The following is a 57,671-nucleotide window of genomic DNA, read 5'->3' as shown; positions in this document are numbered from 1 at the left end:
ATTCAAATTGTTGTGGATGGTGAATGACACATTCAAATTTTTGTTTAATCGCAATTGGCATTTCATCTTCAGAAAATACCCCTTCAATTAAAGTAACAGGTTGTTGAAATCCGAGTTCACGGATTTCCAGACCTTCTTGTAGGCAGGCGACACCAAAGGCATCTGATGCATTTAAGGCTGCTAAACAGTCTTTGATTCCATGTCCATAAGCATTGGCTTTTACCATACTTACAATTTTTGAATTTGTTGCGAGTTGTTTGACACGGTTTAAGTTATATTGAAGTGCATTGCGGTCAATATAAACTGTTGCTTGGCGCACCCTCATTTACTCCTTTGGGCTAGAGATAGAGCTTATTCTTCATCATCATATTGGCTGTAATACTCAGGAGAAAGATTACTAAATCGAGTATATTGACCTTCAAAAGCAAGACGAACTGAACCAATTGGACCGTTACGCTGCTTACCAATAATAATTTCTGCAGTGCCGGCTTCTTTTGACTCTTTGTTATAAACCTCATCACGGTAAATAAACATAATTAAGTCGGCATCCTGCTCGATCGCTCCAGATTCACGTAAGTCGGACATTACAGGGCGTTTATTTGGACGGTTTTCCAGACTTCGGTTAAGCTGGGAAAGTGCGATAACAGGACATTGCATTTCTTTCGCTAACGCTTTTAAGCTACGTGAAATTTCCGAGATCTCGCCTACACGGTTATCACCCATGCCTGGGACTTTCATGAGCTGCAAGTAATCGACCATGATACAACCGATTTTACCATCATGCATTTTGGCAACACGACGAGCACGGGCACGGAGTTCAGTTGGAGGTAGGGCAGATGAGTCATCAATATACAGATGCATTTGCTGAAGCTGCAAAATTGTACCAGTCACTTTGGTCCATTCATCTGCATCGAGGTTACCAGAGCGTAAATGTCCTTGATGGACTTTACCCATTGCGGAAATAAGACGCATCGCAATCGAGTCTGCTGGCATCTCCATTGAAAAGACCAGAGCAGGTAACTTGTTATATTGCAAAACACTCTCAACCAGATTCATGGCAAAAGTAGTTTTACCCATCGATGGACGTGCAGCAACAATAATTAAGTCACCAGGTTGCATACCAGATGTTTTATTATCAAGTTCTAAGAAGCCAGTCGTTAAACCTGTAATATTGCCATCTAATTTTGAAAGCTCATCAAGCTTACTAATTACGTCTGCGGTAACAGAACTAATAGATTTTGGACCAGCATCTTTTTTATTGTTATTGTGCTGTTCTGCTAATGAGAAAATACTTGTTTCAGCTAAGTCTAAAATTTCACTAACACCGCGGCCTTTGGTGTCATAAGCATTTTGTAAAATTTCAGTACTAACTTTAATCATGCTACGAAGCGTAGAAAATTCTTTAATTTTAGTAGCATAAGTTTCTAAGTTATAGAAACTTGAAGGTGAGTCAGCCATGAGCTGCATTAAATATTCTTCGCCACCGATAGCATCAAGTAAATTTTGTTTTAAGAGCCAGTCACTTACTAAGACAGCATCATAGGGTGAGTTTTCTTGTGCTAATTTCTCGATTGCACGAAAAATATATTTATGGCGAGTCGCGTAAAAATCATTTTCTTTGAGTACATCGTTAACTTGTTCGAAAGATTCGGCAACTGTCATCAGGGCAGCTAGAACAGCCTGTTCAATAGCTAAATTGTGTGGGGGAGTGCGAAACTCTTTAAGTTGGCCTGATTCACTCGTTTTATTTTCTGTTGGAGATGAAAGCGCTAAAGAAGTGGCATTCGCCTGAGACATAATTAGACCTGATGATAAAGAAAGGTGTACACAAAGAGGCTATAAAGCCGAGAACTATCTTAAAACAAAATTAAATAAACTACCTAATTAAAAAACCAATTAAACTGAAGAACTGATCAGGAATTAATATATCTTATTTTAAAATTTGAAACATAAAAAAAGAGCATGCAAAAGCATGCTCTTTTTTTGATGAGAAATTACTCAGATACGATAGTAACGAGAACTTCTGCAACAACATCATGGTGCAATTGGATTGCGATGTTGAATTCACCAGTGTGACGAAGCGCACCATTTGGTAAACGAACTTCTGCACGGTCAACTGTAAGACCAGCATTCGTTAATGCGTCAGCGATGTCACGAGTACCGATAGAACCGAAGAGTTTACCTTCGTCACCAGCTTTAGCAGTGATAACGATGTTAACTTCATTCAATTGTTCAGCACGTGCTTGAGCAGCAGCTAAAACTTCAGCTTCTTGCTTCTCAAGTTCAGCACGACGAGCTTCAAAAGCAGCAGTGTTAGCTTCAGTAGCTGCAACTGCTTTACCTTGAGGGATAAGGAAGTTACGGCCGTAACCAGCTTTAACTGATACTTTATCGCCTAATTTACCAAGGTTCTTAATGCGTTGTAATAAGATAACGTCCACAGATCACCTCACTTATGGTTGTCAGTGTACGGAATCAAAGACAAATAGCGAGCTTGTTTGATAGCAAGTGCTAATTGACGTTGATAACGAGCTTTAGTACCAGTGATACGGCTAGGAACAATCTTGCCGTTTTCAGTGATGTACTGTTTTAAAGTGTCGATATCTTTGTAGTCGATGTACGCAACATTCTCAGCTGTAAAGCGGCAGAACTTGCGACGACGGTAAAAACGTGCCATTGATGTTCTCCTTATTCAGCTTCTTGAGCAACTTGCTGTGCTTCTTCGCGTTGAGCTTTACGCGCACGCTTTTCTTCAGCACTCTTAGCAAGCAATGACTCTTCAGTGATTGCGTGTTCACGACGGATGATAAGGTTACGAATGATCGCGTCGTTATAACGGAATAATTCTTCTAACTCATCAAGCGTAGTTTGACCACATTCAACATTCATAAGAATGTAGTGCGCTTTGTGAATTTTGTTAATTGGGTAAGCCAATTGACGACGGCCCCAATCTTCTAAACGGTGAATTTGACCTTCAGCTTCTTTGATCTGAGAGATATAGCGTTCAACCATACCTACAACTTGATCGCTTTGGTCTGGGTGTACCAAAAGTACGATTTCGTAATGACGCATTGTCAGCTCCTTACGGTTTAAACAGCCCCTAATAAAAAAAATTAGAAGCAAGGAGTCATAACTTAATAAGTTATGTCGCAAAAATTGCGAAGGCTGAATTATAGGTAAAAGTTCGACTAAAAACAAATCTTTTGATCAGAAAAGTAAAACTTCTTTACTATAAAGAGGAAATCCTCTCTTGTTTAAAAGAGAGGAAGATTTGGAGCAGGGGATTGATAGGTAAAGCTAAAGCTCAAACTTAACAGGGTAATTAATATGACCGAGTACAGGAAAAAACGTTTAGCCCACAATTGATCATTTACGGCTTTAAATCCAATAACTGATAAATATAACCAATATGCAGTCAAAGCATTAAAGGTAATTAAAAAGAATACATTGGTATAGCCAAAACAATATAACCCATTTAAAACAGCTGCAAATAATAGGATATAGATTACACATTCAATTTTCGTACGATAAATAGAACGTGCTACAGGCAAAATTGGAATTCCCGCATTTTTGTAATCATCAAAACGATAAATTGCAATTGCCCAAGAGTGAGGCATTTGCCATAAAGCGTATGCTAAAAACAAAAGCAAGGCTGCCACATCAAATTGATGAGTTACTGCTGTATAACCAATAACAGGAGGGCTCGCTCCGGAGATACTACCAATGACGGTTTGATGGATTGAAGTACGTTTGGTCCACAAGCTATAAAAACCGACATAGACAATAAAACCAATCATTGCAAACAAAAATGCATAACCATTTACACCGAACCACAAAATGCTAAAACCAATTACTCCAAGCACTAATGCATATATCAGCGCAACAGTAGGAGAGATTGTTTTTTTAACAAGTGCACGGTTTTGAGTGCGCTGCATCTTTGTATCAATATCTTGATCTATAACATTATTAACCACACAACCAGAAGCCACAACTAAAGTTGTTCCAAGTAGGGTGAGAAGTAATAATAAGATGTCTATAGAGCCTTGGGCGGCTAAGAAAAAGCCGCCCAAGGTGGTAATGAAATTACCGAAGAGAATTCCTGGTTTAGTCAGGAATAGATATTTTCTCAACATGACAATCAGTTTAGATCATCATATTGTAGTGAAGGTAATTCATAATCCACACAGAACCGATTAAAAGTACGGCGATACATAGGATTGTGTAGATGAATGCAATCATATTCCAACGTTGTTCAGATGATGTATTCATGTGTAGGAAGTACACAAGTTGTACAAGAACCTGAGCAACCGCAGTGATTGCAATCACTGTAACTAAAAGACCACGACTGAAACCACCCGCCATCACCATCCCGAAAGGGATGATGGTGAGGATAACAGAAAGGATAAATCCAACAGTGTATTGCTTAAAGTTACCGTGTGACGCACCAGCAGCATTATGCTCATGACTACTCATTAGAGAACTCCCAGTAAGTAAACGACGCTGAATACACAGATCCAAACGATGTCAAGGAAGTGCCAGAACAAGCTTAAGCAAGCAAGACGACGTGTATTCGGTAAAGTCAAACCTTTAGTTTTAATTTGATACATTAATACAAGCATCCACACTAAACCAGAAGTTACGTGGATACCGTGTGTACCAACCAAAGTAAAGAACGATGATAAGAATGCACTGTGAGTTGGACCGTGGCCTTCATGTACAAGGTGATGGAATTCATAGACTTCCATTCCAATGAACGATGCACCAAAAAGGAATGTAATAAATAACCAAGTGATAACTTGATTTACATTCTTTTTATAAGATGCAAGTACAGCAAAACCAAAGGTTACCGATGAAATCAATAAGGCAAATGTTTCAGTTAACACGAAGCCTAATGAGTCATGGAATAGGTCATATGCGCTTGGAGTGCCTGCTGGAACATGACTGCTTAATACAGCGAACGCAATGAAGAGTGATCCGAAAAGAATCAAGTCACTCATCAAGTATGTCCAGAAACCAAAAACCGTTAAGTCGGTATCATCATGTTCATGATGACCGTCATGGCCGTGGTTGTCGTGATGAAGTACTTCAGCCATTTCCTTAGTCCTTCTTCAAGTGTTTTTCAAGTAAAGCATAGCGTTCGTTTTCAATACGCTCAACTTCAGCAGCAGGAACGTAGTAGTCAACATTCTTAGTGAATGAGCTTACGATCAAGCTAACAACAGCTGCAACGAATGAAACAACAACGAGCCACCAAATATGCCAGATGAGTGCAAAGCCAAGAAGAGTAATGAACATTGCAATGACAAAACCAGCAGCACGATCAGTCGGCATGTGGATGTCTTCATATTTAGTGTTACGTGCGTATGCTACACCATTTTCTTTGTCAGTCCAGAAACGGTCGATACCGCTTGCATCTGGTTCATGCGCAAAGTTATAGAACGGAGCAGGGGAAGAGGTCGCCCATTCAAGCGTACGAGCATCCCATGGATCGCCAGTAAGGTCCATGTTGTCTTTACGTTGTAAGAAACCAACGATGATTTGCATTAAGAAACATGCAATACCAATCGCAACAAGAACAGCACCAAATAATGCAATCGCAAGGTACGGATCCCATTCAGGGTTGTCATATGTATTCAAACGACGAGTCATACCCATGAAACCAAGGATATAAAGTGGCATGAATGCAAAATAGAAACCGAAGAACCAGAACCAGAACGCAGCTTTACCCCATGCTTCGTTGAGCTTCCAACCAAACATTTTTGGCCAGTAGTAAATGATGCCGGCAAACATACCAAACACCACACCACCAATAATTACGTTATGGAAGTGAGCGATCAAGAATAATGAGTTGTGTACCAAGAAGTCCGCAGGTGGAACAGCCATAAGTACACCAGTTAAACCACCGATACCGAATGTTACAAGGAAGCCAAGCGTCCATAACATTGGAGTAGTAAAGGTGATGCGACCTTTATACATAGTGAATAACCAAGAGAAGATTTTCACACCAGTAGGAATCGCAATAACCATGGTCATGATACCGAAGAACGCGTTAACGTTCGCACCAGCACCCATGGTGAAGAAGTGGTGAAGCCATACAACGAACGCAAGAACAGTAATCGCGATAGTTGCATACACCATTGACTTGTAACCGAACAACGCTTTACGAGAGAAGGTTGCAACGATTTCTGAGTATAGACCAAATGCTGGTAATACCAAGATATATACTTCAGGGTGACCCCATGTCCAGATCAAGTTCACATAAAGCATTGGGCTACCGCCAAGCTCATTTGTGAAGAAATGGAAGCCGAAGTAACGGTCAAGAGTAAGCATTGCAAGAGTACCTGTTAATACAGGAAATGATGCAATGATTAATACAGCCGTACAAAGTGAAGTCCATGTGAAAATAGGCATGTCCATTAATTTCATGCCAGGCGCACGCATTTTGATGATGGTAACGAAGAAGTTAACACCAGATAAAAGCGTACCTAGACCAGAAACCTGAAGTGCCCAGATATAGTAATCGACACCTACACCAGGAGAATATTGAATGCCAGATAGAGGAGGGTAAGCCATCCAACCAGTCGCAGCAAATTCACCTAATACAAGTGAAAGCATCATTAAACCAGCAGCACCAGCGAATAACCAGAAGCTTAAAGAGTTCAATAATGGGAAAGCAACGTCGCGAGCACCAATCTGTAAAGGTACAGAGATGTTCATCATACCTACAACGAGACCCATTGCTACGAAGAAGATCATGATTACACCGTGTGCGGTGAAGATCTGGTCATAGTGGTCAGGATGTAGATAACCTTCGCCGCCGCCTTTAGCGAGGAAAAGTTGTAAACGCATCATGATCGCATCGGCGAAACCACGCAGAAGCATGACAACAGATACGATGATATACATGATACCAATCTTTTTATGGTCTACCGTAATAAACCACTCATTCCACAAATATCCCCATTTTTTGAAATAGGTGATACCGCCAAGCACTGCAATTGCACCAATTGCCATAAGGACCATGGTGACAAGTACGATTGGCTCTGTCGGGATAGAGTCCCAACCCAGTTTACCAAAAATCATATCCATGTCTTATTCCCCTTGAGCAGCGTGTTCAGCTGCAGCATGAGTGTCAGCTGTTGCGTGTTCAGCAGAGTGGTCAACACCATGATAGTTACTCATATAGTGGTTGATAATTGTTTCAAACAATTTAGGCTCAACAGTAGAGTAATAAGTCACAGGGTGTGGCTTAGTCGGGAACGGTTTCATAGCTTCAGCTTCAGCAACTGCTTTTTCATCACCAGCAGCTTTAGCACGATTTACTAAATGCTCGATCTGATGCTTAGAACGGTTACCATCACGTAAGGTTGCCAATTCAGCTTGGTCAAGCGTAGTTTTTTGAACTGCTTCTGGGTTAATGGTTGAACCATTACCTGCTTTAACCGCTGCTACCCATTCGTTGAATTGTTGCTCTGTAACACTATGCGCCTTGAAACGCATTTGAGAGAAACCGTAACCTGAGTAGTTAGAAGAGAAACCACGATATACACCAGTTTCATTTGCTAACAAATGAAGGTGAGTTTGCATACCTGCCATTGCATAAATCTGGCCGCCTAACTGCGGAATGAAGAATGAGTTCATTGTAAAGTTAGAAGTGATTTTAAAGCTTAACGGAGTTTTTTCAGGGAAACGTACTTCGTTAACTGTTGCAATGTTTTGTTCAGGATAAATAAAGATCCACTTAAACTGTTCAGCAATAACTTGAATAGTTAAAGGTGCTTTATCTGATTCTAAAGGACGGTATGGGTCATACTTGTGGGAACCCCACCAAGTTAACCAAGCTAAAATACCAATAATAATGACAGGGATACCCCATACTACAACTTCAATTGCAGTTGAGTGTGCCCATGTAGGTTTATAGTCTGCATCTTTATTTGACGCGCGATATTTCCAACCAAACCATAATGCCATGATGATTGAAGGAATCACCACAAGTAACATTAAATAGATCGCAGTCATCATAAGGTCACTTTGACCTTGACCAACTGGACCTTTAGAGTTTAGAAGTACCATATCACCACCACACCCAGTCAAAAGTGCGGCAAGCGTTGATAAAGACAATACAGCTAAAATCGTTTGTCTCATTTTACAACCTCGGTGAAGAGTCCCATTCCCTAATTAAATATGGGATAGCGATTAAAGTGTCGCATGATTGAGAACGCTAATCCTTAAATTTAGACTTCTCAATTATATGACACCGCTACGTTGTAGGGCATTATGCCTCATATCGACAAACTAAGCTATACATAAAGTAGGCTGAAATAATTGTTTTAAAACCCGATTTTTTTTGTAGGGTATCTAATTTCAATAGAGCTTTTATTTAAATATCAACTCACTATAGAAAAAAGGAGGCAGGGTGCCTCCTCTTTTTTTAGACATTAAATGAATGAGTCATTTACTATCATTTGATCACTTTTGTTCTTGCAATTTTGTCATGTAAAGCTTGTCGCTTTTGTCCTAATGCAAAAGCATAGTCAATAATTGTACTGATCGGCATAAAGAGTAAGTTTAATATGATAAAAACAATACTTCTTAATAAGAAGATGCGAGTTAAATTAACCTTGCTATTGTCCTCAGCATCTACAATTTTAATTCCAACGATTTTCTTACCTATACTCTGACCAAACTTTGTTAAAAGAACGGCTTGAATTGCAAGCATAATTACGACGTAAAGAAGCATTGAATGCCAAGCTTCTATTGGAATTAAAGTAAAAAGTTGCTGTTGCAATTCTGCAGCTTTAGTCGATGCGACTTCGGCAGATTGCATCTGTTTTTGTAACTCGAATAATTGCTTATATTGAGCTTCATTAAAGAAAAAAGAAGGAATTGCAGCGATCGGTAACCAAAGCAATAAATCAATAATTTTTGCTAAAGCCCGAGCCGGAATAGACGCAAGTTCATGAACTTTAGGTTCTACACGAATTTGACGAATAGTTTCATTAGTTGATGTATTCGTATTTATTGTAGGTACAGAATAACCGATAGGTTGATATACAAGTTTACCTTGGGTTAATTCTCCTAAAGCTTTCCATTCTGTCATGCCTTCATGCCAAGCTAAATCAGTTAACAAAATTTGTTGACTAGCCAACATTTGATTTACTTGTTCTAAAGTATAAGGCCCAGCTTGTTGATTATTACGTGCCAAGTAAATTTGCATAAATAAAAATTCTCTATTCTAAAGATGAAAAAAGACCCACGGATGGGCCTTTTTTTATAACATATTAGATTTGCTTGATTTTTTCTTCAGCAAGGAAGAACCATGTATCTAAAACTGAGTCTGGGTTAAGAGAGACAGATTCGATACCTTGTTCCATTAACCATTTTGCAAGATCTGGATGATCTGAAGGACCCTGACCACAGATACCTACATATTTACCTGCTTTACGGCAGGCATGGATTGCCATTGAAAGAAGTGCTTTAACAGCTGCATCACGTTCATCAAATAAGTGTGAAACAATACCTGAGTCACGGTCAAGGCCTAACGTTAACTGAGTTAAGTCATTAGAACCAATAGAGAAACCATCGAAGTGCTCTAAGAATTGCTCAGCCAACAGGGCGTTAGTTGGTAATTCACACATCATGATTACTTTTAAGCCGTTCTCACCACGTTTCAAGCCATTTTGTGCAAGTAATTCAATAACACGTTTCGCTTCAGATACTGTACGTACAAAAGGAATCATGATTTGAATATTGGTGAGACCCATTTCGTCACGAACTTTCTTAAGTGCGCGGCATTCTAATTCAAAACAATCACGGAAGTTATCAGATACATAACGGCTTGCACCACGGAAACCCAGCATCGGGGTTTCTTCTTCAGGCTCGTATAACTTACCACCAATTAAGTTTGCGTATTCGTTTGACTTGAAGTCAGACATACGAACGATAACTGGCTTGTCACCAAATGCAGCAGCAAGAGTTGCAATACCTTCAACCAATTTTTCAACATAGAAATCTACAGGTGAAGCATAACCCGCTGTACGAGTTAAAACCGCAGCACGAGTTTCACGAGGTAGGCTGTCAATGTTGAGTAGGGCTTTTGGATGCACACCGATCATACGGTTAATGATGAACTCAAGACGAGCAAGGCCAATACCTTCGTTTGGAATTTGAGCAAAGTCAAATGCACGGTCAGGGTTACCTACGTTCATCATAATTTTGAACGAAAGCTTAGGCATAGATTCGATTGAGTTGCGTTGAACTTCAAAATCTAAAGCACCTTCGTAAATGAAACCTGTATCACCTTCAGCACAAGAAACAGTTACTTCTTGACCGTCAGTTAATACTTCTGTTGCGTTACCACAACCTACAATCGCTGGTACACCAAGTTCACGTGCAATAATTGCTGCGTGACATGTACGACCACCACGGTTAGTGATAATTGCAGCAGCACGTTTCATTACCGGTTCCCAGTCAGGATCGGTCATATCAGATACAAGAACGTCGCCTTCTTGAACTTTGTCCATTTCTTTAATTGAGTTAACAATACGGACTTTACCAGAACCAATACGTTGACCAATTGAACGACCTTCACAAAGAACAGTACCTCTTTGTTTGAGAAGGTAGCGTTCCATAGTGCCTACATTTTGGCGGCTTTTTACAGTTTCAGGGCGAGCTTGAACAATATAAATTTGACCGTCATCACCGTCTTTTGCCCATTCGATGTCCATTGGCGCACCGTAATGCTGCTCAATGATAAGCGCTTGTTTAGCTAACTCTTGTAACTCATGGTCATTTAAAGCGAATTGTTGGCGATCTTGTTTTTCAACATCAACAACAACAACAGATTTACCCGCGGAACCTTCTTCACCATAAATCATTTTTTGGTGTTTAGAGCCAAGGTTACGACGTAAAACAGAATGTCTTCCTGCATTTAATAATGGTTTAGATAAGTAAAACTCATCTGGGTTAACGGCACCTTGTACAACCATTTCACCTAAACCGTAAGATGCAGTGATAAATACCACATCACGGAAACCAGATTCTGTATCAAGTGTAAACATTACACCCGCAGCGCCAGTTTCAGAACGAACCATACGCTGAACACCCGCTGAAAGTGCAACGATGTCATGATCAAAACCTTGATGCACACGATAAGAAATTGCACGGTCATTATATAAAGAAGCAAATACTTCTTTAATCGCAATAAGTACGTTATCAATACCGCGAATATTCAAGAAAGTTTCTTGTTGACCCGCGAAAGAAGCATCTGGTAAATCTTCAGCAGTTGCAGATGAACGAACGGCAACCGCGATGTCAGGGTTGCCGTTAGAAAGTGCTGTAAAAGCGGCGCGAATTTCTTGTTCTAAGGTTGCAGTGAGTGGAGTCTCTACAATCCATTGACGAATTTTAGCGCCTGTTTCTGCAAGAGCATTTACGTCATCGACGTTGAGTTGAGCAAGTTCTGCTTGAATTCGAGCGTTAAGACCACTTTGGTCTAAGAACTCACGATAGGCAGCAGCAGTAGTTGCAAAGCCACCAGGTACCGATACACCAGCATTTGATAAATGGCTGATCATTTCACCCAAAGATGAGTTTTTCCCACCTACGAGTTCGACATCGTGTTTCCCTAATTTTTCTAGACCGATTACGCGCGCTTCCAAAGTTTTCACTCCACTTTTGCAGTATTAATGTCTATCTTGGCATGAAATTATAAAAATAAAGTGCTTAGTTGAGAATTATACTAAGCGACAGTCATGTAAGATCAGTTTACTATAAAGATTATATAGCACTAAGACAAATGTTTAAGGAGAATTTTAATGTCAGAAAGTAAACAATTTAAGCGGAGTGTTTTTTTTATTTCTGATGGAACTGCAATTACTGCCGAGACTCTTGGACATTCGTTATTAGCACAATTTCCCAATGTAGATTTTGATATTCACATCATGCCGTATATTACAACTGAAGAGGCGGCAATGGATGTGGTGGTTGAGATTAATCGATGCCAAACCAAAGATGGTTGCCTACCTTTAGTATTCGATACTTTAGTCGATCCGCATGTGCGAGAGATTATTAATACGGCTAAAGCGGTTAATCTGGATGTGTTTGAAGGTTTAATTAGTAAACTTGAACAAGAGCTTGGAACACCACCAACAACATTGGTTGGGCAGACTCATGCGGTAACCGATTCTGAATATTATAAAGCCCGTATCGATGCTGTTCATTTTGCGCTTGATAATGATGATGGGGCACGTACTCGTCATTACGATAAAGCGGATTTAATCTTAATTGGAGTTTCCCGTTCGGGTAAAACACCGACTTCTATTTACTTATCTCTTCAATTCGGTATTCGCGTTGCAAACTATCCATTAACTGAAGAAGATTTAGATGATAACCGTTTACCAGCAGTATTAAGAGCTCATCGTAGCAAGTTATTTGGTTTGATGATTGATGCTGAGCGTTTGGTCGCAATTCGTAGTGAACGTAAAGCGAATAGCCGTTATGCAAGTTTTAGCCAATGCCAAATGGAGCTAAGAGCAATTGAAGGGATTTATATTTCAGAAGGCATTAAATATTTAAACGTGACCGAAATGTCGATTGAAGAGATTTCAACTCGTATTTTACAAATGACAGGATTAAAACGTCGTATTGGTTAATTTAATCAATTGTTTATTTTAACCATTCAATTTTTGTATATTAATTTATAGATAAGTTGAATGGTTTTTTTATATATATCACAGAGAAAAATTAAAGTTTTATATATAAAACTAAATATTATTAAATAGTTCTTATTGGTTATAAGCCCGTAGTTATTTTGAAACTCGTTTGTAAATTTAAATAACACTATTGAAAAGAAGTGTATGTTTTTTATTGCACATAAAAATAGTAATTCTTTATTTTTTATAAATATTTTAGAAAATCATTCATGAAAAATCCATAATTTATAAAATGTTAAATAGATCACACTTTTTTAATGTTGTGTGATTGGTTTTTGATTTTAATTATAATTTCCCACCTCGATATGGGACTATCCGATTATCAAAATGCTAAAAAAATGTGTTTTTTCATTGGTATATATCTTGCCTCTTAATTTATATGCTGCTCAAGTAGATGAATTGCGAGAGCAAGCTATTCACACTTACAAAACTGGGCAAACTCAACAAGCAATATTGCAATTAGAACAATTGCTAAATAAGTACCCGCATGACCAAAAATTATTAGCTGATTATTTAGTTGTCATGTCAAGTGAAAAAAGAGATTTATTAACCTTCTCTCAGCATTTAACAAATGTTAATTATGTGAATTTTCCAGAATATGGGCAACTACCATTAATACGTAATTTTCGTGATTTTAAACACTTTAAAGATGCAATTGAGTGGTCGAATAAATTTAATATTCAAAAGACATCTGATGGGCAGATTTTATTAGCGGTTCTATATGCTGAGGCTAAAGACCCTGTAAATGCTAAGGTGCATTTATCAGGTATTAAGAGTAAAAATCTTACAGCTGATCAATTTGTTCAAATTGCTTATGCATATCGACTTATTAATTCCCCTGTAGATGCTTTATCTGCAATCGAGCAAGCTTATCAACAACAACCAAAATCTTTTACGGTTTTGCAAGAATATATTTACGACTTGGCGGCTGTAGGCGCTTATAAAAAAGCTCAGCAGTTGCTGCTTGCCAGCGATAAAAATGTGCAAACAGAATCGTTACAACACTGGTTAAAAGTCAGCGAGTTTTCTCAACGTGTAAATAACGCAATTACTCGCTATAAATATTTGAATCGGGAAGGCATGTCGGATAGTGAAGGCTTTGCTGAGCTTGATGCTGTGTTGAAACAAGGTGAGCAAATACAGCCTTTGATTCAACCGTCAGACCCTAATTATTTAAGATTTCATTATGACTATTTGTATGCTTTGGACTTTCGTGGGCGCAGCCGTACGGTATTAGATGAATTTACTAAATTAAATGTACCGTTAGAAAAGTTACCGGCTTATGTTCGTCATGCGATTGCTGATAGTTATTTAGCTGAAAGACAACCTAAGCAGGCTGAACTCGCGTTTAAAACCTTACTTACCGAAAAAAACTACTCAGATATGACGGTATATACGGGGCTTTATTATTCTTATATTGAACAAGAAAAATATAAGCAAGCTGAACAACTTTTAAGTGAGGTTGATCGTTTAATCCCTACGTATAAATATAGCCAAGCCAAGGGAGTAGATAAATCAAGCCATCCTGATCGTGATGATTATATTGCTTTACAAGGCATGCATTTAGCTTATGCAAATCATTTGGATAAATCAGAAAAGCATTTTCAAAAACAAGTAGATCTTGCACCTGCTAATGAAGGTTTAATTAACAACCTTGCTCGTGTTGAGCGCTGGAGAGATAAACCGTTACAGGCAAAGCAAACAATTGCTCGTTTAAATGGTTTAACACCCGTTGCTAAAGATACGCGTATTAACCAAATGCAAAATGCTCAGGCTTTAGGAGATATTCCTGAGTGGCGCAAAAGTACAGAAAATCTTTTGCAATATTATCCTGAAGATAGTGGTGTAATTAAAAGTCGAAAAGAGTTGGATGATCGTGATAGAGCAACCATCTCGCACTCTACAACTTGGGGCCATAGTAAAGCAGAAAATAGCGATTCTGTGAGTGGGCAAAATGGCTTAAAAGATCGAGAAATGGAAACTCGTGTTAATAGCCCTTGGATTAAAGATAATTATCGTCTATTTGCTTGGCATCAAGATCGTTACGGTGAATACCGTTTTGGTGATGTGCATGACCAACGTTACGGTGTTGGTGCTGAGTGGCAAGCAAACCGTAAGGCATTGTCGGCAATTTTGTCGCAAAGTACAGATGGTGGCCAAGCAGGTGTTCGTCTTGATTGGTCGCAATGGTTAAACGACCACTGGCAATATCAATTGCAATATGACAGTCAGGCTAATATTCCATTACAAGCAATTGATGCTGGTGAGGATGGACAAGCTTACCGTGCTGCTTTGACATGGCAAAAAGATGAGTCACGCCAAATTGGAGCGAGCTATGGCTTAACCGATATAAGTGACGGTAATAAACAACAAGAATTTTCTACTTTTTGGCGTGAGCGATTATTTGATGCGCCTCACCATATTACTTACGGAACCGTTCGTGGATTTTATGGCAGCAATAGCCAAGATCAGACTGCTTACTTTAGCCCAAGCAATCATTACAGTGCCGAGTTGAATTTAAGCCATGACTGGGTCACTTGGCGAGAGTACGAACGCTCATTTAAACAACATTTTGAAGCTGGAGTAGGGCTATATAAACAAGCAGATTACTCCGCTCGACCAACATATTCTTTGCAATATCAACATCAATGGCAGCTCTCGCGGACTTGGCAACTTAATTATGGAATTGGTTGGCAATACCATCCATATGATGGTCATGATGAACAACATACCTACGGTATTTTCGGATTTGAAGGGCGTTTTTAATGAATAATATGATGTCAAAAATGTTGAGCTGTGTGTTTGCCTCAACATTATTACCCGTACAATTTGCCTATGCCCGCATTGAGACTGAACTACCAAAAAATCATACGGTTTCGTTAACTTTTCATGATGTGCGAGATGACGTGCTTAAGGAAGGGGACCATGATGTTTATGCGATTCAGACCAATAATCTGGCACAGTTTCTCGATTGGCTTAGCCAGTCGGACTGGAAACCGATTCGTCTAAAAGACATTGAAGAGGCGCGTAAGCAAGGTAAAGAATTACCTCATAACTCTATTTTACTGACCTTTGATGATGGTGCTTTAAGTAGTTATAGCCGAGTATTTCCTTTGCTGAAGCAATATCAGATTCCAGCAGTTTTTGCTCTTCCAACAAGTTGGTTAAATGGTAATACAAAAGCGGGTTATGAAGCCTATGGCCAAGGTAACTTAGTGAACTGGGCTCAAGTTCGTGAAATGCAAGCATCTGGGTTAGCCGAGTTTGAAAGCCATAGCGATGATTTACATCATGGGGTACTAGCCAATCCTCAAGGCAATGAGCAACCGGCTGCGACTTCTTATGCATATTTAAAATCGCAATCACGTTATGAAACCGATGCGGAATATCAACAGCGCATTTTGCAGGATTTAAAAAAATCTTATGCAGTTTTAAAAAAAGAAGTAGGGGTTAATCCTAAAGCAATTATTTGGCCTTATGGTGCCGTGAATGAACAGTTAGAAAAGCTAGCACAACAGGCGGGTTTCCAGTTTTCATTCAGTTTGGGACGTGATGGTATGAATCGCGTGAGTGACTCAACTTTTAAGCGTAGCTTAGTCATTGATAACCCTACAGCCGAACAACTGACAGAAGGCATGTTAAATATTCTGAATTTCGAAGAGTCAGATTTATTTAAGCAATCGCGTCATTTTGTGAGTATGGATTTAAAGCACTTAGCAGCGCAACAAAACTCTCAGACTGATGAAAAATTAGGGCAGTTGTTATCAAAACTGTATAGCTTAAAAAACAATGCTTTAATCTTAAAGCCTTTAGAAGACAAAGATGGAGATGGGCAATATGATGTTGCCTATTTCCCTACAGATAAAATGTCTGTTCAACAAAATATTTTAAACCGTAGTTTATGGCAGGCTCAAACTCGCGCAGGTCAATCTGTAATATTAGAATTACCTGCTTATCCGCGAAAAGATAGACCATTTTTAACTATAGATTTGGCTAAAGATATTGCGCGTTTTAACAGTAATTTAAGTGGTGTTCAGCTTAATGCAGGATCATCTTTAAATTGCGCAATGCAAAAAATAACCGTGCAAGAAAGCAGTTGCATTGAACAATCAAAACAGCTGGAACAACTGAGTGAACTGACTAAAGAAGCGGTCAAACCTTATTTAAATATGAGTAATCAGGCACAGTTTAGTTTATTGCTTACACCTGATTTAGATCATGTGGAAAATCTACCTGAGCTTATCAAAACGCTTTTAATGCAACATGACTTAGTCAATTTGAAGTTTGATGTGATTGGTAAGAAAAAACAATTTAATCAGTTGTTAACGCTCTTAAATACACTTGATCAAAATGATAAGCAAAGAATAATGCTGACTTTAGTATTACCAGAAAATTCGCAAAAAAATGCTTGGGAAGATGTTCAGCAAGGACTCTTTTCTATTCAGCGAGTAGGAATCCAGAAATTCGGTATTGATGGCTATGACTTTGAAAAATCAAAAGATGTTCATCAATATTTATATAATCCGCTTAGTCTGAATGCTAGCCCTGTGATGTATCAGCCTTTTGCTGGATTGGTAGAGGGGAAAAAGTAATGAGGGTATTACTCGATATTCTGTTTGCTTTTGCCTTTTTATATCCCTTACTGATGGCTTGGACATGGATGGTAGGGGGACTTTGGTTTTTCTTTAAAAGAGAATACCGCGAACAAGCGCTTCCTGAACCGACAGGTGAAGGATGCAGTATCATCATTCCGTGTTTTAACGAAGAAGCGCAAGTACGCCAAACAATTCGTTATGCGTTACAAACCAAATATCCGAATTTTGAAGTCATTGCTGTTAATGATGGAAGTAGTGATAGGACCGCCGAAATTCTAGATGAATTGTCAGCGCAAGATTCACGACTTCGGGTTGTACACTTAGCAGAAAATCAGGGTAAGGCCGTAGCTTTAAGATCGGGAGTACTGGTTAGTAAATACGAATATCTTGTTTGTATTGATGGCGATGCGTTGTTGCATCCGCATGCGGTACTTTGGTTAATGCAACCTTTTATTAACTTCCCGCGAATTGGTGCTGTAACTGGTAATCCTCGAATTTTAAACCGATCTAGTATTTTAGGAAAATTACAAGTTGGTGAGTTTTCTTCGATTATTGGTTTGATTAAACGTGCACAACGTACATATGGTCGTATTTTTACCGTATCTGGTGTGATTGCAGCATTTCGTAAAACTGCACTCGCTCGAGTCGGGTTTTGGTCAGACGATAAAATTACCGAAGATATTGATATTTCATGGAAGTTACAGCTAGACCATTGGGATATTCAGTATATTCCACAAGCGCTTTGTTACATCTATATGCCTGAGACATTTAAAGGTCTATGGAAACAGCGTCTTCGCTGGGCGCAAGGTGGGGTAGAGGTTCTTATAGAATATATTCCACAAATGTTCAAACTGCGTGTTCGAAGAATGTGGCCGGTCATGATTGAGGCGCTAGTCAGTATTATCTGGTCTTATGTGATGATCATGATCTTCACGCTATTTTTTGTTGGATTATTTGTTGAACTGCCTCAGCAATGGCAGATCAAAACGCTTATGCCGCAGTGGTACGGTGTAATACTAGGCGGAACATGTTTGATCCAGTTTTTAGTGAGTTTGTGGATTGATCATCGTTATGACCGAGGGCGTTTTTTTAGAAATTACTTTTGGGTGATTTGGTACCCGTTATTTTTCTGGCTACTGACTTTGTTCACGAGTGTCGTTGCGGTACCAAAAACTTTATTTAACACAAAAAAACGTGCCCGTTGGGTAAGTCCAGATCGAGGCTTCCGTGGAGATAACCCATGAAACTTGAGGAAAATAAGGATATAGAGACTTTAGATATCCCTGAATATATTGATCAGCCAGAATATGTCAAAAATAAAACAGCAAACTATACATTACAAACCATTGGCTGGATTTGTTTAATGTGGTTGCTTTTCCCGTTGGTTTCACTGTTTTTATGGGTTTTTGAAGGTCACTTAATTTATGATTACGTCTGGATAGACCACTTATCAGAAGTTAAGACCTTATTACATTTAGCATTAATGATCGGAATTAGCGCGCTTATTTTAATTTTATGGGCAAGTTATAACTGGATTAGGTTTAGTGGTGAGGACCGACGTGCTAAGGCACCTAATAGTTCTGTAGAATTATTAGCGGCCCAATTTTCAGTTACTTCCGACATGCTAAATGATTTGCAAGAAAAACAGCGCATCATTTTGCATTACGATGATCATGGTAATTTGCAAAAATATGAGTAAATAAAAAAGCATGGCCTAAAACCATGCTTTTTTTTACTTTTATGGTATTGCTCTGATAATAATATCAACGGGTTGTTCTATACCATCCATGCTGTGAATAGATCTATTGGTAATTTTAACAATTGGCCATGTTTGCAATTTACAGTTGGGTTTCTGAAGTGCTGCATAATAACTGTCGGATTTAAAAAATACTTTTTTGGTGGTTGCAGTATTGGGAGTCAAAAGACGCTTAAGCCATGGTTCGTTTACTTGGGTTTCTAGAAAACGTAATGCCAGAATGCTTTTAACACGATTGTTAAATAACCTGCGGTTTTTGATAATAAGTGGGTGAGTAATTAACTTATGTGTACCCATCTGACTATGGGGCAAAATAAAATGAGGGGTGATTTGGAAGACAGTCACAAATTTTGCTTGCTGGCAGATTTTTTCAAGATGAGTCACGCTATCTTGATTTGTACCAATAATCGCGACAGATGAATGTGAAAAGTCAAACTCTTTAATTGATGTTGAGGAAATCACTTGACCAGTAAAATCTTCGAAATCTTGAGAGATATTCTGAAAAATTACTGATTTTGAAGTGTTATTTTTAATATTAATACTCATTTTCCAAAAGTCCTTTTGGTTTTTTAAATCATGATGTTTTTATCGTTTTAATATAAATAACCAAGCAGGAAGTTGGGGTAAAGTCTTTTCAGATAGATGGTCATCCCATACTCAAAATCAATTCAAGTATGGGAGCTTAAAGTAGAGTTTAATGTTCTGTTTTTACATTCATGAGTTGTGTAAAGCTTTCTAAACGTTTAGCTGTATCGTATACATCGCATGTAAAAATAAATTCATCAACATCATACGTCGCTAATAACTTTTGTAAGCCAGAGCGAACAGTTTCTACAGAACCAATTTGCGCCATTGCATAGAAGTTTTCGACAGAAAGTTGTTCTGCTGTATTCCATAATCCCTGCATTGATTCAACTGGTGGTTTCAGCTTCAAGCTTTCACCACGGATTAAACCTAATACGCGTTGGTAGGCACTTGTTGCTAGAAACTGTGCTTCTTCATCTGTATCGGCTACAACAACAGGTACACCCATTGAAACATATGGCTTATCTAGATACTCAGAAGGTTCAAAGTTCTCTCGATAGAGTTGAATTGCTTGACCTAACATACGTGGTGCAAAATGTGATGCAAATGAGTAGGGAAGTCCAAGTTTTGCCGCGAGTTGTGCACTAAATAGGCTAGATCCAAGTAACCAAACAGGAACATGGGTGCTTTGCCCTGGTGTTGCAATAATTTTTTGTCCTGCTTGAGGTACATCGAAATATTTTAAGATTTCGACAACATCTCGAGGAAACTGATCTTCTGTTTCTTGATGACCACGGCGTAAAGCTCGCATGGTGAGTTGATCTGTACCGGGAGCACGGCCTAAACCAAGTTCAATACGATTTGGATATAAAGTAGCAAGCGTCCCGAATTGTTCTGCGACAACTAAAGGGGCATGGTTAGGAAGCATAATTCCGCCTGAACCTAAGCGAATATGCTCTGTATGTGCTGCAATAAAACCGAGTAAGACAGCGGTAGCTGAACTTGCGATACCATCCATGTTGTGATGTTCAGCAAGCCAGAAACGTTCATAACCTAGTTTTTCTGCATGTTGTGCCAATTCTAATGCGTGACGTAATGAGAATTCGATGGTTTTATCATTACGAATAGGAGCAAGTTCCAAAATAGAGAACTTGGTATCTTGAAGTGATCGCATGCGATATTCTCGAATAAGGGTATATCGAAATAATACGATATATAGGGTGCGATGTATATCGTTTTTTTTCGATATTAAATTTTATCTATCAATAAAAAAGCACCCGAAGGTGCTCTTTTGATTTATCTGTGAATTAGCGGTTTTTGTACCAACCACGGTGTAAGCCATTGTCATGGCGACGGCTACCGCCTTTATAATAACGACGGTCACCATCGTAATATCTACGGTCATCACGATCGTAACGTCCGCGGTCATAACGGTCATCGTAGTTACGATCTTCAGCAACTTTACGACCTAATGCAGAACCACCAGCGGCACCTACTGCTGCACCGATGTATCCACCGTTGGTACCGCCCATATTTTTGCCGACTGTATAACCAGCACCACCACCTAAAGCACCACCAATTGCAGCTTCTGTACGATTACGACGATCACTTGCTGCTGCTGCGCCACCAGCACCACCTAAAGCAGCACCGATTGTTGCGCCTGAGGTACCACCAATACTTTTACCGATTGCAGTACCCACTACACTACCTAAAGCAGAGGTTGCAGCAACACGTGTGCCATTGTCCGCATGTGCAACTGTTACCATAGAAGATGTTGCAATTAATGCACTAGCCAACCAAATATTCATTTTCATCGTAGAACTCCATGTCCTTTTTTACTGGAAGGACAGTTATCTTTATCTTGGGGTAAATGTAATAAAAAATTTCGTGATAATTATGGAGATGCCAAACGGAGATACGAGTGTTTTGTGTCGGTTTGTAGTGTTTGTATTAATTTGTGGATAAACCATGAGCATACGGAATATGAGCGTATAGCTTCATCACAATAAAAAAGCACCCGAAGGTGCTTAAATATGTGTTTGTCAAATTTGATTAGTGATGACGACGGTGTTTTTTCTTCCAGTGTTTAGAAGATTTAGTTGTATAGCGGTCTTTAGAAATTTTATTACCTAAAGCAGAACCACCCGCAGCACCTAAAGCAGCACCGACATAACCACCATTTGTACCGCCCATGCTTTTACCAACGGTATAACCAGCACCACCACCTAAAGCACCGCCAATCGCTGATTCAGTACGGTTACGACGATCGCTTGCAACAGCTGCACCACCAGCACCACCTAAAGCAGCACCGATTGTTGCGCCAGATGTACCGCCCATGCTTTTACCAATTGCAGTACCTGCTACGCTACCTAAAGCAGAAGCGGCTGCTACATGTGTCGTATTGTCAGCATGTGCCACAGTAACCATTGAAGTTGCTAGAACAGCGCTGCATAACCAAGCATTTAATTTCATTTTTGACTCCGTGTCCCTAGTTGCAGGACCCTATATCTTTTGTTACGGCAAATGTAACAAAACACTTCTTTTCAAATATGGAGAACCATCTTTTGATTATTGCAGTTTAGTGTCTGGTTTGTATGTTTTCTATTAAAATAGAATATTTAATACTCATATAGATAAATTAAGCTTTATTTAGTTTTAAAGGATTTACTCACGATCAGGACATAGAAAATTTATTAAAGCTCTTGTCGCAGACGACATATGTTTATGTTGTGCGTACAGTACAGAAAAGGGCCGTGTGTGACCTGCATAAACCTCAAGTAGGGGCTGCAATTTTCCTTGCCGAATCTTTTCATTAACAATAAAGCTATAACTCTGACATATTCCTAATCCACTTTCAGCAAGAGAAACTACTCCCAAAATATCTTCTTTTACTAAAATCCGATTTGATGGTATCCATTGAATTTCATTATCAACATTTTTAAAAAACCATGGAGTAATCTTACCCGTGCTCGGTAATTCAAAGGCAATACATTGGTGATGGTTTAAGTCTTCCAAGGTTTGAGGAACACCCATACGTTTTAAATATTCGGGTGAAGCAACAAGTTGAAGAGGGGCAAGCTCCAAAGGTCTGGCAACGAGAGTGCTACTAGGAATCTGACCTTGACGAATAGCTAAATCAAATCCTTCCGCAATTAAATCGACGTTTCGATTAGAAATACTGACTTCTATTTGAATATCTGGATATTGCAAAAGAAATTTTTGTAGTAATTCTGGAAGGCGATAGTGTCCATAGGTGGTAGGTACACTTAATTTAATTTTGCCGGAAATTTGCAGTTGCTTACCTTGAATAGTACGCTCTGCATGGTCAATTAACTGAAATGCATGTTGCATCTTTTCATAATAAAGTTGACCAGCTTCAGTCAGGCTCAAATGACGGGTTGTTCTTCTAAAAAACTGAATGCCAAGTTTTTTCTCTAGCCGCGTAATTGTTCTACTAATGACTGAAGGAGTTGTTGCTAAATAAATTGCAGCTGCACTAATAGAAAGCTTCTCAGCCACAATTAAAAACACTTCAATATCGGCAAGATGGTCAAATTGACGAGACATTTTGTCCTCAAACGCAAAAAAGATTTGTAAAGGTGGTTGTTTATCTACCTGATTGGCAAAAATAGAATATATCCATCCAAAATATAAATCCAGCAAATGGTTGGAATGAAGGTCGAATGATGAAATCTCTAAATAAAATAATGCTTGCAGTAGTTGCCGTTTCAGCAGCATTCAGTGCAAATGCTGCTCATGTGTTGGTTGTATTGTCTGATGAGGCGCATTTAGAGCTAAAAAAAGGTCATATTTTTAAAACAGGCTTTTACTTAAATGAGTTGATGCAACCTACAAAAATGCTTTTAGATGCAGGTCATACAGTAACTTTCGCTACACCAAAAGGGAAAGCTCCAACCTTAGATGAATCATCAAATAATGCGATGTATTTTAACCAAGATGAAAAAGCATTAAAGCAATATGCTGGTTTATTGCATGATCTAAAATTAACATCTGCTCAAGATTCTCCAGTTGTGAGCCTATCTCGTATTGAACAAATTGGTGTGGGTCAGTTTGATGCTATTTATATTCCAGGTGGGCATGCACCTATGCAAGATCTATTAAAAGATAAACAACTTGGAAAAGTACTTACAGCTTTCCATAAAGCTGGTAAACCTACTGCGTTGGTCTGTCATGGTCCTATTGCATTAATGTCTACTTTACCTAATGCCTCGGAAGTAGTTGGTCAACTCGAACAAGGAAAGCCAGTAAAAACTGGTGAATGGATTTATAAAAATTATCGAATGACGGTGATTAGTAATCAGGAAGAAGAGCAGGCTAAAGCTTTATTAAAAGGTGGAGAAATGAAGTTTTATCCACAAACGGCTTTACAGTCACTTGGCGCTAAGTATCAAAGTAATACCACTGCGTGGACTCCAAACGTAGTGGTGGACCGTGAACTTATTACAGGACAAAATCCAGCATCGGCTATTTTAGTGGGTAAAACTTTATTAGAAAAATTAAAATAAGTTGGCTAGGCAAAGAGGTTTTTAAATAAAGCCTCTATTGTCATATAGAGGAAAAAGATGACTTATTATTTTCTACAGAAAAGCCAAATTATAGGCAAGTAAATAAATCTTATTCGAAATCATTATATTTATACTCCTCTACTTATTGGGAAAGTTGATGAATTGGCTGATTATATATGTCATTTAAGCAGCATAATCTGTAAACTATGCGCTATTTTTACGATTTTGCTTATCTTCTATACTTACATAGCGTTCGATAAGCTTTTTGGACTTTTGAGATATTTCCTCTTATGAAAGCGTCACTCCGTTTACGACTTGATCAACTCTGTGATCGACATGAAGAACTTACTGCATTGCTTGCAGATGCTGAAGTGATCTCCGATAACAAACGTTTCCGTAAATTGTCTCGTGAACATAGTGATTTATCTGAAATTACCGAAGTTTGGGGCAAATACCGTCAAGCAGAAGAAGATATTGAAACTGCTGAAATGATGAAGTCGGACCCAGACTTTAAAGATATGGCAGAAGAAGAAATTCAAGCCAATAAAACATTGCTTGAAGAATTAGAAAGCCAACTCAACATTTTGATGATTCCAAAAGATCCGAATGATTCTAATGCGGCTTATTTAGAAATCCGTGCTGGAACAGGTGGTGATGAAGCCGCGATTTTCTCTGGTGATTTGTTCCGCATGTATAGTAAATATGCAGAGACACAAGGCTGGCGTATTGAAGTGCTTTCTGAAAATGAAGGCGAGCATGGTGGCTTTAAAGAAGTTATTTGCTGTGTAGATGGTGATGGCGTTTACGGCCGCTTAAAGTTTGAAAGTGGTGCTCACCGTGTGCAACGTGTGCCAGCCACTGAATCACAAGGTCGTGTGCATACGTCAGCATGTACAGTTGCGATCTTGCCTGAAATTGACGTTGATACTAACGTTGAAATTAATCCGGCAGATTTGCGTATTGATACTTACCGTGCTTCAGGTGCGGGTGGTCAGCACATTAACAAAACCGATTCGGCCGTGCGTATTACTCACATTCCAACTGGTACAGTCGTTGAGTGCCAAGAAGAACGTTCACAGCATAAAAACAAAGCTAAAGCGATGGCATTGTTAGTATCGCGTTTAGAAAATGCTAAACGTGCGGCAGCAGATGCCGCGACTTCTGAAATGCGCCGTGATTTGGTCGGTTCTGGTGATCGTTCGGAACGTATCCGTACGTATAACTACCCGCAAGGGCGTATGACGGACCATCGTATTAACCTAACTTTATATAAGTTAGACGCGATTATGGAAGGTGATTTAACTGAATTGCTCGATAGCTTACATCGTGAATATCAGGCAGATCAGCTTGCGATGCTTGCACAGGAAAATGGCGGCTAATGAATATTGCTCAAGCGCTTGCAATTCGTGGTGAGCCTGACAGTTATGAACGGCAAGAAAATGCTTGGTTACTTGAGCATTTTCTAAAAATCAATTCGCTTGAATTAAAGTTTAGACTTGAGCAAGAGTTAACTGCCCAACAAGAGCAAGATTACTTGGCTGGTCTAGAACGTATCCAAAATGGTGAGCCTTTAGCTTATGTGACGGGTTCACAGCCATTTTGGACACTCGATTTAAAAGTAACGTCTGATACTTTAGTGCCACGTCCGGATACTGAAATTCTAGTTGAAACCATTTTAAATCTAAATTTGCCAAATACTGCAAATATTGTTGATTTGGGAACGGGAACAGGTGCAATTGCGCTTGCATTAGCAGGTGAACGTCCAGATTGGCAAGTCACGGCAACTGATATTTATGCGCCTACTTTAGAAGTCGCAAAAGAAAATGCACAAGTTCATAATTTGCAACGTGTGAAATTTGCCTGCGGCGCTTGGTTTGACCCACTTGAACCGCAAAAGTTTGATTTAATTGTTTCTAATCCGCCGTACATTGACCCTGAAGATGAACACATGCAAGCTTTGGCTACAGAACCACGCCGTGCATTGGTTGCAGTTCATCAGGGACTGGCTGATATTGAAATTATTATTGCTCAAGGCAAAAACTGGTTAAAACCGCAAGGCTGGATTGCACTAGAGCATGGTTATGATCAGGGACAAGCAGTTCGAGATATTTTCACAGAGCATGGTTTTAGTGAGATTAAAACCATTCAAGACTATGGCCAAAATGATCGAGTCACTTTGGCATGCTGGATTTAAAGTTATTTTTGTAGCGTATTACGCCAACGTAACAACCAGTTTTCTATAAGTTTCATTAAGGTATCGGTTACTTTACCCAATAGCGCCAATAAAATAATTGCAATGATAACAATATCTGGGCGAGAGGTTTCTCTGCCATCACTGAGTAAATAGCCAATCCCTTGAGTAGCTGCAATCAGTTCAGCTGCAATCATAAACATCCACGATAAGCTTAAGCTGTTGCGTAAACCCGTTAAAATGCCCGGAGAGGCTGCCGGTAAAATAATAGATATAATCCGCTGAAAAGCATTAAGCCGATAAACTTTTCCAACTTCAATGAGCTTTTTATCTACATTATGAATTGCTGCAACTGTATTGGTATAGGTTGGAAAGAATGCTCCGATTGCAATCAATGTAATTTTAGAACCTTCGTCAATTCCTAACCAAAGCAATAACAGGGGAATCCAAGCAAGACTTGGAATTGATTTAATTGCTGAAAAAGTTGGTTCTAAATATGCTTCTGCTTCTTTACTTAATCCAACCCAAATTGCAAAAATTAAACCTAAACCGCTTCCTATAATAAAGCCCAACAGAACACGCCATGTACTAATATAAATATGGGCAAATAGATCGCTATGAGCTAAATCTAAAAAAGATTGCCATAAACTAGACGGTGCAGGGAGTAGATAAGCATCGATATAGCCATTTCTGACTAAAAACTCACAAGCCGTTAAAAAGATGAGTGGAATGAGTAGCGCTTTAAACCACCGTGTAAATTTGTGGTTTAGATGCTTTTTCTGAGATTTTGAAGCCTGCTGAGCTAAGAAGTGATTTAGCTCAGCTTTGTTAAGTGAATCACTCATATACTATTTCACGACTTTTTGAGCAAAACGTGGGTCTAGCAACTGATCAACCACTTGATTGACGTTGGTACCTTTTCTAACCAAATCTTCTTCAGTCAAAATTTTCCCAGAACGTTTTAGCGCTTGTGCTTGAGTTGCTGATGGAATGCTTTGATCGAAGTTGGTTCGGCTCAGTTGTAGTTTAGCCACAGGTAAAGGAAGTTTTGATTCTTGAGCTAAAAGTGCTGCCACTTTATCTGGATTGGCTTTTGCCCATTTTCGGGCTTGTTCATAGGCTTTAATAATGGCCTCTACCGTTTCAGGGCTTTGCTTTGCAAAATCTTCTTTAACGCTCAGTACACTATAGCTATTAAATCCAACATTACGATAAAGCAATTTGGCACCCGATTGAATTTGAGCAGAAGCCATTAATGGATCAAGTCCAGCCCAAGCATCTACTTGGCCACGCTCTAATGCAGTTTTGCCGTCTGGGTGTTGTAGATGAACCAGTTGTACATCACGTTTACTCAAACCGACTGTATCTAGTGCTTGTAGTGTAAATAAGAAAGGATCGGTTCCTTTGGTGGCTGCAATTTTTTTACCTTTTAAATCTTTTAGGCTTTTAATTGGTGAATTTTTTGCGACAACAAGGGCGGTCCATTCCGGCTGGCTTTGTACATAAACCGTTTTAATTGGACTACCATTCGCTCGACTTAATACAGCAGCTAATCCAGCGGTAGAAGCAAAATCGATGCTGTTACTGTTGAGATATTCTAATGAGCGGTTACTACCTTGACTAAAAACCCATTTAATTTGGGTATTTGGCAGTGCTTTTTCGAGAAGTTTTTGATCTTTAACTACTAAACTGGTTGGTGCATAGTAAGCATAATCAAGTTTAAGCGTAGTCGGAATTGCTGCAAAAGCAGATGAAGCAAATACAAACCCCAATGTTGATGCCAACAAAGTCTTTGGTAGAGAAAATTTTGATTTTAAAGACATGATAAAAATAAAACCGAAATGAAATAGGAGATCATCCTTTCACGTGTTTAGAGGCTTATGAACTTAGTTATTTTGATTTATAAATCAGTTTGAAAGATAAAAGTTTGAATAAAATTATAAATCACTGTTTTTATGACTATTATCAAATTTTAAATAATGCATTTATCTGAAATATTGAATTTAAAATACATAAATATCATAAGCTTAAACTCTAACGCCTTAAGCTTCATTCGATGTATATGTTATTGCTTGTGTCCAGTTAAATTATCTCGATATGCACCTGGGCTGACCCCAGTCCATTTTTTAAAAGCACGGTGAAAGGCACTTGGGTCATGGAAGCTTAAATCTTCACTAATATCTTGAATTGAGTCATTCGTTTTGCTTAAGCGTTGAACAGCAATATCACAGCGGATTTCATTTTTAATTTGTTGATAGCTTACACCTTCATGTTTCAGTCGACGTTGAACGGTGGCTTCTGAAATATTGAGTTGCTGAGCTACATCTTTGAGTTCGGGCCATTGTGCAGGGTGGAGTTTCAATAAATGGCGACGAATAAGTACACTTAAGGCATTTTCATTTTTAAAGCGAACTAAAAGATTTTGCGGAGTTTGCTCTAAAAAATCATAAAGCGCTTTTTTATCTTTCTTAATTTTAATATCTAAATAGTGGGCATCGAACTCAACTCGATTTATCTCAGCATTAAATTGAATATCTTCACCAAAACGAACGAAATAGTCCTGAATATCTTGAGGTTTAGGACAACGTACCATAATAGTATTTAAACCAATTCGCTGGTCTACCAACCAACACATAAGTCCGTGCACTAATATTAAAAAGGTTGCGTAGGTAAACATGCGTTTAGGCTGTTCACGATCATGAATCACTAAATAAGCTTTGTCTTGCTCTCGAATGAGTTCTCCATGCATGTCATCTAGAACAAAGTTAAAAAACTTCAAAATATCGTAGAGTGCTTTTTCTAAAGTTTCAGCCGTACTGACGAGTTTAGTCAGTAATTTATAGCTTCCACGACGCATGGGGTGGCTATCCATCCCAAAAAACTCATCGTTCATGGCATTGGCAAGCTCTATCCACAATTGGGCATAGGTTGTAACAGGCACACGTGCCTTTGGCGACATCAGTAATTCAGCGGGGATGCCTGCTTTATTTAGAATTATTTGTGTATTTAGGCCTTTGGCATAAGCCGCACTCAGTGCTTCATGTACTAGTGCAATCGAAATTGTGCCTTTACTTAAAGAAGATTGGACAACCATGTCAAAGACTCATATTTTCTTCATATATTTCAAGTGAAATACTGCATATTTAAAATTTGGATTGATCAAAAGCTGCAAACATTTTGAGGCTTTTTGAAATTGTATCGGAAAACAACAACTTTTACTCTCACTACTAAGTTTAAAGAACATTTCTATAGGACATTACACAATGAAAATTCAAGGGAAACATTTCGTAATTACAGGTGGTGGCTCTGGTTTAGGTGCTGCAACAGCTGAGTATTTAGTCCAGCAAGGTGCTTCAGTTACCTTGGTAGACATGAATACAGAAGCAGGCGAGCAACAAGCAAAACAGTTGGGGCCAAAAGCTGACTTTGTAAAACTTGATGTGACCGATGAAGCTGCTGCTGAACAGTTCTTTAAAGATGTGTTGACAAAACATGGTCATTTGCATGGTTTGGTGAACTGTGCCGGTATTGGCCCTTCTGCGAAAGTGGTTGGCCGTGAGGGCGTTCATGACTTGGGATTATTTGCAAAGACTTTAAATATTAATGTTACAGGTACATTTAACATGCTGCGTTTTGCAGCAGATGCAATGAGTAAAAACACGGTTGAAGAAGGTGAAGAAGATCGTGGTGTAATTGTTAACACTGCTTCTGTTGCCGCATTTGATGGTCAAATTGGTCAGGCTGCGTATTCTGCATCAAAAGGCGCTATTGTTGCGATGACATTGCCGATTGCTCGTGAGCTTGCGCGACATGCTATTCGTATTATGACCATTGCACCGGGAATTATGGAAACCCCAATGCTTAAGGGTATGCCACAAAATGTACAAGATGCTTTGGGGCAAATGGTGCCGTACCCATCTCGTTTAGGAAAACCAGAAGAGTTTGCTCGTTTGGTGGCACATATTGCTGAAAACTCTTACTTAAATGGTGAAGTCATCCGTCTAGATGGTGCAATTCGTATGGCAGCAAAATAATAAAAATAAGGATGCTGAAATGATCTTAAATGCTGAACAAAGTATGGTTCAGGAGATGATGCGTAACTATGCGCAAAATCAGTTAAAGCCAACTGCTGCACATCGCGATAAAACTCATGAATTTCCAGCTCAGGAACTCAAAGATTTAGGTGCACTAGGCGCTATGGGGATGACCGTGCCCGATGAATGGGGCGGTGCCGGAATGGACTATGTATCTTTGGTACTCGCAATTGAGGAAATTGCCGCAGGCGATGGTGCTATTTCGACAATTGTAAGCGTACAAAACTCTTTGATTTGCGGTATTACACTGGCATACGGTTCAGAGCAGCAAAAACAAACCTATTTGCCAAAATTTGCCTCTGGCGAATGGCTAGGATGCTTTTGTTTAACTGAGCCACATGTCGGTTCCGATGCGAGCGCGATTTTATGTAAAGCCGAGCGAGATGGCGACCATTGGGTGCTTAATGGCGTAAAACAATTTATCACCAGTGGTAAAAATGCCCAAGTGGCTTTGGTGTTCGCGGTCACAGATAAACAAGCTGGTAAAAAAGGTATTTCGTGCTTTCTTGTACCCACCAATACACAAGGTTACTTGGTGACTCGTATTGAAGACAAAATGGGTCAACATGCTTCAGATACAGCGACCATTACTTTTGAGGACTGCCGAATTCCTTTAGAAAATTTGGTGGGGCAAGAGGGTGAAGGTTATAAAATTGCATTATCTAATTTGGCAGCTGGACGTATTGGTATTGCAGCTCAATCGGTAGGTATGGCAAGAGCGGCTTTTGATGCAGCGGTGCAATATGCAAATGAGCGTAAAGCTTTTGGAGTCGAATTAGTTCAGCATCAGGCGGTTGGTTTCCGTTTAGCCGATATGGCGACCCAGATTGAAGCGGCACATCAGTTGGTTTTACATGCTGCAACTTTAAAAGATGCGGAGCTACCTTGTTTAAAAGAAGCCTCAATGGCAAAGCTATTTGCATCTACTATGGCTGAGCGGGTGTGTTCGGATGCGATTCAAATTCATGGTGGTTATGGATATGTGAGTGATTTCCCTGTAGAGAGAATTTATCGTGATGTTCGTGTAAGCCAGATTTATGAAGGTGCTTCTGATATTCAACGTTTGGTGATTGCGCGTGAAGTGGCTCAAGTTTAAATATTAGATTTTTAAAAAATGTTGTTGACTGCAAAAAACCGCAATTGTTATGCGGTTTTTTGCAATTAAATGAAACTCACTTTTTAAGGATTAAATTTGAGCTTTGACTTCCTCACCAATCAAATAAAAAGTTCCGCCTGCAATATAGTGCAGGCTGCGAAGTTCTTTTGGCGCATCTTGAAAATGCCAGTGCCCATCTCTAAAAACGCGGCTATCTGCCCATGCACCTACAACAGAACCAATAAATAAATCATGAGCTGACTGATTATGTGGTTCTGGAATAAGTTTACAGACAAGCCATGCAATGCAACCTGATACAAGCGGGCTGGTAAGGCCTTCTTGATAGAATAGCTCAACACCGCAATGCTCAAGTTTTTCTGGATCATCCAACTTACTAATGGTTCCAAGTTGATGAGTCAGATCGAGCTGTGCATAGCAGGGAACTTGTAGTGTGAAATAGCCACTTTGCTCAACGAGTTGTCGGGTTTTAGTGCTTTTGTCGAGAACTACGGACACTTTAGCTGGTTTGAACTCTAAGGCACATGCCCAAGCGGCAGCCATCACATTGCGGTCATCACCATGTTGTGCAGAAACAAGCACAGTTGGGCCATGATTTAATAAACGATAAGCTTTTTCTAACTCTACAGGTGCAATATATGATTGCGTCATATTTAGCCTAAGTAATAAAGAAAATAGATATTTCTATTGTTGCAGAAAGCTTGATAGATGCAATGTTGATAAATAAGCTTTATTAGAATAAAAAAGTTGTTTCTATTTTATAGCTTTCATAATAACGAACTTAATCATAAAATCATTTCGCTTCTAAGTGAAAGGATTAACGTGTGACCGAGCTTCAAGATATCGATTTTGTAGAGTTAAGTGATGAAGAAATGCATCTCTATAGCCGTCAGATTTTACTTGATGGATGGGATATTGAAGCTCAGGAAAAACTCAAACTTGCTAATGTGCTGATTGTAGGTGCTGGTGGAATAGGCTGTAGTAGTGCAGAGCTACTTGCGCGAGCAGGAGTTGGGAAAATTACACTGATTGATGCAGATACGATCGAGATAAGTAATTTACAGCGTCAAATTGCATTTGGTCATGAAGATATCGGACGTTATAAAGCAGAAATTTTGGCTAAACGTTTACAGAAAATTAACCCTTATATCTGTGTTGAATACTACAACGAACGTTTAGACGAACATAACATTGATAGACTTGTTGAACACCAAGATGTGGTTTTAGATGGCTGTGATAATTTTACAACTCGCTATTTAGTAAATGCAGCTTGTAAGAAACATCAGGTCGCATTAATTAGTGCTTCAGCAATTGGTTTTCAGGCACAAATGTTTATGGTTGAAGGTGATTCAGCTTGCTATGAATGTCTTTTCCCGAAAGAACAACATAGTAATGAAGGCCTTCGCTGTGCAGAGTCAGGGGTACTTGCAACTACTCCTGTAATGATAGCGTCATTACAAGCACATCACACTTTGCTATATTTAGGTTTAAATCGTACACCTTTAAAGCAGAAACTATTATTGTGGGATGGTTTAAATATGACACAACGTATTGTTAGTTTTGATAAAGATGTAAATTGCCCACTTTGTCAGGCAAGCTAATCAGTAAATTAAACAAAATTTGCTACACTCAACCTGAATGATTTGGTTTTGAAGAAATATGAAAAAAAATATTTTGTTTGATGGGCTACGTTCAGTCGCCCGCATTGGTGAAACAGCAGTGGTTGCGGCCAAAGCTGGAATTAAATACGCAACTGAAAAACCAAGTAATGCCAAACTCATGCGAGAGACTTTTGAGTCACTTGGATCAACTTATATTAAGCTTGGTCAGTTTATTGCGAGTACTCCATCGCTTTTCCCACGTGAATATGTAGAAGAATTCCAAGGTTGTTTAGATCAGACACCAACTCTGCCATTTAGTTATATTCAAGGCGTGCTTGCATCTGAGTTTGAAGGGCGCGATTTAAGCCAGATTTTTAGCTATATCGATGAAAAGCCATTAGCTTCTGCGTCAATTGCTCAGGTTCATGCAGCTAAGCTGACCACAGGTGAAGATGTCGTTATCAAAGTACAAAAGCCTGGTGTTGAAACCATTTTATATACAGACTTAAGTGTAGTACATTGGGCTGCCAAGCTGCTCGAACGTGCTGTACCAAAGATCAAATTCGCAGCTCTTTCTGAAATTGTAGATGAAATTAAAAGCCGTATGGTCCGTGAAGTCGATTTCATTGAAGAAGCACAAAACCTAGATGATTTTGTGGAATATCTTAATATTTCACAAAATAAAGCAGCGACAGCGCCTAAAGTTTATCATCAGTTTTCTACACGCCGTGTCTTAACTATGCAACGTTTATACGGTGTGTCTTTGACAGACTTTAGTGTTGTAAAACAATATGCTAAAGATCCATCGCAAGTATTGATTACTGCCATGAATACATGGTTTGGTAGTCTCATGCTATGTAAGAGTTTCCATGCCGACTTACATGCTGGGAACCTAATGTTGCTTGAAGATGGGCGTATTGGTTTTATTGATTTTGGTATCGTCGGTCAGTTAAAACCTGAAGTTTGGACTGCATGTATTGCATTTATGGATGCCTTACAAAAAACTGATTATCAGGCAATGGCTGAAAATATGCTGAAAATGGGTATGACCCATAACAAAATTGACGTTCAGGTGTTGGCTCAAGATCTAGAGCGTTTGTTTAATGGCGTATTAATGGCCGATCCGCAACAGATATTGTCTTCAAATCCAGCCGATTTAAATGACATTATGATGGATATGGTAGGTGTAGGCGAACGCCACGGTATTAAATTCCCACGTGATTTTGCTTTATTATTTAAGCAAATGCTTTATTTCGATCGTTTTATGCGCGTACTCGCACCATATACTGATATTTATGCAGACCAGCGTTTGAAAATGGTTCAAAATATGGAACCTGCTTCGTTATTAAAGCACTAAGGTCAGTTTAAATTTATGGATGCCATTATTATTGAAGGCTTGAAAGTTGAGACAGTGATTGGCTGTTTCAACTGGGAAAGACAAATCATTCAACCTTTAATGTTGGATTTAACCATCCATAATGATTTGAGCCGAGCAGCAGAGTCTGACAAGCTTGAGGACACTCTCAACTATGCGCAGATTTGTGAGTTATCGGCTCAAACCATTCAACAAGCCAAACCTGAATTAATCGAGCATGCAGCACATTTGGTTTTACAATGTTTGTTTGAAACCTTTCCATCAATTGAAAAAATTACCATAACCATCCGTAAGCCAGCCATCATTGCAGAAGCAAATGCTGTAGGAATTCGTCTTGAACGCACCAGAAACAATTTTTGCGCTCGCCCTAGCGAGTAATTTAGACGCAGATCAGCACTTTACTTTTGCTTATACGCAATTGGCAACATTGGGGAAAGTGCAGTTTTCATCTGTTTATCAAATTCCATGCCGAGATGGTATTGGAGATGATTATTGGAATTCGGCATGTCTATTAAAAAGCACTTTATCGTGTGACCAAATTGAATCTTTTCTAAAGAAACTTGAGTCAGAGTCGGGGCGTGTTCGTCCGTCGCATCATATTTCTTTAGATGTAGATTTGATTGCATGGGGAAGTGATCTGGACCATATGCAATTTAATTATAAAAAGCTACCTTTGGCACTCGATGTAAAAATTCCTTTATATGAACTTTGGCATTGTGAAACCTTAAAGGCTGATAGCATGATTTATCCAGTCGTTAATTTTAAAGTTTAATACCCTTCAAACTAAATTTTACGCAAACTTTACGCGGGCTTTGACTTCCTCAATAGAGAATTTACGGGCATTTTATCGATACTGAAATTCACTAAATTAGTGTTATTTCAGGACAATAAAGATGCTTATAAATTCTCAAATGCGCATCTTGCATCAGTCTGGCATTGTCTTATGCGGACTTAAAACAAATGATATTTCCTCATCTCTCCTTATTTCCAGTTTGGCAAATCAAGCCAAGGGGTATAGAGGAGAATAGCCATGTTAGAACTTATACTTGTTTTATTTATTGCTATTTTTCTAGCATGGTGCCTCAGTAAATATCTATCCAAAGTGATGGCAAATCAGCCGATGTGGGGTGATGGATTATTTCGTTGGATTGAAAATCCTGTATACCGCTTATTAGGTGTATCTCCACAACAACAAATGAATTGGAAACAATATTCTCTAGCATTTGTTGTGAGCTGTATTTTTCTTGCAGTGGCTATTCTTGCTATTTTTATGACGCAAGCATGGCTACCATTAAACCCGAACCATGCACCAAATATGAGTTGGGATTTAGCGCTACACACTGTTATTTCATTTTTAACAAACACCAACCAACAGCATTATTCTGGTCAGGCTCAGTTATCTTATTTGTCGCAAATGACAGGTATTGTAGGTTTGCAAGTCATTACTCCAATGATGGGGCTGGCTTTGGTTGTTGCGACATTAAGAGCTTTCTTTTATCAGCGTCCAAGCCATATTACGGCCGATGTTGCTGAGCAGCCAGATCAAATTTTAATTGGTAACTATTGGGCAGATGTAATTCGCCCTACAGTCCGATTCTTGCTTCCACTCTGTTTTGTCTGGTCATTGTTGCTTAACAGCCAAGGCGTGCCAGCAACTTTCCAAGGTGGGCCAGAAGTACAACTTATTGATAAAGCCAATACAGTACAAACCCAAAAAATTCCTTTAGGGCCAGTTGCGCCAATGGTAGCGATCAAGCAATTGGGTAGTAATGGTGGCGGTTGGTATGGTCCAAATAGTTCTGTGCCTTTAGAAAATCCAACACCATTTTCTAATTTACTAGAAATGATTGCGATCTTACTTATTCCAATCACAGTCATTTTTATGGTCGGGCATTTTACTCAGAGTAAAAAGTTTGCTTACTTTGTCTTTGGTAGCATGCTTTTCATGTCGATTATTTCAGGTGCAGCGGCTGTCTGGTCTGAAAGTATGTCATCGACAGCATCTCAATTTGCCGTAATGGAAGGTAAAGAACAACGATTTGGACCAGCAGCATCAGCAGTTTGGGCAGCGCTTACTACACAGGTGAATAACGGTTCGGTCAATATGATGCATGATTCTTCTGCACCGCTTACCGGTTTAGTCGAACTCATTAACATGCTGATTAATGCCATTTGGGGTGGTGTGGGCTGTGGTCTGCAACAGTTTATGATTTATCTGTTACTCGCAGTATTTATTGCAGGTTTAATGACAGGTCGTACCCCTGAATTGTTTGGGCGCAAGATTGAAGCGGCAGAAATTAAGTTGCTCGCGATTATTATCTTGATTCAACCTTTAGTCATTCTTGCATTTACCGCATTAAGCCTCAGCATTCCAGGCATATCTGGAATTAGTAATCCGGGACCACATGGTATTAGCCAAGTGTTCTATGAATATGTCTCTGCATTTGCAAACAATGGTTCAGGTTTTGAAGGTCTTGGAGACAACACTGTATGGTGGAATGTCACTTGTAGTATTGCTCTTCTTTTAGGACGTTTCCCGACATTAATTTTGCCATTAATGATTGCGACACGTTTAGCAGCAAAAAGAAAAGCACCCGAAACAGCAGGTAGTCTTCAGGTTGAAACTCCAACCTTTGCTTTAACGCTGATTACGATTGTTGTGTTGCTTACCTTATTACAATTTATGCCAGTTCTTGTCCTTGGGCCTATTGCCGATCAACTTTTGTTGGTTAAAGGCTAAGGAGGCGAGTGAAAATGAATACACAAACTCATGTAAATAGCCATAAACAAACCATGGCAGTGCCAAATTTTGAAGTTTGGAAAAATGCATTTATGAAACTGCTACCGCAGCATGCAATTAAAAACCCTGTGATGGCAATTGTATGGCTTGGAACAGTGGTTACAGCATTTAGTACAGTCTTGGGTTACACCACGCTGTTATTTGGTTTCACGGTTACAGCAATTCTGTTTATTACCATTTTATTTGCTAATTATGCTGAAGCGGTTGCAGAGGCCAGAGGTCGTGGACAGGCATCTTCATTACGTGCAGCAAGAGAAAATTTAACGGCTCGAAGACTCAACTCTTTGACAGACCGTCAAGCGACTCAAGTTGCAGCAACCGAACTTCATTTAAATGATTTTATTGAAGTACATGCAGGTGAGCTTGTTCCAGCTGACGGTGAGATTGTAGAAGGCTTTGCCACTATTAATGAATCGGCGGTTACAGGTGAGTCAGCACCTGTGTTACGTGAAGCTGGAACAGACCGTTCAGGTGTTATTGGCGGAACCAAAGTTCTGACAGATCGTATTGTTGTGCAAGTGACTGCTGAATCTGGTCAAAGTTTCTTAGACCGTATGATTGCTTTGGTCGAAGGCTCAAATCGCCAGAAAACTCCGAATGAGATCGCACTTGGCTTTTTGTTAATGGTAATGACAATCACGTTTTTAATTGTCGTGATTAGCTTGCCATTTATTGCCAAGTATTTGCATATTGAACTTGATCCAGTCGTGCTCGTGGCGTTATTGGTCTGCTTGATTCCTACAACCATTGGTGGCTTGTTACCTGCGATTGGTATTGCGGGGATGAACCGTGCACTCAAAGCCAATGTTTTGGCAAAATCAGGTAAAGCGGTAGAAGTTGCGGGTGACATTGATGTGCTTTTACTCGATAAAACAGGAACCATTACTTATGGTGACCGTCAAGCGACTTCTTTTTATCCTTTAACTTCGGTAACCGAGTCTGAGTTGAGAGCTGCTGCTTGGGTAAGTTCACTTGCTGACCCAACACCAGAAGGGAAATCGATTGTTAAGTTAGCAAAAGAGCAAGGCTTAAAACTGCAAGAACCTGAGCAGGCCGAATTTATCTCTTTTAGTGCTTCGACTCGAATTTCTGGTGTGAATTTACCAAATGGTGACCAAATTCGTAAAGGTGCATTAGATGCAATCTTGAAGTTTGTAGATGAAGATTATTCTCAAGATTTGGAATTAAAAGCGCGTGTTGAACAAGTTGCCAAAAAAGGGGCAACACCATTGGTTGTCGCAAATCAACACCATGTATTGGGCGTAATTGAACTCTCAGATGTAATTAAACACGGCATTAAAGAACGTTTTGCTCGTTTAAGAGAAATGGGCATCAAAACCGTCATGGTCACAGGTGATAACCCATTAACTGCGGCCGCGATTGCTGCTGAAGCTGGTGTAGATGATTATATTGCCGAAGCAAAACCAGAAGACAAATTGGCTTGTATTCGCACCGAACAACAACAAGGTCGTTTAGTTGCAATGGTCGGTGACGGAACCAACGATGCACCAGCATTAGCTAAAGCCGATATTGGCTTAGCCATGAATTCAGGTACACAAGCTGCAAAAGAAGCTGGCAATATGGTCGATTTAGACTCAGACCCAACCAAACTACTTGCTGTGGTCGAGATTGGGAAACAGCAGCTGATTACCCGTGGTGCTCTAACAACATTTTCATTAGCAAACGACGTCTCTAAATACTTTGCCATCTTGCCTGCATTGTTCGCTGCTGCGATTCCACAAATGCAAGTATTGAATGTAATGCATTTAGCAAGCCCAAACAGCGCGATTTTATCTGCATTAATTTTTAACGCGATTATTATCCCGCTATTAATTCCAATCGCACTCCGAGGCGTGAAATTTAAACCTTCAACGGCAACTCAGTTATTACGTCGAAATATGTTGATTTATGGTGTGGGCGGTGTGGTTCTGCCATTCCTTGCCATTAAAGCAATTGATGTAGTGATTGTTCAATTATTTGGTTTGTAATCTGGAGTTTGAAATGAAAACTTATGTACAAAATTCAGAAGCAAATTTGGGTCAGACCTTAAGAGCATCTTTGGGATTATTAATTTTTACCTTAGTTGGCTGTGGCGCTGCTTATAGTGCAATTGCTACAGGTGCGGGACAGGTGTTATTCAACAATCAAGCAAATGGTAGTTTGATTGAAATAGATCATAAAGTTTTAGGGTCAAAATTAGTTGCTCAGCCATTTGTTGGAGAGGCTTATTTTCATCCACGTCCTTCAGCAGTCGCTTATGACCCGATGGCGATGGCAGGTACAAACTTAGCGCGTACTAATCCTGAGCTACAGCAACAAATTGATGCTCAGATTCTTGCGGTAAAAAAACAAGACCACACGGGCAATACACCTATACCAAGTGATTTGGTGACTAAATCTGGTAGTGGTATTGATCCGCATATTAGTCCTGAATCTGCTCAGTTACAGGTTGCTCGAGTGGCTCAAGCTCGTCATGTAGACCCTAAGGTTGTGGAAGAGTTACTCCAAAAGCATATTGAACCGAAGCAGTTTGGTGTACTAGGGCAAGCTCGTGTTAATGTATTACAGCTCAATATTGCTTTAGATCAATTACAATCTACACATTAACTTAAAAATAAAGTTGTTAGTTTACCGGATGATATCAAATGCAAAGCAATCGCGAAAATCAGGCTGAGGCCTTATTAAATCATGTCAACAGATATCAAGCCGGTCGACTAACGGTCTTTCTTGGTGCGGCACCTGGTGTAGGAAAAACTTATGCCATGCTTGCCCGCGCCAAAGAATTATTTCAACAGGGCACAGATGTTGTTGTTGGTATTGTTGAAACCCATGGAAGAATCGAAACTCTAAAAATTTTGGAAGGGTTGCCTCAGATTGCTAGAAAAGAAATGCAATATCAGGGGCATATTTTAGAAGAAATGGACTTGGATGCTATTTTACTTAGGCATCCGCAAATCGTTTTGGTTGATGAATTGGCTCATCGCAACGTCCCAAATAGTCGTCATGAACGACGGTGGCAAGATGTTAATGAGTTGCTAGACGCTGGTATTGATGTATTTACCACTATAAATATTCAACATTTAGAAAGCCTAAATGATGTGGTCTATCAAATTACAGGCATTCGAGTAAATGAAACAGTACCAGATCGGGTATTTGACCGTATTCGAGATATTCGCTTAATTGATTTACCCGTCAGTGAACTCATTGAAAGGCTCCATCAAGGAAAAGTCTATGTACCAGAGCAAGCAAATCTGGCATTACAAGGCTTTTTTAGCATTTCAAATTTAACGGCATTACGTGAACTGGCAATGCAATGCGTTGCTGAGCATGTCGATTCAGATTTAAAAGAGAGTTATGCCTCAAAGGGTTTGAAATCTATATCGTTACAAAATGAATTGATGATTGCGATAGATGGGCAAGGCTCTTCTGAATATTTAGTGCGAGCAGGCTGCCGCTTAGCAGAACGTAATGGGGCTACATGGACTGTAGTAAATGTTGCTAGAAGTTTGGACTTTGGGCAGAGTTCAGTGAGTTCTTATAAAAAAGAATACATCGAGATTGACCGTGCGTTTGAGCTGGCTCGACAACTAGGTGGTCGAACTGAAGTTTTATATGGGCCGCGAGTTGCATCAGTGTTAATGGATGCCGCCGTTGATCGAGGTATTTCCAATCTTGTCATTGGTAAAAGTATTTCACCGTGGTGGTTAAAGTTATTTAAGAAAAATTTAGCTCAGCAATTATTAAATCAAGAAAACTCAATTGCTTTAACCATTTTGCACCCAGAACAGGGTACTAAAAAGATTAATCAGCTCAAAAAGCCTTCATTTTTATCATTAAAAGAAAGTGTTTTTGTTTTAGCTGTGACGTGCGGTAGCATTTTTCTAGCTCACTTCGCCGAAGTTCTATTTGGTATTGAAGACTTCTCTGTCATTTTTATTATTTCTGTTTTAATTGTTGCAACTAAGACCCGAATGTTAGCTGCCGTAGTGGCAGCCTTAATATGTTTCTTAGCCTATAATTTTTTCTTTATTGCCCCGCGTTATACCTTTCAGATTTCAGCACACCAAGGGGTAGTCACCGTTGTGGCTTTTTTTGCAGCAGCTTTAATTGCCGGGCGTTTGGCCTCTCAATTACGCCAGCAAGTTTTATCTTTAAAAGCTGCCAATGCCTACACTACGGTAATGCAAGACTTGGCACGTAAGCTTTCTAGTGCTGTCAACCTTGAAGAAGTCATGCAAACAGGACGTATGACTTTAGAAACACAACTTCAAACTAAAGTGTGGATTTCTATTCGAGATAAGGTAATTTCATCTGATATTGAGCTAAATGATAAAGAAAAAGTAGCCGCAGAATGGTGTTTGAAACACAAGCAGCCATGTGGGCGTTTTACCGATACTCTGAGTCAGTCAAACTGGTGGTTTTTACCTCTTTTAGAACAAAAAAATAGCCTAGGTGTTGTGGGAATTTACTTTAAGGATGAAGTGGTTTCCTTAAATTTTGAGCAAAAAAAATTGACTGAAAGTGTAATTGAGTACATTGCACAGGCAGTACTTCGAACCCAATTGGTGAATGAGCTTGAACAAGCAAAAGTCACCAGTGAAACAGAGCGCTTACGTTCTGCTTTATTATCTTCGGTATCGCATGATTTACGTTCGCCACTTGCTTCTATCATTGGCGCAGCAGACACGCTTGCTAATTTTAAAGCTGATATGTCAGAACAAGACCAACAAGATCTGCTTGAAACAATTCATTTAGAAGGTGAGCGTTTAGACCGTTATATTCAAAACTTGCTTGATATGACCCGTTTGGGCCACGAAGGTCTAACTTTAAAAAGAGATTGGATTGGGGTAGATGAATTAATTGGTTCGGCAACTCGCCGTTTAAAGCGTTATAAACCAGATACACAAGTGGTCGTTCAGTTACCTGAGCAACCGATTAGTTTGTATGTTCACCCAGCATTGGTAGAACAAGCTATTTTTAATGTTTTAGAAAATGCTGCAAACTTTTCACCTCCAGATGAACCAGTCATGATTCGTACTCATCTTTTGTCAGAAGATGAAGTAAAAATAGAAATTGAAGATAAAGGTGCAGGAATCCCTGAAGACGAAAGACACCGCATTTTCGATATGTTTTATACTATGGAGCGTGGAGACCGTGGAAAATTCGGTACAGGTTTAGGGCTAACAATTGTAAAAGCGATTATTGGTGCTCATATGGGTACAATAGAAGCATTTTCAGGGCGCCAAAATAAAGGTACTTTAATTCAAATCAAATTACCCATTCATCCAGTAAAAGAATAAGTTGTAAATTCATGATAAGTCCAGAAACATCACCTGTAGAAACACGTATTGTGATTATTGATGATGAGCCTCAAATCCGTAAATTTTTAGACATTGCTTTAAGAACTCAAAAATACAAAACCACACTCTGTGAAACGGGTTACAAAGGCCTAGAGGCATTGGCAACCCAAGGGGCTGATTTGGTTATTTTAGACTTAGGCTTACCTGATTTAGATGGGAAAGAAGTCCTCCAAGAATTACGTAGCTGGTCGAATGTTCCCGTTATTGTGTTATCTGTACGCGCTGATGAATACGAAAAAGTTGCTTTGCTAGATGCTGGTGCAAATGACTACATGACCAAGCCTTTTAGTGTGCAAGAGCTTTTGGCGCGCATTCGTGTCATCTTAAGAAATCAACCGATTCAGCAAGAAGCACATGTGTATGACGATGGTTATCTCAAGGTTGATGTCATGCAACGTTTAGTTTGGATCGAGCAACAACCAATTACTTTAACTCGAAAAGAGTTTCAACTTTTGACACTATTAATGCGCTATCAAGGGCAGCTTTTAACACAGCCTCAGCTCTTAAAAGAGCTATGGGGACCCACCCATCAGGAAGATACGCACTATTTACGTATTTTAGTGGGCAAGTTACGCAGTAAACTCGGGGATAACGCGATTCAGCCACGTTATATTGCTACTGAACCAGGTGTTGGGTTACGTTTTTTAGCTAAACAGAAAAATCACTAATTAGATATAAAAAAACCTTAGGGTATTTCTCCCTAAGGGTTTGCAAAGTGGTTTATAGTTTTTTTGCTTTTTTTATTTATATATCCCAATGTTGTTCTGCTTCAGTCATTTGACTATAAATGTTTTGATATTCAGCCTGTTTAACCGTGTACCAATGTTCTACAAAGTCTGCCCCTAAATACCCTTTTAAAATAAGACTTCCTTTAAATATTTTTAAGGCTTCCGGCTGATTGTTGGCTAATAAAATGTGCTCGTCTGGAAATTTTAAAAGATGTGTAGGTTTTGGTAGCGGTAACTTATGAGATAAGCCATAAGACGCGCCCGCTAAAATAGTCGCTATAACGAGATAGGGGTTACAGTCAGCTCCAGCAACACGATATTCTAAGCGTTGATTTTGTACATCCGAGCATGGAATACGGATTGCGACATTTCGGTTGTTAGTATCCCAATTGGCTTCTAATGGCACGTGATGACCAATTTTAAAACGTCTATAAGAATTAATATTAGGCGCTAAAATCGCCATAGATGCAGGCATTAACTCAATGAGTCCGCTAATCGCGCTCAATAATTTGGCTGAAAGTTTATCTTTTTCTACTTCTGAACTAAATATATTTTCATGGTATTGATTAAGCATGCTCATATGAAAATGCATACCACTACCAGCCTTTGACAAGTTCGGTTTCGCCATGAAACAGGCAGTTAGGTCATGCTTTCTTGCAATTTGTTTTACAATTCTTTTTAAGGCATTAATTTGATCGCAGAGCTTTAAAATATCATGGCTGTGTTGAAGATTTAATTCGTATTGTCCAGGGGATGATTCCGCAACAATAGCGGTAATTTCAATAGATTGAAGTAGGGCTGCTTTCTCAACTTCATCTAGGACTTGCTGATAATTATTCGGTGCATCTATATCAAAACATTGGTTTTCTGAACATGTCTCGGATTGATGCTGAGGTGAGAAAAGGTAAAACTCTAGTTCGGCAGCCATGACAGGAAAATAATTATTAGTATGTAACTGATTTAATAATTTTTTTAATATATTACGTGGTTCATAGCGGCAGTCTGTACCATCTTCTTCTTGCATTGATAGGTAAAGCTGAGCATTTAATTCTGGGGATAAAGCACTTGGTTGCAAGCTGCCTAAAATGGGCAGGCAAAGTCTATCTGGTTCACCAATATATTTTCCCAGGCCTGTTTCTTCAATTACTTTTCCATCTAGACTCATGGCATAAACAGAAAGTGGAAAATAACATCCATGAGAGAGATTTTTCAGACTCTTAACATCAATACGTTTGCCACGAATATGCCCGTTTAAGTCATGTAGACAAATATCAATGTGCTGAGTGTGAGGATATAAACTTAAATATTCATCAACTTCTTTTAAAAAAAGATCTGATTGGAAAGTACCAGATTGTGTCGGAGAAATAAAATTATCTGATATTTTAAATGCCTTAAAGTGAGGATCTTTTAAGTTTAAATTTGGGTAAATAAGTGTACTCATTATAAAAAACCTTGGTGGTTATTTAGCTAAAATCCTACCTTAGCCTTTGAAGGAAATCGCGTAAAAAAAGAGTAAAGATGGTTGAACAATATTTTATGAGCAATTTGATTTTTTATATTTATAATCAATATATTGAGTCTCATGTTTATAATCAATTTTTAAAGTAAAATTAGCGTATAAGAGCAGTCAGCGCATTATAAAATTTTACTGATTTCTCTTTTTTAAAATTAAACAAAGCTAAAAATTTAAGCGTCTCATTTGGTGAGAGGGATAAACTGATTTAAACTTAAGACTTATCCAGTGAATCACTTATTTTTGAAGTCTTGAATAGAGCAGGATCTTTTAGGGTGTTTACTGGAATTTTATTTTTTGCGTTTTTTAAATTTTATTTTTGAGTTTTCTTAATATGAAAAATATCGGTTTAGCCATTTTAGCAATCAGCCTTTCAGGTTGTGCTGCAATGAGCGTAGAAGAATGTAAGACTGCGAATTGGTCATTAGTGGGTGAGAAAGATGGTTCAAAGGGGTCTTCGCCACGTTTAGATCAATATTACAAAGCGTGTGGAAAAGCCAATATTGTTCCAGATCAAAAGTCATATGAACGTGGGTATAAAGAGGGCTTAGGGTATTATTGCCAGCCATCAAATATTTTTTATAATGCTTTAGAGGGTAACGGCAATATTAATGTATGCCCAGTTGAGCAGCGTAATCGTTTAAGACCTTATTATCGAGCAGCCTCAGATTACTACAATGCAAAAGCTGAATATGATCGTTATGACGAGAAGTTTAAGCAATATTCTGATAATGCTTACAACGAAAAATTAAAGCCAGAAGAGCGTGAGCGTTATCGTAAGCTTTTAAGAGAATTACAAATTGATCGTGACCGTATTAACAGAAACTATTGGAATTCAATTCGAGATATCGAACGTTTCAAATATGATCACGGCTTAAAATAATATTTAAAACAGGATTGATCCGAATGAGATCAATCCTTTGGTTTTTAAAGATAATAACTCGTTTTTGTCATTAACTTTGAAATAGCAGTCATCGTAATTTTTACTGCATATGGTAATTCAACACCGCCTGCTTCAAGTGCAGTATGACGGTGATGCAATTCATCTTCATTCATTTGCTCTAAAATTTTACGAGAGCGTTCATCTTGAGCAGGTAACTGGTTTAAATGATCTTGCAAATGCAGACTAACCTGACGCTCAGTTTCAGCAACAAAACCTAAGCTATATTTATCACCTGCAATACCAGCAAGGGCACCCATGCCATATGACAACCCGTACCAGATTGGGTTTAACAAACTTGTATGACTGTTTAATTCTTTTAAACGGTCTTCGCACCAAGCTAAATGATCTTGTTCTTCAATCGCTGCTTGTTGCATTTCTTGGCGTACATTTGGCAATTTCGCCGTTAATGCTTGCCCATGGTAAAGTGCTTGAGCACATACTTCACCACTGTGGTTAACACGCATTAAACCTGCGACATGGCGAGCATCTTCTACACCAAGTTTTGTTTCTACTGTTTCAGCTGGATTTTGACGCTGTGCTGCTGTTGCACCCGGAACAAGACTACGCAATGCCTGATCAAATGAGTTAATAAGTTGATCAATTCCAGTATAGTGGCGCATAAATTAGTCCTCTAAAGAAAGGTGGGCTGTGGCAAGCATTGGTTTTAGTCTAGCGAGAAGCCAGATACTAAAGATTGCACTAAGTACAGCTGTAATAATAAATAGTATTTTAATATCAATTTTTAAAACACTTAAGATTAAGATTGAAAAAATTGCAGAAGAAACCATAAAAACGGCATTTAAGATGTTATTAGCTGCAACAACTCGTGCACGATGTGAACGTGGTGAATAAGCCTGCATCATGGCATATAGGGGAACAATATAAAAACCGCCACTAATCCCCAATAAAGTCACAGCAATCATGACATGGTAGTAAACCCAGCCTTGGGTGAAAACGTCTTTTAAGGTAAGTAATGCTCCGGTTCTTTCTGGTACAAAAGCTAAACTGGCAGCAAGGTAGAGCGCAAAAACAGTAAGGCCAATTGCACCAATCGGCACCATTTTAATATTAATTTCTGAACCACCAATTTTACGGCAAAGAAGAGAACCCACACCAATACCGACTGAAAAGAAAGTCAGTAACAGGCTAACGACATTTTCTGATGCATGAAGGTTTTGCTGGGTAAGCTGCGGAATTTGAGTTAAATAAGTCGCGCCATAAAACCAGTACCATGAGTTGCCTAGCAAAATTGTGAATACTAACGGTAAGCTTTTGGCATATTTAATGGTTTGAAAGCTGGTACGGATAAAATTCCAGTCAATCTTTAAGTCAGGTGCAGCAACTTTTTGCGGCAAAATGAAGCGACTAAATAAATAGCCTATGCAAGCAATAGCCACTACGGTGATACTAATCCACAATAAATTACCATCTGATGAGGCAATTACGGCGCCACCTAAGATCATCCCGAACAAGATCGCCATGGATGTGCCGGATTGAAATAGCGCATTACCAGACATTAACTCGTTCGGTTTTAAGATTTCAGGCAAAATTGCGTATTTAATCGGGCCGAAGAACGTCGAATGTGTACCCATCAAAAATAAAGCAAAAAGAAGTAGCCATAAGTTTCCTAACAGGAAACCTGCAGTACCGATGAGCATAATGATGATTTCTAAAATTTTAATACCACGGACGAGTTGAGATCGTTCGTATTTGTCGGCGATTTGTCCAGCTGTGGCTGAAAAAAAGAAATATGGCAGAATAAACAAGAGGGCTGCCAAATTATTAAGAGTACTTACGGGAGCAGATTGTTGCTGAATCCATCCATAAGTAATCACCAATAATAAAGCTTGCTTAAAAACGTTATCATTTAATGCGCCAAAAAACTGGGTAAAAAACATCGGTACAAACCGACGTGAGGTCATCAGGTGCTCATCTTGTTTCATCATGTGCAAACTTCATTGTGTTTTATAAAAAAATGTGACCGAGTGTTAATTTGCATCGAAAACCATGTATGATATTTTTAACGCTTGATTAAATGAAAAATCAATGGTTTTGAGTGAGTTTTACACTCACATTGGTGCGTTTTATTAAAAAATAAGTCTAGAGTTTTCTATGCCTTCTAAAATTAAGTTTAAACAGTCAACTCTCTCACATTCTATGCATTTAATTTTAAAAATGCAGGGCATTCCTAAACTTATTTGTAGCAGCTTGTTGTTAAGCGTTTGCGTAACGCCAAGTTTTGCTCAAACTTCTGTTGAGAATAGTTCATCAACAACTTTAAACCAGACAGTATCTGATGAGTCAACTGAACAATCAGCTCAGGTTAATGAGCAATATACTGCTCCAGTTACAGATATCGCTACACTTGTAACCCAAGCTCAGCAGCAACAAGATAGCTTGGCTATATTGCAACAACAAGAACAATTTCCAAATCAAATTGATGAATTTAAGCCAATTACTCTTGATAACCTTGAAGATTTACCTGATATGCCTGTTGATCAGAACATGGCAAATGAAATTTATAGGGTAGCGGAAGAAGCAAAGAATGAAGCACAGAACTTTCAAAATGGGACTCAGAAACTCCCTGAAGTTACTGTAAGCGATGCAACTCAATCTGAATTAAATCAAATTAATCAGGCGCCTGTAAATATTGATCAGCTTATGCAAGAGATTAAGTCTGACAGTAAGATTGTAGTTGAAGCCAATGAGACTGGAAAAACACTGCCTGAATTGACACCAGAGGCCGAAGAACCACCTGAGCAAGCTGGTTTCTTTAAACGTATTTTAAATAAAGTACGTCCGCCGCGTGCAATTCCGATGGAACAAGTACCGCGTATTAGCGCAGAGGTAGAAGGCGCTTCAGATGTGTTAGCTAAAAATATTAAAGGTAAGCTTTCAACTTTTACTCAAGAATCTTTTGAAGACTTTAATGCTGCTTTACCTCAGCTTAGAACATTAAGTAATCAGGCTGCTCAAGCTGTTGGTTACTATAATGCTGAGTTCCGATTTGAAAAATTAAGTCCGAGTCGTGTGCGTGTCAGGGTGACACCAAATGAACCAGTACGAATTAATGAGCAAAATATTGAGTTTACAGGTCCAGGCGAAAAGCAGCCGCAATTTCAGGTTATTCGTTTAGTTCCCGATCAAGATGTAGGGGATATCTTTAACCACGGTTTATATGAAACTACTAAAACCCGTATTGTTGATGCCGCATCTAATAATGGTTATTTTGATGCTTATTGGCGATTGCATGATGTAAAAGTAAGTCAGCCAGAAAATAAGGCCGATATCAATTTACGCTACGAGACTGGTGAGCGCTATAAATTAGACAAGGTCGAGTTTCGTATGAGTGATCCTTCGAAACCTTTGCCATTAAACCAAAATATCTTAGAAAGTATGGCGCCTTGGAAAGAAGGTGATGACTATGCCTTCTGGCGTGTAAACGTGCTCGCAAATAACCTAACCAACTCACGTTATTTCAATTACACTTTGGTTGATAGCATTAAACCAGACCCAATTGAAAAGCCACTTGAGCTACCACCAGATTTACAAGCTTTGGTGGATGAACAAAATATTGATGTTGATGAGTCTAATTTACTTTCACCAGAACAACGACAACTTGCGAAAGCACGTCAATTAGCGACATCAAATAAAGAAGTTACGCAAAACGTAATCGATGAAAAACAGTTTGCCGGAACACAAAATGCAAAACAGGCAGAGCCTCAAACTGCGATGTTGCAAAGCGCCGCAGCTCAGCATGATGAACAGGATCATTTACAAGCTCAAGCACGTGAAACAAAAAGAATTCCAGTTATTGTGACTTTAAATGCTGACAAGCTAAATAGTTTGGAAACTGGTATTGGTTATGGAACCGATACGGGTGCACGTTTACGTAGTCAATATCGCCGTTCTATCGTAAATAAATATGGTCATTCATTTGATGCCAACTTGGAAGTTTCTGAAATTCGCCAATCGATTGATGGTCGATATAGTATTCCCTATAAACATCCGTTAAATGACTATTTCAATATTGTGGGCGGTTATGAGCGTGAAACACGGGATGATATTGGTCCAGATGTAAGCCTGTTAACCGAATCTGCTGTTGTGGGTGGGGAGCGCGTAATCAAACGTCCATTAGGAAATTGGCAGCATACTATTGGTGTTCGTTATCGTTTAGATCGTTTGACCCAAAAAGGTAATGTTGATATTTCTGAATTACCAGATGCGTTTAAAACAGCTGCATCTGAGCAAGAAGCATTATTGTTTAGTTATGAAACATCTAAAACCTCAAGTAATACACGGTTAAACCCAACTAAAGCTTTTAAACAAACTTATAAATTAGAATTAGGCAGCGAGAGTTTACTCTCAGATGCCAATATGGCAATTGCGAGTGCAGGCTGGAGATTTATTTATTCTCTAGGTAAAAATGATGATCACCAATTCGTCGGAAGATCTGACCTCAGCTATATCTTTACAGATGACTTTGACAAAGTTCCATACAATCTTAGATTCTTTACGGGTGGTGACCAAACGATTCGTGGATTTGACTATAAAAGTCTTTCTCCAGAAGTAGATGGATATAAAATTGGGGGCCAGGCTTTAGCTGTAGGCTCTTTAGAATATAACTATCAGTTCAAAGATGGATGGCGAGCAGCCGTTTTCTCTGACTTTGGTAATGCTTACGATAAAGACTTTAATAATCCAGCAGCTTATAGTGTTGGGGTCGGAATTCGCTGGAAGTCTCCAATTGGGCCAATCCGTTTAGATGTCGCTTCGGGTATTTCAGATGAGAACCATCCGATTCGTTTACATTTCTTTATAGGCCCACAACTTTAAAAATAAAATTTTATTAGGTTTATTTTATGGCGGAAGTAGAACAGCAGCCCACTTCGGCACCAAGCTCTCCTAAGAAGAAGCATCGCATTTTGCGTAGCTTCTTGCTGACGATATTAATCATATTGTTATTATTGGCTTCTTCGTTAGTCATCATGATGTCAACGGATCGTGGAAGCCGTTTTTTATTAGATCGAGTTTTAGAAGCTCAGAAAATAATTAAATATGAATATGAAGGTGGCAACTTATTGCGTGGCATCATTCTCAAAAATGTGTTGGTGCAATTAAAAGATGTGGATGTTTCTTTAGATCGAGCTGATGTAGGCTTAGGATGGCGCTCTTTATTATTAGAAAAAGAAGTACATTTGAGCCATGCTGATGTACGCAACTTACGTATTATTAATAAAACTCCGCCTTCTGGTAAACCGTTTGAATTTAAACCAATCAAATTACCGTTTGTTCTACGTGTAGATGAAGGTGATGTTGATCATTTAGAGCTTAAATTGTCGAGTTCAGATGTAAGTTTCTATAATGTCCATTTGCAAGATGCGCTCTGGTCGGAGACAAAACTAGAATTTGAAAAATCCAGTATGGATATGGGCTATCTTTCAGTTCACAACGCAACTGGTAAAATGGATTTCAGTGGTAAATATCCATTAGATGCCACAGCAGATTTAAGAATCCCATCTTTAAAAAGTTTAAATATTCAAAATATTAAAGTTGCTGCTCGCGGAAGTTTAGATACTTTAAAAGCTGGGGTTGCAACAACTACTCCTGATTTATTAACAGGTTGGGTAATCTTACATCCTGTTCGTGATGAAGTTCCAATGCAAGGTGAATTATTATTAAAAAACTATCATTTACCTTTGCTACAAGAACAAAAACTCTTTGCAAAAAATGGTGTGATCAAGTTTCAAGGTGATATTAAACAACTTAATTTAGCACTTGATACAGATTTAAAGGGTGAAAATTTACCTGAAGGCCAGTACAACGCTTTAATGAATACTGATTTAGTTCATCAGCTTAATATTACAGATTTCAATGGCCAAGTTATGAAAGGTGCCGTTAATCTTAAAGGTTTGGTAAATTGGAAAGATCATGTTACTTGGGACATTAAAGGTCGTTTAGATCGTATTAATCCTAAAGACAAAGCGATTCCTCAGGTGGTTCAAGACTTTTTACCTCCAAGTTTAGATGCAGCTATTGCTTCAACTGGGTCTTTGGAAAAAGGTACAGAAGTATTTGCTAACGTTGATTTTGACCGTTACGAGTCTTGGAAACTCAAGCTTAATCAGGCACCTGAAAAAAATAATAAACCTCAGCCAATGCTCATGAATGTGGCGTGGGCGAATATAGACCGTGCAATGCCTTATATTGGATGGTTAAGTAGTGACAATGGTCAAGTCGATTTAACATTACGTGATGGTCAACAAGATATTAAGGTTGCTACAAAAGTATATCAGCATGAAAAAACTTTATTGCCAGCAGGACAATATCTAGCCAATCTTAATGTTAAAGATAATATCTTAAATGTCCCTAATTTTAGTTTTGCTGCTGAAAAAGGTAGCTTAACAGGTCAGGCCAAAGTTTTATTACCTACTGAAAAACGTCAGCTCGCTTGGAATGCTTTATTAAATGCAAAAGATTTTAATCCGCAAAGTATTCATGCAGCAGCGCCAGTCAATCTACTAAATGGTTCGATTAAGGCAAATGGTTTTGCTAAACCAAACCAGCAAATTATTCAGTTTGAGAAAATTGACTTAACTGGTCGATTGGCTCAAGCAGGTCAAGAAACTGTAAGTTTAGGCGGGAAAAGTACAGCAGCATTGTTATTTCATGACGTGAAAGCTGGTGGTGGCTTTAAAGGCTTTGCGGTTAATTATGATGGATCTTTAAAAGCCTTAAAGCAGGCAAATGGTTTGTTGAAGTTTTCTATAGCGGGCACGCCAGATTTTATTCGAATTAGCCAGTTACAACACGATGGGGTGGTTGGAAAAATCTATGCTACTGGTTCTGTCAATTTAAAAGACCGTATCGCATGGGATATTAATAGTTCATTAGTGCGCTTTAAACCTCAATATTTTGCCTCAACTGTTAAAGGTGAAATTTCAGGGAATCTGAAAACCCAAGGGGTTTGGTCTGATCACTTGAAGCGAATTAATATTCAGCAATTGAATCTTGCAGGCTTTTTAAATAATAAACCTGTTCGAGGTAAAGGTAATCTATCTCTATTGATGGATTCCAATCAAAATGGCTTTTTACCACAACAGTTTGAAGCAAATAACTTATTTTTAGTGTATGGGCAGAACCAGCTACAGGCTACTGGCAACGCACAAAATCTAAAAATTAAGCTGAATGCACCAGCCCTATACGAGTTATATCCTGGACTGCGTGGTCGAGCTTATGGTGATTTGAATGTTCAATCGCAACCGCGTTTAAAAGCAACAGCAAATATTGCAGTAGATAATTTTGCTTTTAACACATTAGTAAGTGTGAAGAGATTGAGTATTCAGGGTGAACTTCCAACATCGGAAACAACACCAACTCAATTAACCGCAAAATTAGATAATTTGCGTAGTGGAAATAGACAAATTCAATCTGCTGAAGTGAATTTGACAGGAACAAGAAAAGCCCATTTATTGAAAGTGCTTGGCAATAATAGTATTTCCAAGTTCTATGTTCAGCTGGCAGGCGGGTTTAACCAAAATAATGATTGGTTAGGACAAATCCAGAAAGGAAGTTTTGATTCACGACGAATCCGTCTGGCACAAAATCAAAATGCTCCGGTAATTTTTTCTTCGGCGAAATCTGAGCTATATGTGGGTCAACATTGCTGGCAAAGTACCAACAGTCAGCTCTGTTTTGATCAGCCTGTACGGGTGAGTAAAGCGCGAGGTAATATTTCCTTTGTAACTCAAAACATGGATTTAAGCGACTTTGCGGCATTTATGCCAGAAGGTTTGGCAATGACCGGACAATTAAATGGTTACGCTAAGGCATCGTGGGTAAATGGAGGCAATCCAAAACTTGATGCACGTTTAATTACACGTAAAGGTGAAATTGGTTTAGCTGCTGAGGATCCACAAGATCCTGCAACTACTCTGGCTTATGATGAGTTAGGGGTGGTTGCAAAAAGTGTATCAGAGGGTCTGCTATTCCGTGTAGATGTTAAAACACCAGATATTGGTACGGGTTATGCGAACGTTATTATCAACCCATTCCAGTCTTCAATGCCAATGCATGGTGAAGTGGCCTTTAATGATGTCCAATTAAAAGTCTTGAAACCATTTATTCAAGATGTTCGCTCAATGAGTGGGACGTTAGCTTTGGCTGGTAAAGTCAACGGTACATTAACTCAACCTCAGTTTACTGGTGAAATGCGTCTGAAAAATGGTGCAATCAGCATGATTTCTCTGCCAGTAAATTTAACTAATGTTCAGGTGTATTCATCAATTCGTCAGGATATGGCAACAATTGATGGGGCATTTAACAGTGGGCAAGGTGTAGGCTTGCTTAAAGGTAGTTTTGAATGGAAAGATGCGCCGCGCCTTCAATTAAATCTTAAAGGTGATAATTTACTAGTACGCCAAGCGCCATTAATTACTGCAATTGCCAATCCGAATCTGACACTTGATATGTATCCTTTTGATAAGCGTTTAAGCTTAAAAGGATCAGTAGATGTTCCTCGTGCACGTATATCAATGCCAGAAACAACTGCTCCAATCATTAATACGTCATCAGATGTTCGTATCGTACGCCAAGGTCAAGACCCACTTGCAATTTTACGGGCAGCTAAACCTTGGGATATTCGAGCTGACATTGCTGTTAATATTGGAAAACAAGTCATCTTCCAAGGCTTTAATAGTAATATTCCTTTAGTTGGTCGTCTCAACTTAAGCCAACGTGGTTATGAAACTGCGATGAGAGCTAATGGGGCAATTGGTGTCAGCCAAAAAGTGAAAATTGAAGCCTATGGACAAAGTCTAGACTTGAACCGAGCAATTGCCCGTTTTAATGGACCATTGGCTAACCCGACTTTAGATATCGATGCGAACAAAAATGTTCAGGGCAGTATGGTTGGGGTACGTGTTACAGGTACTGCGACATCACCAAACATTCAGGTCTATAACGATGCAGGCTTATCTGAGCAAGAAGCATTAAATGCGCTTGTTACTGGTCGTATTAATGAAGGTTCGAGTGGCTTGAGTAATGCAGAAGGGTTTAAATCTGATGTAAACAACACCATTGCAGCTGCAGGTATTAGTATGGGCTTGGGTGGTACACGTGCTTTAACTAACCAGATTGGACGTACGTTTGGTTTGAGCGGTTTAGCTTTAGATGCACAAGGTACAGGTGATGATACGCAAGTGAGTTTAACGGGTTATATCACACCAGATCTGTTTATTCGCTATGGTGTTGGGGTGTTTACTCCTGTAAATAAACTCACTTTACGTTATCAAATGAATCGACGTTTATACCTAGAAGCAAGTCAGTCTTTAGAAAGAGCGATCGACTTATTCTACAATTGGCGCTTTTAGTTGATTGAAACCAATAATGAATGAATTAAAAGCTCACTATTGTGGGCTTTTAATTTAATAACGTCTTCATAACATTTAAAAAAGTTGAGTGTTTATCATCTAAAGTATCGCTTCTCTTAAGAGTAAAGAAGCCTTGGATAGGTATTGGTTAAAGAAAATTCACTTGAAAATTGCTGTTTTATAAATTAGTTTTCAGAAACATTAAATGAAATTAGATTGATATACCTTGTTGATAAATGCAAATAAGGTGGTTTTTTTCAAGGATATAGTAGTGAATATAGATACTTATGTTGAAATTAAAAATGGCAAGGAAAACGATATCAACGTTAAATATCGTGGCCTAATTCAAAAATTAACAGCAACATTGTCATTGACGCTCTTGTCATTTGGATGGTGCTCCACCGTAAATGCTGCACAACAACAAATTGCTTTAGTAGGAACATGGACATCAATTCCTAATGCCCCGCTTGCGCAAAAACCAAAACAAGCCAGTGAAGGTTTGTACCAGCTTCAAGTGAATAAGGATGGAACTTTAACTCCTGTTAAAGTGCTGAAAATGAAAAGTCCTTCTTGGATTGTGAAATCGAAAGATGGTCGTTTTGCATATACCACTAATGAAGAAAACGAAGGTGCGGTGACTGCATTATCTATTCAAAACGGAAAGGTGGAAGTGTTGAACACTGTGGATAGTCATGGTGGACATCCAACACATGCAACAATCAGTTTAGATGGTAAGTTCCTGTTTGTATCGAACTATTCTGCATTCGATAAAGGCCGTGGTGGTGTGGCTGTTTTGCCAATTTTACCAAATGGCCATTTGGGTGAAAAAGTACAAAATATAGTTTTTGAGGAAGGTTCTGGCCACGTTAAAGGTCGCCAAGAAAGTGGTCATGCTCATTCGACAACTTTCAGTCCAGATGGTAAGTATTTATATGCTAGCGATCTTGGAAATGACAAAGTCTATACATTTCATTATAACCCAAATAAGGCTCAGCCACTTGAAGCGGATACTAACCGCGATGTAACTTTTACGCATGGTTCTGGCCCGCGTCATATGGTCTTTTCACCGAATGGCAAACATGCGTATGTTACCGCAGAAATGCGAAGTGAAATTGTGACATTTAACGTGCAAGATGGTCATTTGAAAAAAGTGGCTGAGCTAAAACTAATCCACGAGGACAAAACACCTGAATTTAAGAGTGCGAGTGGAATTATCCTTAGCCCAAATGGTAAATATGTGATTGCTGCCAATCGAGGTGCAGACAACAAACTTTTAGTATTTAAAATCCAACAGAATGGATTGCTAGCTAAGCCAGTTGCTTATAAAGCGAATGGTATTGAACCACGTGCCTTCTCATTTGATGCATCTGGTAAATATCTATATGTAACCAATGTTTATAGTAACAATATTAGTTTATTCCGTTTTGATGCAAAAAATGGCACCTTAAAACCAGCTGGCGATGCAGCAAAAATATCAACACCTACGGATATTAAATTCTTTAATTAATCCAAAACATGAAACAGGCATGTCTAATGCTTAATACAAAAGACCGAGATTTTTTGATCTCGGTTTTTTATAGCAGTTTTGGCAAAAACGATGATTTTCCGTATGATATGGACAGCAATAATTAGTGTAGTGAAATGATGAAAAAGATTTTATTGATTGCAATGAGTTTGCTCTTTGTGGGTTGTTCAGAAAAGAAACCATTAACACCAGAAGAGCAGTGGCATGGCTTTTGTACTAGCGTAGGAAATGCTGCAAGAAGTATTGTTTTTGATCGTCAGCAAGCAATTGAAAAAACGCAGGCAGTTGAGCATGCAAATAAGATTGAAGATGAGATAACTAAAAAATTCATTCTTAATGTTATTGAAAAAGTTTATGCAATTCCAAAAGAAGAACTGACAAAAGATCCCCAAGCAATCCAAGAAAAAGTTAGAAAGCAAATGATGAATGAATGTTTGGCAACCCCTCATGACAAAATGCCAAAATATAAATCATTCTAATTGTGGATGAGGTTATTGAATTTTCATCTGGCTGAAGCTCTTTTTGCTTAAAAATAGCTCAATTTTACCCAATATGCTCATTATTTGAACATAGGTATTTAGATACAAAATAATGGGCATCACGGAGAAACACCCCGCGCTCATTAACTTTTACCTTGAACTCTAGTAAACTTTTGTAGTCCATATTACTTGTGAAGCTTTTAAGAAAGCTGGAATTTGCAAGTAATTTTTCAAAAAAAGAGGAATGAACACCGTGCTAGAAGCTTACCGCCAACACGTTGAAGAACGTGCCGCACTCGGAGTCCCACCGAAGCCACTTGATGACGCTCAAACAGCTCAGCTTGTTGAACTATTAAAAAATCCACCAGCAGGCGAAGAAGCGTTCTTGGTAGATTTGCTTGAAAACCGTGTTCCTGCAGGTGTTGACCAAGCAGCTTACGTAAAGGCAGCATTCTTGGCAGC

At 38.9% G+C, this 57,671-nt stretch carries 49 protein-coding genes (2 of these 49 running past the window's edge); 25 read left to right on the top strand and 24 right to left on the bottom strand.

Going from position 1 to position 57,671, the window contains the following annotated elements; genetic code table 11:
- From alr to ppsA, 12 genes are all read right to left on the bottom strand, one after another.
- Positions 1–319, bottom strand: the 5' portion of a protein-coding gene (gene alr, locus J655_RS08460) for an alanine racemase (protein ID WP_080973586.1). It extends 752 nt beyond the left edge of the window; only the first 319 of its 1,071 coding nucleotides appear in the window; it begins with the start codon at positions 317–319; its stop codon lies beyond the left edge, outside the window.
- Positions 320–351: 32 nt separating this feature from the next.
- The gene (dnaB, locus tag J655_RS08455; protein WP_002119718.1) at positions 352–1,797 is read right to left on the bottom strand and encodes a replicative DNA helicase; all 1,446 of its coding nucleotides are present in this window, start codon (positions 1,795–1,797) and stop codon (positions 352–354) included.
- A 197-nt stretch (positions 1,798–1,994) separates the two neighbouring features.
- Complete coding sequence (gene rplI / locus J655_RS08450) at positions 1,995–2,441, bottom strand: 50S ribosomal protein L9 (protein WP_000382591.1); 447 nt, start codon at positions 2,439–2,441, stop codon at positions 1,995–1,997.
- Positions 2,442–2,449: 8 nt separating this feature from the next.
- Positions 2,450–2,677: a 30S ribosomal protein S18 gene (gene rpsR, locus J655_RS08445; RefSeq protein WP_000090661.1), complete on the bottom strand. Its 228-nt coding sequence runs from the start codon at positions 2,675–2,677 to the stop codon at positions 2,450–2,452.
- A gap of 11 nt (positions 2,678–2,688) precedes the next feature.
- Complete coding sequence (gene rpsF, locus J655_RS08440; RefSeq protein ID WP_002119610.1) at positions 2,689–3,072, bottom strand: 30S ribosomal protein S6; 384 nt, start codon at positions 3,070–3,072, stop codon at positions 2,689–2,691.
- 182 nt (positions 3,073–3,254) lie between these two features.
- Positions 3,255–4,133: a heme o synthase gene (gene cyoE, locus J655_RS08435; protein ID WP_005073589.1), complete on the bottom strand. Its 879-nt coding sequence runs from the start codon at positions 4,131–4,133 to the stop codon at positions 3,255–3,257.
- Between the two features lie 10 nt (positions 4,134–4,143).
- On the bottom strand, positions 4,144–4,473 hold the full coding sequence (locus tag J655_RS08430) for a cytochrome o ubiquinol oxidase subunit IV (RefSeq protein ID WP_000094534.1): 330 nt from the start codon (positions 4,471–4,473) through the stop codon (positions 4,144–4,146).
- A complete protein-coding gene (cyoC, locus tag J655_RS08425; RefSeq protein ID WP_002119759.1) occupies positions 4,473–5,093 on the bottom strand; it encodes a cytochrome o ubiquinol oxidase subunit III in 621 nt (206 codons plus the stop codon). Before cyoC ends, J655_RS08430 begins: the two co-directional genes overlap by 1 nt.
- 4 nt (positions 5,094–5,097) lie before the next feature.
- Complete coding sequence (cyoB, locus tag J655_RS08420; RefSeq protein WP_005068497.1) at positions 5,098–7,089, bottom strand: cytochrome o ubiquinol oxidase subunit I; 1,992 nt, start codon at positions 7,087–7,089, stop codon at positions 5,098–5,100.
- A 3-nt stretch (positions 7,090–7,092) separates the two neighbouring features.
- Positions 7,093–8,145, bottom strand: coding sequence for a ubiquinol oxidase subunit II (cyoA, locus tag J655_RS08415; protein ID WP_002119579.1), 1,053 nt, complete (start codon positions 8,143–8,145; stop codon positions 7,093–7,095).
- A 316-nt stretch (positions 8,146–8,461) separates the two neighbouring features.
- Complete coding sequence (locus J655_RS08410; RefSeq protein ID WP_002119677.1) at positions 8,462–9,217, bottom strand: RDD family protein; 756 nt, start codon at positions 9,215–9,217, stop codon at positions 8,462–8,464.
- Positions 9,218–9,281: 64 nt separating this feature from the next.
- Positions 9,282–11,669: a phosphoenolpyruvate synthase gene (gene ppsA, locus J655_RS08405; protein ID WP_171072105.1), complete on the bottom strand. Its 2,388-nt coding sequence runs from the start codon at positions 11,667–11,669 to the stop codon at positions 9,282–9,284.
- 147 nt (positions 11,670–11,816) lie between these two features.
- Between ppsA and J655_RS08400 the strand changes: the two genes are divergently transcribed.
- The 5 genes from J655_RS08400 to pgaD all read left to right on the top strand — a co-directional run bounded on the left by J655_RS08400 (position 11,817) and on the right by pgaD (position 19,007).
- Positions 11,817–12,653 carry a pyruvate, water dikinase regulatory protein gene (locus J655_RS08400; protein WP_002119749.1) on the top strand — a complete coding sequence of 279 codons (837 nt, stop codon included), beginning with the start codon at positions 11,817–11,819 and terminating at the stop codon, positions 12,651–12,653.
- A gap of 387 nt (positions 12,654–13,040) precedes the next feature.
- Positions 13,041–15,479 carry a poly-beta-1,6 N-acetyl-D-glucosamine export porin PgaA gene (pgaA, locus tag J655_RS08395; protein ID WP_032005413.1) on the top strand — a complete coding sequence of 813 codons (2,439 nt, stop codon included), beginning with the start codon at positions 13,041–13,043 and terminating at the stop codon, positions 15,477–15,479.
- Positions 15,479–17,305 carry a poly-beta-1,6-N-acetyl-D-glucosamine N-deacetylase PgaB gene (gene pgaB, locus J655_RS08390; RefSeq protein WP_032052259.1) on the top strand — a complete coding sequence of 609 codons (1,827 nt, stop codon included), beginning with the start codon at positions 15,479–15,481 and terminating at the stop codon, positions 17,303–17,305. Before pgaA ends, pgaB begins: the two co-directional genes overlap by 1 nt.
- Positions 17,305–18,552, top strand: a complete 1,248-nt coding sequence (pgaC, locus tag J655_RS08385) for a poly-beta-1,6-N-acetyl-D-glucosamine synthase (protein WP_032005419.1) — start codon at positions 17,305–17,307, stop codon at positions 18,550–18,552. Before pgaB ends, pgaC begins: the two co-directional genes overlap by 1 nt.
- Complete coding sequence (pgaD, locus tag J655_RS08380; protein WP_017480835.1) at positions 18,549–19,007, top strand: poly-beta-1,6-N-acetyl-D-glucosamine biosynthesis protein PgaD; 459 nt, start codon at positions 18,549–18,551, stop codon at positions 19,005–19,007. The genes pgaC and pgaD overlap by 4 nt, the downstream gene beginning before the upstream one ends.
- A gap of 39 nt (positions 19,008–19,046) precedes the next feature.
- Here the strand turns inward: pgaD and J655_RS08375 are convergent, their stop codons facing one another.
- From J655_RS08375 to J655_RS08355, 5 genes are all read right to left on the bottom strand, one after another.
- Positions 19,047–19,610 (bottom strand): hypothetical protein, encoded by a 564-nt coding sequence (locus tag J655_RS08375; RefSeq protein WP_032004706.1) that lies wholly within the window; start codon positions 19,608–19,610, stop codon positions 19,047–19,049.
- Positions 19,611–19,758: 148 nt separating this feature from the next.
- Complete coding sequence (locus J655_RS08370) at positions 19,759–20,763, bottom strand: LLM class flavin-dependent oxidoreductase (protein WP_017480837.1); 1,005 nt, start codon at positions 20,761–20,763, stop codon at positions 19,759–19,761.
- A 133-nt stretch (positions 20,764–20,896) separates the two neighbouring features.
- Positions 20,897–21,403 (bottom strand): hypothetical protein, encoded by a 507-nt coding sequence (locus J655_RS08365; RefSeq protein WP_017480838.1) that lies wholly within the window; start codon positions 21,401–21,403, stop codon positions 20,897–20,899.
- A 238-nt stretch (positions 21,404–21,641) separates the two neighbouring features.
- Positions 21,642–22,061: a glycine zipper domain-containing protein gene (locus tag J655_RS08360; RefSeq protein WP_017398518.1), complete on the bottom strand. Its 420-nt coding sequence runs from the start codon at positions 22,059–22,061 to the stop codon at positions 21,642–21,644.
- A gap of 192 nt (positions 22,062–22,253) precedes the next feature.
- The gene (locus tag J655_RS08355; RefSeq protein WP_025468371.1) at positions 22,254–23,156 is read right to left on the bottom strand and encodes a LysR family transcriptional regulator; all 903 of its coding nucleotides are present in this window, start codon (positions 23,154–23,156) and stop codon (positions 22,254–22,256) included.
- Positions 23,157–23,275: 119 nt separating this feature from the next.
- Between J655_RS08355 and J655_RS08350 the strand changes: the two genes are divergently transcribed.
- The 3 genes from J655_RS08350 (at position 23,276) to prmC (ending at position 26,309) form a co-directional block, all read left to right on the top strand.
- Positions 23,276–24,115, top strand: a complete 840-nt coding sequence (locus tag J655_RS08350) for a type 1 glutamine amidotransferase domain-containing protein (protein ID WP_031945006.1) — start codon at positions 23,276–23,278, stop codon at positions 24,113–24,115.
- A gap of 290 nt (positions 24,116–24,405) precedes the next feature.
- Positions 24,406–25,494 (top strand): peptide chain release factor 1, encoded by a 1,089-nt coding sequence (prfA, locus tag J655_RS08345; RefSeq protein ID WP_032052258.1) that lies wholly within the window; start codon positions 24,406–24,408, stop codon positions 25,492–25,494.
- Positions 25,494–26,309: a peptide chain release factor N(5)-glutamine methyltransferase gene (prmC, locus tag J655_RS08340; RefSeq protein WP_032052257.1), complete on the top strand. Its 816-nt coding sequence runs from the start codon at positions 25,494–25,496 to the stop codon at positions 26,307–26,309. Before prfA ends, prmC begins: the two co-directional genes overlap by 1 nt.
- A gap of 2 nt (positions 26,310–26,311) precedes the next feature.
- On the opposite strand, the gene J655_RS08335 is transcribed toward prmC, so the two are convergent.
- The 3 genes from J655_RS08335 to J655_RS08325 form a co-directional block, all read right to left on the bottom strand.
- Positions 26,312–27,151: an ABC transporter permease gene (locus J655_RS08335; RefSeq protein ID WP_017480845.1), complete on the bottom strand. Its 840-nt coding sequence runs from the start codon at positions 27,149–27,151 to the stop codon at positions 26,312–26,314.
- A 3-nt stretch (positions 27,152–27,154) separates the two neighbouring features.
- Positions 27,155–28,129, bottom strand: a complete 975-nt coding sequence (locus J655_RS08330) for an aliphatic sulfonate ABC transporter substrate-binding protein (RefSeq protein WP_017480846.1) — start codon at positions 28,127–28,129, stop codon at positions 27,155–27,157.
- Positions 28,130–28,371: 242 nt separating this feature from the next.
- The gene (locus J655_RS08325) at positions 28,372–29,400 is read right to left on the bottom strand and encodes an AraC family transcriptional regulator (protein ID WP_017385445.1); all 1,029 of its coding nucleotides are present in this window, start codon (positions 29,398–29,400) and stop codon (positions 28,372–28,374) included.
- Between the two features lie 169 nt (positions 29,401–29,569).
- Between J655_RS08325 and J655_RS08320 the strand changes: the two genes are divergently transcribed.
- Entirely contained in the window at positions 29,570–30,340 is a 771-nt protein-coding gene (locus J655_RS08320) for a 3-hydroxyacyl-CoA dehydrogenase (protein ID WP_017385444.1), read from the top strand.
- 19 nt (positions 30,341–30,359) lie between these two features.
- Positions 30,360–31,496 (top strand): acyl-CoA dehydrogenase family protein, encoded by a 1,137-nt coding sequence (locus J655_RS08315; protein WP_025466499.1) that lies wholly within the window; start codon positions 30,360–30,362, stop codon positions 31,494–31,496.
- A 90-nt stretch (positions 31,497–31,586) separates the two neighbouring features.
- Here J655_RS08315 and J655_RS08310 read toward each other — a convergent pair whose 3' ends face one another.
- Entirely contained in the window at positions 31,587–32,165 is a 579-nt protein-coding gene (locus J655_RS08310; RefSeq protein ID WP_017385442.1) for a flavin reductase family protein, read from the bottom strand.
- A 173-nt stretch (positions 32,166–32,338) separates the two neighbouring features.
- Between J655_RS08310 and J655_RS08305 the strand changes: the two genes are divergently transcribed.
- The 9 genes from J655_RS08305 to J655_RS08265 all read left to right on the top strand — a co-directional run bounded on the left by J655_RS08305 (position 32,339) and on the right by J655_RS08265 (position 43,318).
- A complete protein-coding gene (locus J655_RS08305; protein ID WP_004791496.1) occupies positions 32,339–33,115 on the top strand; it encodes a HesA/MoeB/ThiF family protein in 777 nt (258 codons plus the stop codon).
- A 58-nt stretch (positions 33,116–33,173) separates the two neighbouring features.
- Entirely contained in the window at positions 33,174–34,472 is a 1,299-nt protein-coding gene (locus J655_RS08300) for an ABC1 kinase family protein (protein WP_002119658.1), read from the top strand.
- Between the two features lie 15 nt (positions 34,473–34,487).
- Entirely contained in the window at positions 34,488–34,868 is a 381-nt protein-coding gene (gene folB / locus J655_RS08295; protein ID WP_000338783.1) for a dihydroneopterin aldolase, read from the top strand.
- Positions 34,825–35,262, top strand: a complete 438-nt coding sequence (locus J655_RS08290) for a 2-amino-4-hydroxy-6-hydroxymethyldihydropteridine diphosphokinase (protein ID WP_032005427.1) — start codon at positions 34,825–34,827, stop codon at positions 35,260–35,262. The genes folB and J655_RS08290 overlap by 44 nt, the downstream gene beginning before the upstream one ends.
- A gap of 258 nt (positions 35,263–35,520) precedes the next feature.
- On the top strand, positions 35,521–37,230 hold the full coding sequence (gene kdpA, locus J655_RS08285) for a potassium-transporting ATPase subunit KdpA (RefSeq protein ID WP_032052256.1): 1,710 nt from the start codon (positions 35,521–35,523) through the stop codon (positions 37,228–37,230).
- An 8-nt stretch (positions 37,231–37,238) separates the two neighbouring features.
- The gene (kdpB, locus tag J655_RS08280) at positions 37,239–39,278 is read left to right on the top strand and encodes a potassium-transporting ATPase subunit KdpB (protein ID WP_081403779.1); all 2,040 of its coding nucleotides are present in this window, start codon (positions 37,239–37,241) and stop codon (positions 39,276–39,278) included.
- A gap of 13 nt (positions 39,279–39,291) precedes the next feature.
- On the top strand, positions 39,292–39,897 hold the full coding sequence (gene kdpC, locus J655_RS08275) for a potassium-transporting ATPase subunit KdpC (protein ID WP_032005433.1): 606 nt from the start codon (positions 39,292–39,294) through the stop codon (positions 39,895–39,897).
- Positions 39,898–39,935: 38 nt separating this feature from the next.
- A complete protein-coding gene (locus tag J655_RS08270) occupies positions 39,936–42,590 on the top strand; it encodes a sensor histidine kinase (protein ID WP_032005435.1) in 2,655 nt (884 codons plus the stop codon).
- Between the two features lie 11 nt (positions 42,591–42,601).
- Complete coding sequence (locus J655_RS08265) at positions 42,602–43,318, top strand: response regulator (RefSeq protein ID WP_016145792.1); 717 nt, start codon at positions 42,602–42,604, stop codon at positions 43,316–43,318.
- A gap of 76 nt (positions 43,319–43,394) precedes the next feature.
- On the opposite strand, the gene J655_RS08260 is transcribed toward J655_RS08265, so the two are convergent.
- Positions 43,395–44,819: a glutamine synthetase family protein gene (locus tag J655_RS08260; RefSeq protein ID WP_032052254.1), complete on the bottom strand. Its 1,425-nt coding sequence runs from the start codon at positions 44,817–44,819 to the stop codon at positions 43,395–43,397.
- Positions 44,820–45,225: 406 nt separating this feature from the next.
- On the opposite strand from J655_RS08260, the gene J655_RS08255 reads away from it, so the two are divergent.
- The gene (locus J655_RS08255) at positions 45,226–45,774 is read left to right on the top strand and encodes a DUF2799 domain-containing protein (protein WP_002132149.1); all 549 of its coding nucleotides are present in this window, start codon (positions 45,226–45,228) and stop codon (positions 45,772–45,774) included.
- Between the two features lie 44 nt (positions 45,775–45,818).
- On the opposite strand, the gene coq7 is transcribed toward J655_RS08255, so the two are convergent.
- Together coq7 and J655_RS08245 are read right to left on the bottom strand one after the other, a co-directional pair.
- Positions 45,819–46,454, bottom strand: a complete 636-nt coding sequence (gene coq7, locus J655_RS08250) for a 2-polyprenyl-3-methyl-6-methoxy-1,4-benzoquinone monooxygenase (protein ID WP_002119684.1) — start codon at positions 46,452–46,454, stop codon at positions 45,819–45,821.
- A gap of 3 nt (positions 46,455–46,457) precedes the next feature.
- Entirely contained in the window at positions 46,458–47,780 is a 1,323-nt protein-coding gene (locus J655_RS08245; protein ID WP_014207111.1) for an MFS transporter, read from the bottom strand.
- A 166-nt stretch (positions 47,781–47,946) separates the two neighbouring features.
- Here J655_RS08245 and J655_RS08240 point away from each other — a divergent pair, with 166 nt between their 5' ends.
- From J655_RS08240 to J655_RS08220, 5 genes are all read left to right on the top strand, one after another.
- Positions 47,947–50,670, top strand: a complete 2,724-nt coding sequence (locus J655_RS08240) for an autotransporter assembly complex protein TamA (protein WP_032052253.1) — start codon at positions 47,947–47,949, stop codon at positions 50,668–50,670.
- A 26-nt stretch (positions 50,671–50,696) separates the two neighbouring features.
- On the top strand, positions 50,697–55,205 hold the full coding sequence (locus tag J655_RS08235) for a translocation/assembly module TamB domain-containing protein (protein WP_032052252.1): 4,509 nt from the start codon (positions 50,697–50,699) through the stop codon (positions 55,203–55,205).
- A 271-nt stretch (positions 55,206–55,476) separates the two neighbouring features.
- Positions 55,477–56,712, top strand: a complete 1,236-nt coding sequence (locus tag J655_RS08230; RefSeq protein ID WP_002119597.1) for a lactonase family protein — start codon at positions 55,477–55,479, stop codon at positions 56,710–56,712.
- A gap of 134 nt (positions 56,713–56,846) precedes the next feature.
- Positions 56,847–57,209 (top strand): hypothetical protein, encoded by a 363-nt coding sequence (locus J655_RS08225; RefSeq protein ID WP_005073636.1) that lies wholly within the window; start codon positions 56,847–56,849, stop codon positions 57,207–57,209.
- A 253-nt stretch (positions 57,210–57,462) separates the two neighbouring features.
- Positions 57,463–57,671 carry the start of a bifunctional aconitate hydratase 2/2-methylisocitrate dehydratase gene (locus J655_RS08220; RefSeq protein WP_005068571.1) on the top strand. The gene runs 2,431 nt beyond the window's last position, so the window shows 209 of its 2,640 coding nt (coding positions 1–209); its start codon is at positions 57,463–57,465; the stop codon falls past the right edge of the window.

It is taken from the genome of Acinetobacter sp. 1294243 (assembly GCF_000588015.1).
In the GTDB taxonomy this organism is placed as follows: domain Bacteria; phylum Pseudomonadota; class Gammaproteobacteria; order Pseudomonadales; family Moraxellaceae; genus Acinetobacter; species Acinetobacter pittii.
The sequence above is the reverse complement of the archived record's forward strand: the minus strand, read 5'-3'. Positions and strand labels throughout refer to the sequence as shown.

Excerpts from the sequence above, each read along its gene's own strand:
- dnaB (WP_002119718.1), bottom strand. The coding sequence starts at position 1,797 with ATGTCTCAGGCGAATGCCACTTCTTTAGCGCTTTCATCTCCAACAGAA.
- rpsR (WP_000090661.1), bottom strand. The coding sequence starts at position 2,677 with ATGGCACGTTTTTACCGTCGTCGCAAGTTCTGCCGCTTTACAGCTGAG.
- rpsF (WP_002119610.1), bottom strand. The coding sequence starts at position 3,072 with ATGCGTCATTACGAAATCGTACTTTTGGTACACCCAGACCAAAGCGAT.
- cyoE (WP_005073589.1), bottom strand. The coding sequence starts at position 4,133 with ATGTTGAGAAAATATCTATTCCTGACTAAACCAGGAATTCTCTTCGGT.
- J655_RS08430 (WP_000094534.1), bottom strand. The coding sequence starts at position 4,473 with ATGAGTAGTCATGAGCATAATGCTGCTGGTGCGTCACACGGTAACTTT.
- cyoC (WP_002119759.1), bottom strand. The coding sequence starts at position 5,093 with ATGGCTGAAGTACTTCATCACGACAACCACGGCCATGACGGTCATCAT.
- cyoB (WP_005068497.1), bottom strand. The coding sequence starts at position 7,089 with ATGGATATGATTTTTGGTAAACTGGGTTGGGACTCTATCCCGACAGAG.
- cyoA (WP_002119579.1), bottom strand. The coding sequence starts at position 8,145 with ATGAGACAAACGATTTTAGCTGTATTGTCTTTATCAACGCTTGCCGCA.
- J655_RS08410 (WP_002119677.1), bottom strand. The coding sequence starts at position 9,217 with ATGCAAATTTACTTGGCACGTAATAATCAACAAGCTGGGCCTTATACT.
- J655_RS08400 (WP_002119749.1), top strand. The coding sequence starts at position 11,817 with ATGTCAGAAAGTAAACAATTTAAGCGGAGTGTTTTTTTTATTTCTGAT.
- pgaA (WP_032005413.1), top strand. The coding sequence starts at position 13,041 with ATGCTAAAAAAATGTGTTTTTTCATTGGTATATATCTTGCCTCTTAAT.
- pgaB (WP_032052259.1), top strand. The coding sequence starts at position 15,479 with ATGAATAATATGATGTCAAAAATGTTGAGCTGTGTGTTTGCCTCAACA.
- pgaC (WP_032005419.1), top strand. The coding sequence starts at position 17,305 with ATGAGGGTATTACTCGATATTCTGTTTGCTTTTGCCTTTTTATATCCC.
- pgaD (WP_017480835.1), top strand. The coding sequence starts at position 18,549 with ATGAAACTTGAGGAAAATAAGGATATAGAGACTTTAGATATCCCTGAA.
- J655_RS08375 (WP_032004706.1), bottom strand. The coding sequence starts at position 19,610 with ATGAGTATTAATATTAAAAATAACACTTCAAAATCAGTAATTTTTCAG.
- J655_RS08370 (WP_017480837.1), bottom strand. The coding sequence starts at position 20,763 with ATGCGATCACTTCAAGATACCAAGTTCTCTATTTTGGAACTTGCTCCT.
- J655_RS08365 (WP_017480838.1), bottom strand. The coding sequence starts at position 21,403 with ATGAAAATGAATATTTGGTTGGCTAGTGCATTAATTGCAACATCTTCT.
- J655_RS08360 (WP_017398518.1), bottom strand. The coding sequence starts at position 22,061 with ATGAAATTAAATGCTTGGTTATGCAGCGCTGTTCTAGCAACTTCAATG.
- J655_RS08355 (WP_025468371.1), bottom strand. The coding sequence starts at position 23,156 with ATGTCTCGTCAATTTGACCATCTTGCCGATATTGAAGTGTTTTTAATT.
- J655_RS08350 (WP_031945006.1), top strand. The coding sequence starts at position 23,276 with ATGAAATCTCTAAATAAAATAATGCTTGCAGTAGTTGCCGTTTCAGCA.
- prfA (WP_032052258.1), top strand. The coding sequence starts at position 24,406 with ATGAAAGCGTCACTCCGTTTACGACTTGATCAACTCTGTGATCGACAT.
- prmC (WP_032052257.1), top strand. The coding sequence starts at position 25,494 with ATGAATATTGCTCAAGCGCTTGCAATTCGTGGTGAGCCTGACAGTTAT.
- J655_RS08335 (WP_017480845.1), bottom strand. The coding sequence starts at position 27,151 with ATGAGTGATTCACTTAACAAAGCTGAGCTAAATCACTTCTTAGCTCAG.
- J655_RS08330 (WP_017480846.1), bottom strand. The coding sequence starts at position 28,129 with ATGTCTTTAAAATCAAAATTTTCTCTACCAAAGACTTTGTTGGCATCA.
- J655_RS08325 (WP_017385445.1), bottom strand. The coding sequence starts at position 29,400 with ATGGTTGTCCAATCTTCTTTAAGTAAAGGCACAATTTCGATTGCACTA.
- J655_RS08320 (WP_017385444.1), top strand. The coding sequence starts at position 29,570 with ATGAAAATTCAAGGGAAACATTTCGTAATTACAGGTGGTGGCTCTGGT.
- J655_RS08315 (WP_025466499.1), top strand. The coding sequence starts at position 30,360 with ATGATCTTAAATGCTGAACAAAGTATGGTTCAGGAGATGATGCGTAAC.
- J655_RS08310 (WP_017385442.1), bottom strand. The coding sequence starts at position 32,165 with ATGACGCAATCATATATTGCACCTGTAGAGTTAGAAAAAGCTTATCGT.
- J655_RS08300 (WP_002119658.1), top strand. The coding sequence starts at position 33,174 with ATGAAAAAAAATATTTTGTTTGATGGGCTACGTTCAGTCGCCCGCATT.
- folB (WP_000338783.1), top strand. The coding sequence starts at position 34,488 with ATGGATGCCATTATTATTGAAGGCTTGAAAGTTGAGACAGTGATTGGC.
- kdpA (WP_032052256.1), top strand. The coding sequence starts at position 35,521 with ATGTTAGAACTTATACTTGTTTTATTTATTGCTATTTTTCTAGCATGG.
- kdpC (WP_032005433.1), top strand. The coding sequence starts at position 39,292 with ATGAAAACTTATGTACAAAATTCAGAAGCAAATTTGGGTCAGACCTTA.
- J655_RS08270 (WP_032005435.1), top strand. The coding sequence starts at position 39,936 with ATGCAAAGCAATCGCGAAAATCAGGCTGAGGCCTTATTAAATCATGTC.
- J655_RS08265 (WP_016145792.1), top strand. The coding sequence starts at position 42,602 with ATGATAAGTCCAGAAACATCACCTGTAGAAACACGTATTGTGATTATT.
- J655_RS08260 (WP_032052254.1), bottom strand. The coding sequence starts at position 44,819 with ATGAGTACACTTATTTACCCAAATTTAAACTTAAAAGATCCTCACTTT.
- J655_RS08255 (WP_002132149.1), top strand. The coding sequence starts at position 45,226 with ATGAAAAATATCGGTTTAGCCATTTTAGCAATCAGCCTTTCAGGTTGT.
- coq7 (WP_002119684.1), bottom strand. The coding sequence starts at position 46,454 with ATGCGCCACTATACTGGAATTGATCAACTTATTAACTCATTTGATCAG.
- J655_RS08245 (WP_014207111.1), bottom strand. The coding sequence starts at position 47,780 with ATGATGAAACAAGATGAGCACCTGATGACCTCACGTCGGTTTGTACCG.
- J655_RS08240 (WP_032052253.1), top strand. The coding sequence starts at position 47,947 with ATGCCTTCTAAAATTAAGTTTAAACAGTCAACTCTCTCACATTCTATG.
- J655_RS08235 (WP_032052252.1), top strand. The coding sequence starts at position 50,697 with ATGGCGGAAGTAGAACAGCAGCCCACTTCGGCACCAAGCTCTCCTAAG.
- J655_RS08225 (WP_005073636.1), top strand. The coding sequence starts at position 56,847 with ATGATGAAAAAGATTTTATTGATTGCAATGAGTTTGCTCTTTGTGGGT.